The organism is Deltaproteobacteria bacterium (genome assembly GCA_019308905.1).
In the GTDB taxonomy this organism is placed as follows: Bacteria; Desulfobacterota; BSN033; order WVXP01; family WVXP01; genus JAFDHF01.
Map to the genome: position 1 here is coordinate 1 of JAFDHF010000037.1, position 40,645 is coordinate 40,645.

At 56.3% G+C, this 40,645-nt stretch carries 37 protein-coding genes; 23 read left to right on the forward strand and 14 right to left on the reverse strand.

What is annotated here, in order from left to right; translation table 11 throughout:
- Window positions 1-387 precede the first annotated feature (387 nt).
- The 7 genes from JRJ26_12460 to JRJ26_12490 all read left to right on the forward strand — a co-directional run bounded on the left by JRJ26_12460 (window position 388) and on the right by JRJ26_12490 (window position 8,883).
- Entirely contained in the window at window positions 388-1,638 is a 1,251-nt protein-coding gene (locus JRJ26_12460) for an amidohydrolase family protein (GenBank protein MBW2058296.1), read from the forward strand.
- Between the two features lie 170 nt (window positions 1,639-1,808).
- Window positions 1,809-3,056: a sugar ABC transporter substrate-binding protein gene (locus JRJ26_12465; GenBank protein MBW2058297.1), complete on the forward strand. Its 1,248-nt coding sequence runs from the start codon at window positions 1,809-1,811 to the stop codon at window positions 3,054-3,056.
- 687 nt (window positions 3,057-3,743) lie between these two features.
- A complete protein-coding gene (locus JRJ26_12470) occupies window positions 3,744-4,493 on the forward strand; it encodes a sugar ABC transporter ATP-binding protein (GenBank protein ID MBW2058298.1) in 750 nt (249 codons plus the stop codon).
- A 176-nt stretch (window positions 4,494-4,669) separates the two neighbouring features.
- Window positions 4,670-5,410: a sugar ABC transporter ATP-binding protein gene (locus tag JRJ26_12475; protein ID MBW2058299.1), complete on the forward strand. Its 741-nt coding sequence runs from the start codon at window positions 4,670-4,672 to the stop codon at window positions 5,408-5,410.
- A gap of 175 nt (window positions 5,411-5,585) precedes the next feature.
- Window positions 5,586-6,548: an ABC transporter permease gene (locus JRJ26_12480; protein MBW2058300.1), complete on the forward strand. Its 963-nt coding sequence runs from the start codon at window positions 5,586-5,588 to the stop codon at window positions 6,546-6,548.
- Between the two features lie 194 nt (window positions 6,549-6,742).
- A complete protein-coding gene (locus tag JRJ26_12485) occupies window positions 6,743-7,006 on the forward strand; it encodes a MoaD/ThiS family protein (protein MBW2058301.1) in 264 nt (87 codons plus the stop codon).
- Between the two features lie 17 nt (window positions 7,007-7,023).
- On the forward strand, window positions 7,024-8,883 hold the full coding sequence (locus tag JRJ26_12490) for an aldehyde ferredoxin oxidoreductase family protein (GenBank protein MBW2058302.1): 1,860 nt from the start codon (window positions 7,024-7,026) through the stop codon (window positions 8,881-8,883).
- Here JRJ26_12490 and JRJ26_12495 read toward each other — a convergent pair.
- The 6 genes from JRJ26_12495 to JRJ26_12520 all read right to left on the reverse strand — a co-directional run bounded on the left by JRJ26_12495 (window position 8,867) and on the right by JRJ26_12520 (window position 15,034).
- A complete protein-coding gene (locus JRJ26_12495; protein MBW2058303.1) occupies window positions 8,867-9,403 on the reverse strand; it encodes a C_GCAxxG_C_C family protein in 537 nt (178 codons plus the stop codon). The genes JRJ26_12490 and JRJ26_12495 overlap by 17 nt on opposite strands.
- 129 nt (window positions 9,404-9,532) lie before the next feature.
- Window positions 9,533-10,954 (reverse strand): dihydrolipoyl dehydrogenase, encoded by a 1,422-nt coding sequence (lpdA, locus tag JRJ26_12500; GenBank protein ID MBW2058304.1) that lies wholly within the window; start codon window positions 10,952-10,954, stop codon window positions 9,533-9,535.
- Window positions 10,955-11,006: 52 nt separating this feature from the next.
- Entirely contained in the window at window positions 11,007-12,239 is a 1,233-nt protein-coding gene (locus JRJ26_12505; GenBank protein ID MBW2058305.1) for a 2-oxo acid dehydrogenase subunit E2, read from the reverse strand.
- 101 nt (window positions 12,240-12,340) lie between these two features.
- A complete protein-coding gene (locus JRJ26_12510) occupies window positions 12,341-13,123 on the reverse strand; it encodes an SDR family oxidoreductase (protein ID MBW2058306.1) in 783 nt (260 codons plus the stop codon).
- Window positions 13,124-13,149: 26 nt separating this feature from the next.
- Window positions 13,150-13,944, reverse strand: coding sequence for an SDR family oxidoreductase (locus tag JRJ26_12515; GenBank protein ID MBW2058307.1), 795 nt, complete (start codon window positions 13,942-13,944; stop codon window positions 13,150-13,152).
- A 40-nt stretch (window positions 13,945-13,984) separates the two neighbouring features.
- Window positions 13,985-15,034 (reverse strand): 2,3-butanediol dehydrogenase, encoded by a 1,050-nt coding sequence (locus JRJ26_12520; GenBank protein ID MBW2058308.1) that lies wholly within the window; start codon window positions 15,032-15,034, stop codon window positions 13,985-13,987.
- A 296-nt stretch (window positions 15,035-15,330) separates the two neighbouring features.
- Between JRJ26_12520 and JRJ26_12525 the strand changes: the two genes are divergently transcribed.
- The 15 genes from JRJ26_12525 (at window position 15,331) to JRJ26_12595 (ending at window position 31,234) form a co-directional block, all read left to right on the forward strand.
- Window positions 15,331-16,356, forward strand: a complete 1,026-nt coding sequence (locus tag JRJ26_12525; protein ID MBW2058309.1) for a LacI family DNA-binding transcriptional regulator — start codon at window positions 15,331-15,333, stop codon at window positions 16,354-16,356.
- 74 nt (window positions 16,357-16,430) lie between these two features.
- Window positions 16,431-17,399 carry a thiamine pyrophosphate-dependent dehydrogenase E1 component subunit alpha gene (locus JRJ26_12530; GenBank protein ID MBW2058310.1) on the forward strand — a complete coding sequence of 323 codons (969 nt, stop codon included), beginning with the start codon at window positions 16,431-16,433 and terminating at the stop codon, window positions 17,397-17,399.
- Between the two features lie 29 nt (window positions 17,400-17,428).
- Window positions 17,429-18,400: an alpha-ketoacid dehydrogenase subunit beta gene (locus JRJ26_12535; protein MBW2058311.1), complete on the forward strand. Its 972-nt coding sequence runs from the start codon at window positions 17,429-17,431 to the stop codon at window positions 18,398-18,400.
- A 95-nt stretch (window positions 18,401-18,495) separates the two neighbouring features.
- Window positions 18,496-19,260 (forward strand): GntR family transcriptional regulator, encoded by a 765-nt coding sequence (locus tag JRJ26_12540; protein MBW2058312.1) that lies wholly within the window; start codon window positions 18,496-18,498, stop codon window positions 19,258-19,260.
- A gap of 279 nt (window positions 19,261-19,539) precedes the next feature.
- On the forward strand, window positions 19,540-20,994 hold the full coding sequence (locus JRJ26_12545; GenBank protein MBW2058313.1) for an extracellular solute-binding protein: 1,455 nt from the start codon (window positions 19,540-19,542) through the stop codon (window positions 20,992-20,994).
- Between the two features lie 298 nt (window positions 20,995-21,292).
- Entirely contained in the window at window positions 21,293-22,198 is a 906-nt protein-coding gene (locus tag JRJ26_12550; protein ID MBW2058314.1) for a sugar ABC transporter permease, read from the forward strand.
- 68 nt (window positions 22,199-22,266) lie between these two features.
- Complete coding sequence (locus JRJ26_12555) at window positions 22,267-23,082, forward strand: carbohydrate ABC transporter permease (GenBank protein ID MBW2058315.1); 816 nt, start codon at window positions 22,267-22,269, stop codon at window positions 23,080-23,082.
- Between the two features lie 89 nt (window positions 23,083-23,171).
- Complete coding sequence (locus JRJ26_12560) at window positions 23,172-23,369, forward strand: hypothetical protein (protein MBW2058316.1); 198 nt, start codon at window positions 23,172-23,174, stop codon at window positions 23,367-23,369.
- Window positions 23,370-23,371: 2 nt separating this feature from the next.
- The gene (locus JRJ26_12565) at window positions 23,372-24,502 is read left to right on the forward strand and encodes an ABC transporter ATP-binding protein (protein ID MBW2058317.1); all 1,131 of its coding nucleotides are present in this window, start codon (window positions 23,372-23,374) and stop codon (window positions 24,500-24,502) included.
- Window positions 24,503-24,514: 12 nt separating this feature from the next.
- On the forward strand, window positions 24,515-25,624 hold the full coding sequence (locus JRJ26_12570; protein MBW2058318.1) for an ABC transporter ATP-binding protein: 1,110 nt from the start codon (window positions 24,515-24,517) through the stop codon (window positions 25,622-25,624).
- A 244-nt stretch (window positions 25,625-25,868) separates the two neighbouring features.
- On the forward strand, window positions 25,869-26,765 hold the full coding sequence (locus tag JRJ26_12575; protein MBW2058319.1) for a dihydrodipicolinate synthase family protein: 897 nt from the start codon (window positions 25,869-25,871) through the stop codon (window positions 26,763-26,765).
- A 60-nt stretch (window positions 26,766-26,825) separates the two neighbouring features.
- Window positions 26,826-27,218 (forward strand): cupin domain-containing protein, encoded by a 393-nt coding sequence (locus JRJ26_12580; protein ID MBW2058320.1) that lies wholly within the window; start codon window positions 26,826-26,828, stop codon window positions 27,216-27,218.
- Between the two features lie 6 nt (window positions 27,219-27,224).
- A complete protein-coding gene (locus JRJ26_12585; protein MBW2058321.1) occupies window positions 27,225-28,679 on the forward strand; it encodes an NAD-dependent succinate-semialdehyde dehydrogenase in 1,455 nt (484 codons plus the stop codon).
- A gap of 115 nt (window positions 28,680-28,794) precedes the next feature.
- Window positions 28,795-30,330 (forward strand): xylulokinase, encoded by a 1,536-nt coding sequence (gene xylB, locus JRJ26_12590; protein MBW2058322.1) that lies wholly within the window; start codon window positions 28,795-28,797, stop codon window positions 30,328-30,330.
- A gap of 139 nt (window positions 30,331-30,469) precedes the next feature.
- On the forward strand, window positions 30,470-31,234 hold the full coding sequence (locus JRJ26_12595) for an SDR family oxidoreductase (protein ID MBW2058323.1): 765 nt from the start codon (window positions 30,470-30,472) through the stop codon (window positions 31,232-31,234).
- 266 nt (window positions 31,235-31,500) lie between these two features.
- Here the strand turns inward: JRJ26_12595 and JRJ26_12600 are convergent, their stop codons facing one another.
- From JRJ26_12600 to JRJ26_12635, 8 genes are all read right to left on the reverse strand, one after another.
- Window positions 31,501-33,453: an acetoacetate--CoA ligase gene (locus tag JRJ26_12600; GenBank protein ID MBW2058324.1), complete on the reverse strand. Its 1,953-nt coding sequence runs from the start codon at window positions 33,451-33,453 to the stop codon at window positions 31,501-31,503.
- A gap of 39 nt (window positions 33,454-33,492) precedes the next feature.
- Window positions 33,493-34,575, reverse strand: coding sequence for a 3-isopropylmalate dehydrogenase (locus JRJ26_12605; protein ID MBW2058325.1), 1,083 nt, complete (start codon window positions 34,573-34,575; stop codon window positions 33,493-33,495).
- Window positions 34,576-35,067: a 3-isopropylmalate dehydratase small subunit gene (locus JRJ26_12610; GenBank protein ID MBW2058326.1), complete on the reverse strand. Its 492-nt coding sequence runs from the start codon at window positions 35,065-35,067 to the stop codon at window positions 34,576-34,578.
- A gap of 23 nt (window positions 35,068-35,090) precedes the next feature.
- Window positions 35,091-36,362: a 3-isopropylmalate dehydratase large subunit gene (gene leuC, locus JRJ26_12615; GenBank protein ID MBW2058327.1), complete on the reverse strand. Its 1,272-nt coding sequence runs from the start codon at window positions 36,360-36,362 to the stop codon at window positions 35,091-35,093.
- Window positions 36,363-37,024: 662 nt separating this feature from the next.
- A complete protein-coding gene (locus tag JRJ26_12620; GenBank protein MBW2058328.1) occupies window positions 37,025-37,432 on the reverse strand; it encodes a GNAT family N-acetyltransferase in 408 nt (135 codons plus the stop codon).
- A 191-nt stretch (window positions 37,433-37,623) separates the two neighbouring features.
- A complete protein-coding gene (locus JRJ26_12625) occupies window positions 37,624-37,827 on the reverse strand; it encodes a hypothetical protein (GenBank protein ID MBW2058329.1) in 204 nt (67 codons plus the stop codon).
- A 170-nt stretch (window positions 37,828-37,997) separates the two neighbouring features.
- The gene (locus JRJ26_12630; protein ID MBW2058330.1) at window positions 37,998-38,435 is read right to left on the reverse strand and encodes a CGGC domain-containing protein; all 438 of its coding nucleotides are present in this window, start codon (window positions 38,433-38,435) and stop codon (window positions 37,998-38,000) included.
- Between the two features lie 307 nt (window positions 38,436-38,742).
- Window positions 38,743-39,897 carry an ATP-binding protein gene (locus JRJ26_12635; GenBank protein MBW2058331.1) on the reverse strand — a complete coding sequence of 385 codons (1,155 nt, stop codon included), beginning with the start codon at window positions 39,895-39,897 and terminating at the stop codon, window positions 38,743-38,745.
- A gap of 369 nt (window positions 39,898-40,266) precedes the next feature.
- Here JRJ26_12635 and JRJ26_12640 point away from each other — a divergent pair, with 369 nt between their 5' ends.
- The gene (locus tag JRJ26_12640) at window positions 40,267-40,332 is read left to right on the forward strand and encodes a hypothetical protein (GenBank protein MBW2058332.1); all 66 of its coding nucleotides are present in this window, start codon (window positions 40,267-40,269) and stop codon (window positions 40,330-40,332) included.
- The last annotated feature ends 313 nt before the right edge of the window (window positions 40,333-40,645 follow it).

Below are 40,645 nucleotides of genomic sequence, written 5' to 3' on the forward strand. Positions count from 1 at the left end.
GTGGGGAATTCCTGCCCCTTCCCCGGGAACACGAATCACGAACACGAATCACGAACACGACCTTTCCCCTTCCCGCTCACCCTTGATGGGTACCCCACCGCTTCCGCAATGTCGCTCGGAGGCAAGGGTGTTCTCCAAAAGTCAGGAAACTCCACAAAATTTTTTCTTGACAAGCGATATGAAACCCATGTATAGTGAGCCTCGAAACCTGTTATGACGTCATAATGTTAGTTCTTTTCCGGACACTCTGTCAAGTACCGACTCAGCCTCGGGTGGTTGAGTGCCCGGCTATTCTCCTTACGGTGCGGATGGATTGACGGGGGAACCTCAAGATCCGAACCAGCGACTGAAGGACCTGATCAGACCACGTGTTGCGAGGGGAACGGAATGAAATCCACGGTGATCAAGGCTGGAAGACTGATCGATGGAACCGGGAGACCACCCATCGAGAAATGCGCCGTCGTGGTTGAAGGCTCAAAGATAGCGGCCGTCGGCAAAGCCTCGGAGATCGTTTTGCCTGAAGGAGAGGGTGTCGACGTCATCGACGCGGTGGGGAAAACGCTGATGCCCGGCATGATTGACAGCCATGTGCACATCTATACAGATGGTGAGTCAAGGGAATTCTACTCTCTTCCCGTATCCAACAACCACCTAACCCTTGCACTGAGGTCGGTGCCACGGTTGAAACGTACCCTGGAGATGGGAATCACGACCCTCCGAGACGGCGGGTCAGGATGGGGCTGGCTGGAGGTGGCACTCCGTGACGCCATCAACCGAGGTGACATTGTCGGGCCCCGGTATTTCGCCACCGGATACCATCTCACGGTTACCGGGGGGCATGGTTACTTCCTGCCTCCATGGTTGGCCAATATTCCCGTGCATCCCGAACAGTCTACGATCCACTGCGACGGACCTGACCAGTGGAGAAGAGCTGCCCGGCTCAACATCTACAATGGAACGGACAATGTGAAGGTTGTGGCCAGCCGCGATATCATCAGTACAGGTATTGCAACGGCCCCGCAGGCCACTCGTGAGGAATTGAGGGCGGCCATCGAAGAGGCCCACAAGATGGGAAAAAGGGCGATCGCCCATGCCCAAGGGCGAGAGGCGATCATGAACGCCATCGAGGCGGGTGCGGATTCGATTGTCCACGGTTTCTTCATGGATGAAGAGTGTGCCGAGATGATGGTAAAGGAGAATGTGTATCTGGAATCGACCAACCTGTATGTGCGGATGATCGTGGATAAGGGGCCTGGAGATCTACCGGACTGGATGGTGCAGAAAGCGGTCGAATGCTGGGAAGACAAGAAGAAGAACTTCAGGAAGTTGATCGACATGGGTGTGAAGATCTCATTCGGGTCAGACGCAGGAGTCCCCTATATCCGGCAAGGTGACAATGCGGGTGAATTGGCCATGTTTGTGGAATTGGGGATGAAACCGATGGATGCGATCATTGCTGCAACCAAGACGGCGGCCGAAGCCGTCGGCGTCGGGGACGAGGTCGGCACCATAGAGGAAGGGAAGATAGCCGATATTATCCTCGTCGACGGAGACCCGGTGAAGGATATTCGCATTCTTCGTGAAGAGGAAAAGATCAAGATGGTCATGAAGGAGGGGCAGATAGTCGTGACACGATAAGATGAGTTCGAGGAGAGTCCGATTCTTGACCGGAAGGAGGTGGTGGGATTAGGAATAAAGAGGTCCAGAAGGGGAAAGTTAGAAAGGAGAGGTTTTGAAAGAGTTCTTTTTTCCTGGAAACTTTTGACAGAGGAGTCAATCGTGTCCGAAACAGGGCTAGGGGGTAAGAAATGAAAAAGACGAAACCTGCAGGACTCAAGACGGCGGTTGTGGTAGTAGTCAGCGTGATCATCATCGCGGTAGGGAGTTTAAGTCCCGCAATAAGCCAAGCAAAGGAGTTCAAACACGGAAAGACCGTATGGCTTTTGATGCCTTATACCGGTGAATTTTGGTGGAATATGCTCGTGACATTCCTAGGGGAGGCGGTAAAGGCCGACGGTTGGAACTTCAACTTTACCAGTGCCGAGGGATCAGACACAACCCAATTCGATCAAATAACCACCTACGCGCAACAGGCCGATATAATGTTCGTCGATCCGACGAGTATGACGGCCGTGAATGAGGCTATAAGGATAGCCGAACAGCAATACCACTGCCCTGTAGTTGTGTACAAAGACTACATAACCGGGGCGAGCCGTGTATGCGCGCAGTACAATGACCTGGCGGCTGCAGAAGCAATGGCTAAGGAAGCAGTCAAGTGGATACAGGAAAAATACGGCACAACAGAGGGCAAGACAGTGATCTCGCTTAATGGAGATCTGAGGCTGAGCGGCTGGAAATTGAGATGCGACGGGTTCAGGTGGATAAAGAAACACCATCCCGAAATCAATTTTGTCGAGATCGTGGGTGGGCTGACGCCTGAGGGATGGGCCGATGTTGCAGAGGCCTGCATTGCCGGGCCCGGATCGGATGTTGTTGCCCTGCTTGCGGGAAGCGACGGCCCCTACCTTCTGGGTGCCCTCGATGCATTGGAGAAATACGGCAAACTCTACTACGTGGGAGACCCAAACCATGTATACGTAGCGAGCATCGACGGAAAACCCTCGACGCTCACATGGCTCAGGCACGGGTATATTGATACGGTCTACTCACAGACCCCTGATTCGATAGCTGTTTCACTGTGGCAGATAGCGAAAGATTACATTGTGAAGGACGCGTCATACCAGTATCCACCGTACAAAATACCCGAAGTCCCGACGCCGCTCACGGTCAAACAACCCAAAGGCTGCTATTGGGGTGGCGAGGATCTGGTTATGACGGTGGAAAAAGTCCCCTATTCCAAAACCCCTATGGGGACGACGCCGTGCCCTCGAGTCGACAAGGACAACGTTAATACATGGGGATTGTGGGGAAACAGTATCGTCAAGTTGATCGGTGAAGACCTGAGTCCGGTCCCTACGTTTGCAGCCAAGGGAACAGAACCGGCATGGTCTGCAAGACTCTTGAGCGAATACAAGGCATGGCGTGAGAAGAAATAACCGGGACGCCGGGGACTCAGGCCTCGCAACCCGGTAGCGGACATTCTTAGGGGCATCGGTAACAACTACGGTGCAGTCCCGGAATCCGGGACGCTGGAATGAGGAAAGAGTCCAGGGTCCCGGATACACCTCCGGAGGATGACCGAGAAGTAAGCCCGGGGACGCTCAAAGTAGGCGGTGGCGGCGGTTTCCTGCTCGATTTCAGGGGGAAGATATTCCCGATGCTGCGGTGCGAGGGTTCATGCTCCAAGAGATAGGCCAAGAGGCTACGGCGGATAAACACCTGGGCTGTCGAGAAGAACGGGCGGCAAGAAGGGCTCCTTTGTTGTGGTGTTCTTGCTGTGGTCTTGGAGGCTTGAAATCAACCACAACAAGGGTGCCTTTTTCATTCAAGCTTGCCGACTGTCGATGACCGTGTTATGATTCGGGCCCCAGGTGGGTGGACATCAGGGTATCGCCCCCTGAATACGGCTTTAACAGGACAAGAATCGATCGAAGGTACCATCGAGAAGGCAACTGACTGTCATACCGCACATGGACAACTGTGCTAGGATTCGGGGAAAACTCAACAGTGACTCCTGGAACTGATACCATTAGGCGAGATGGGATCGTGAATGCCGTTGAGCAAACCGGAGATGGGTGCCGGTTTCAATTCCTGAGAAGAAAACTGGGATCGGGGGGCCTGGGATGAAAAGAACTGACCCGATTCTGAGACTGAAGCATATTTCAAAGGATTTCGGCACGGTCAGGGCTCTAAGCCGTATCTCATTCGATCTTGGGGGAGGTAAGATCCTGGGATTGGTCGGGGACAACGGTGCGGGGAAGTCTACTCTGCTAAGAATCCTGAGTGGTGATCTTCAACCATCGAGCGGAGAGATCTACCTCGGGGAAAAGCCGGTACGCTTCAAGAATCCTGCCGACGCGATGAGGCAAGGAATAGCCATCGTGTACCAGTTCCTGCAACTGGTCGACATCGCCAAGGTATGGGAAAACTTCTTCATGGGCAGGGAGCTGACCAAGAGAATAGGCCCCTTCCCGTTCCTTGACATAGAGAGAATGAAGCGGCTCACGGCGGAGGCTATCGCAAAATACGGCCACACATTCGACATCGAGCGAGAAATCAGAGAACTCTCAGGGGGACAACGACAGATCATAGCAGTCACCAGAGCCGTCGAAGCGAATCCTGACATCCTCCTGCTCGATGAACCCACCCACGGCCTGTCGAAGAGAGTGATAAGAGAGATCTTCGATCTGCTTAGAACCGCCAAAGAAGAGAAAGACACCTCGATCATCATTACCAGCCAGTGGTATGAGCAGATCAGTGATTTCGTCGACGAGGTGATGGTCCTCCGGTTGGGCGAGACGGCCGGCCGTTTTGACACAGAATCCGCTGACAGGGTGAAGATCTTCAAGCTTGCAATGGGTCTGCCAACCTGACAGGATCCGGGGCTCGGTATGTACATCCACAAGAAGCCATCGCCGAAGGTGAAGCGACTGCCGCCGCCCTTGAACGGGTCGACCAATATGGCGCATTCAGTTGAAATTCATCATCTCTATTCGGATAGATCTATTGTCGTCCATGTGAACGATATGTCGAGCAGCAGGTGAGCGGGATGAACGGCTCCAGCCCCATGTTGGAAGTCAAGAACGTCTGGAAGAATTTCGGCACAGTCAAGGCTCTAAGCGATATCTCATTCGATCTTGAAGAAGGTAAGATCCTGGGATTGGTCGGAGACAACGGTGCAGGAAAATCCACCCTGCTGAAAATCCTGAGTGGTGATCTTCAGCCGTCTGGTGGAGAGATCTACCTCGAGGGAAAGGCGGTCCGGTTCAAGAGCCCCGCTGACGCGATGAAGAAGGGAATAGCGATCGCGTACCAGTTTCTGGAATTGGTTGAGATTGCGAAGGTATGGGAAAACTTCTTCATGGGCAGGGAGCTGACCAAGAGAATAGGCCCCTTCCCGTTCCTTGACATAGAGAGAATGAAGCGGCTCACGGCGGAAGCTATCGCAAAATACGGGCACACTTTCGATGTAGATCTGGAGGTGAGAGACCTCTCCGGGGAGCAGAGACAGATCATAGCAGTCACCAGAGCCATCGAGGCGAACCCCGAGATCCTTTTGCTGGACGAGTCTTTTACATTATTGTCTCTGGACGGAAGAAAGGAGATTCTCAACTTCCTCAGAGAAGTCAACAAGAAGATCGGCATCACCATGATCATAGTTTCTCACGATTTGGAGCTGATCAAGAATTTGAGCCATTACATAATGGTCCTGAGAGGCGGAGAGAAAATGTTCTTCGGCCACACCGGCAGCATCAGCGTCGATGAAATCGTGGATTACATGCTTCCATGAAGCGGGGCTGTTTGGGGATTAGCATCGTACGGTGTGGGCCTTGCCAAGAACCGCCTCTGGTCGACTAAATTCGCCCTTGACCGAGGGAGATCAAACACACTGCGAGATGCGTCTGTAGCAATACAGAGGTGTGACAGGGTCGGGGCGACACAATACTCGCAGGGGGAGAAGGCTCTTGAAATCGGCAAAGTACCTGTTACAGAGTGCGTCGGCTGGCTTGATGGAGTACTACACCTGGTTCCTGTTCGTAGGGATCTACGTTGTTACGGGTCTTTTTGTTCCAACCCTGTTCACTCACCTGACCTTCCTGAGTGTGTTGGTCCAAGGAACAACCGTAGGTTTTCTTTCCATCGGCATGGCGTTTGTCATGATTGTCGGGGAGATTGATCTCTCCATAGTCGCAGTGGCGTCGTTTGCACCCATGGCGGGAATACTGGCTATGGAAACAGGCCTTCCCGTCCCTCTCGCCATCCTGTTTACACTCCTGGTCGGTGTTGGAGTCGGCCTTTTCAACGGATTGCTGATCACAAAACTCAGGATTCCCTCACTGGTTCAGACAGTTGCGATGTGGTGGATGCTTGCAGGGATCGTCCTGGTCGCCACAAAGGGCATGGCCAAGGCCGGGCTTCCAGATGCATGGATGGAGTTGGGGAGGGTCTTCATAGGCCCGATCCAATTGCTTCTCTTCTTCTTTGTCATAGTCGTCATCGCTGCAATAATCTTTGCCAGGCGCACGGTGACCGGTAGAAGACTCTACCTGGTTGGGGGGAACAGTGAGGCGTGCAGCGCGATGGGAATTCCCGTCGATAGAATCAGGATCATCGCGTTCATCGTCTCCGGATTTTTTTCGGCATTGGCCGGGTATGTTCTCTCAGCCAGAATGGGTTTCGTCTCGGCCAGGTTTGCGGTAGAGTGGCTTATGCCCGCCATCGCGGCTCCGGTGATTGCAGGGGTCAGCCTGACCGGAGGAAGGGGCAACCTTATCAACGTGGTTGCCGGAGCCTACCTGGTTCAACTCATAGTCATTATCGTCAGGGCGGGTGGAGTCAGCGGTTATTCCTATGAGTTCGTCCAAGGACTGCTTGTGTTCATTGCCATCCTGGTAGACGTCGTAAGGGGAAGAATTACAGGCCGATAAGCCAGTTCAACGCTCTTGTGGGTGGGCGCGACGCTTCTCTCATCCGCGGTTCTATCTGCTCATAACCAACTCCCTGTCACCTCAATCCTCACTGAAGCGGTACCATGTGTGTTCGCAAGTTCCATATTTTGAGACTTGAATGCTTGACCCGAATATGGAATAGATGTAGAGACGGTCTATGGGAAGGTCCTGTGATGGTGATCAGGTTTTTCGGTCCCTTTGAACAGCAGGCGGGAAGGGAGGTAAGAATCAGGCTAGAAAAGCCGATCTCGGCCCGGGAGACGCTCCAGATACTCGCCTCCAGATATCCCGGCTTTGCGAGGTTTCTCGAGGCGGAAGACGACGCGCGCCTTTCAGCCCATCTCATGCTGGTACGCAATGGGGTACCCCTGAGGCTCGCCGACATGGTCGATGACAAGGATTGCATTGATATCCTCCTACCGGTAACAGGGGGATGAAAAGGGGAGGAATGGCGATGTTTGGCTATCATGGAAGATTGCTGAGAGTGGACCTTACCCGTCGAAGAGTCGAGATCGAGGATCTGGACGCAGGACTGGTCGAGAGATACGTCGGAGGCGCCGGGATCGAGGCAGAGATCCTCTACCGCGAGACATCTCCAGATACCGACCCACTCGGCCCTGAGAACCTCCTCATGGCAGTCTGCGGCCCCTATACGGGGACACCTGTTCCCGGTTCCAGCAGGCACCACATGATGGCCCGCTCTCCGCTCACAGGACTCCTGGGAGAGGCGAATGTGGGTGGATCCTGGGCTGTTCGTTTCAAGAAGACCGGGTTTGATGGAATCGTCATCACCGGGAAGTCCGAAGACCCGGTCTACCTCTGGATCCATGACGGGGGAGTAGAGTTCCGTGATGCACGGCACGTATGGGGAAAGGACTCCTACGAATCGGCGGCTCTCCTCAAGTCCCAAACCTCGGAGAAGGCCACCGTCGCGGTGATCGGCCCTGCCGGGGAGAGGCTCGCGAGGGTGGCCGGTATCCCCCATATCGGCCACATAGTGAGATCTGCGGCTCGTACCGGCCTGGGAGCGGTGATGGGCTCCAAGAACCTCAAGGCTCTCGTAGCCTATGGAACGAAAGGGCTTCCTCTGGCAAGACCCGAACTTCTGCAAGAGGATGTCAAAGCAGCCCTGCCCCGTGTCCGGAAGGCGACGGAAACCTTTGGAAAATACGGAACTTCGGGGGGGATCGAGAACTACGAAAAGATAGGAAATTTCCCGATCAAGAACTGGAAGCAGGGGCGCTGGGCCGGAGCGAGCAGGATCTCCGGGGTGGCCATGCACGACACGATTCTTGTTGGAAGGAGGGCCTGTTTTCGATGTCCAATCGCCTGTGGCCGCCACATTCGGATCTCAGAGGGACCGTATGCACCCCTGGAGTGCGAGGGCCCGGAGTACGAGACCCTGGGCACTCTCGGCGGCGAGTGCATGGTGGATGATCTGGCCGCCATATGCAAGGCAAACGAGCTCTGCAACCGCTATGGGCTTGATACTATCTCCACGGGATCCATTATCGCCTTTGCCATGGAGGCCTATGAAAGGGGGATTCTGACCCGCCGGGATACCGACGGCGTGGACCTGGTCTGGGGAAGCGGGCAGGCCCTGGTGGAGATGGTACACAAGATGGGAAAGAGGGAAGGGATCGGAGAACTCATGGGAGAGGGATCGAGGAGAATGGCCGAGGCCTTGGGCAGCAACGCGGTGGAATTTGCGGTTCATGTGAAGGGGCTCGAGCCTTCTGCCCATGATCCCAGGAGGTTTTTCAGCCAGGCCCTCTCCTATGGGACGGCAGCAAGAGGCGCCTGCCACAATGCCAGTTGGAGCCATCCCTATGAGCTCAGCCTCAACATGCCCGAGATCGGGATTCCAGAGGCCCAGGACCCTTACCAGATCGAGGGAAAGGCAGAGTTCACCGCAAAGCTCCAGAACCTTATGTGCATGATGGATACCCTGGTCATCTGCCGGTTTACCCAGGTGGGAAAGGCGGTCGATGTCACGGATATGGTAAGGTGGCTCAACCTGGTCACAGGCTGGGAAGTGGACATACCGGGGTTCATGAAGACCGGGGACCGGGTATTCAACCTGAAGAGGCTCTACAATACTCGCCTGGGAGTCAGCCGGAAAGACGACTTCCTGCCGCCGAGATTCTTGACCCTGAAGAGGACAGGCGAGGGATTGACCAATCAGCTCCCCCACATGGGGCAACTCCTCGCCGACTACTACGCCTACCGGGGATGGAGCGAAGAGGGAGTTCCAACACCAGAGAAGTTGGACGAACTGGGTTTGGACGGTGCCTTTTCTACTCCTTTTCCATGAACTCTATGATCACCTGTGCGGTCATCTCCGCCGCATAGGCGGTGACATCGACACACTTCAGATACTCACCGGTGTCATGGAAGGCTTTGTTTGCCTTCATGTCTCTGAAGTCGACCCCGCTGATGTCGCTGCATCGGGTGCTGCCCGCAAGGGGAGGCCTGCGATCAGCCAGCCACAACTCCACCAGCCTCTGAGCAGGAGGAGCGACGCGCATCAGATCTTCCCAACCCGTTCTCAAATCCCTGCGTCCGCCAAAGACCATGCCCAGGACCAGCCCTCCCGCGATCAGGGCCCCGCATGAGCCCTGGGAGCTATGGAGGAAACCCGGCAAACCGGCCGTGGCCGACATAAAGAGCGAGTCCTGGACTCCAAAAAGTTCAAAAAAGGTCATAAGCACACATTGAGTACAGCCCGCGTAGGTCTTCTCATAGAAGTAGGCCCGCTCCATAGCCTCCTTCTTGAAAAGCTCGGGATTGTCGATAACCAGATTGGCTTTGTCCCTGAACTCTGGATGTAACAATGGTTTTCCCCTCCTCTTCTGATCAACTGTTTCACCACGCACACCGCATCCCGTCCAACCCAGCCGTGAAAAGAATATCATACCCCTTCGGGTCTTTTTTCGATCGAATCGTACTCGCAGCAAGACTCCTCAAGGTGACGCCTTCTGGTCCATCGTGTCGAGCCCGTCGTTTACGGCCTCGGCAAGGGCTTCGGCAAAGGATGGATGGGGATATATCACCTCCCTTATCTCGTTGAGGCTGAGCTCGTTCTTCATGGCCATAGAGGCCAAGGCGATGAGTTCCGTGGCCCGGTATCCGATGATGTGGACTCCCAGGACCTCGCCATACCTCTTCTCAAACACGATCTTTACGATTCCCTCCGACTCGCCGAAGATGGCCGGCCGTGAACCAGCCGCAAAGGGGAAATAGCCGATCCCGATCTCCTCCTCCCTCTTCTCAGCTTCTTCTTGGGTGAGTCCGATCGAGGCGAGTTCCGGGCTCGTATAGAGGCATATGGGAACCAGCTCGTACTCGATCCGCGGATTTTCACCGCCCAGCCGCCGGGCCAAGACCCTCCCTTCTGTCACGGCCTTGTGGGCCGTGTATCTCCCGCCCACTGCGTCCCCGATCGCGTAGACACCCGGTACCCGGGTCATCAGATCACCGTCCACCGGGACGAGCCCCTCCCTCAGGGACAGGCCTATCCTGCCCAGGTTGAGGCCCTCCACCTCCGCCTCTCGATCTCCCGGGACCAGGACCCTGTCCACCTTGAGGGACCTGGTACCCTTTCTGCCCTCCAGGGTCAGCTCAACAGGTCCGCCCTTGGTCCCGGTTTCGACCCGGGCCACCCTTGTGCCGGTGAGAAGATCTATCTTCTTCTCCCTGAGGACTTTTCTATACCTCGAAGTGATCCCCCTATCCATGTCTGGAAGGATACGGGCGTCATGGACAACGAGGTGGACCTTTGAGCCGAGATAATGAAAAATCTCGGCAAAGGTCATTGCCCGCACACCTCCACCCACGATGGCAATGCTCCCCGGAACCGACTCCATGTTCAGGGCATCCGTAGTATCCCATATGTACTCATGGTCGAAGACAAGGGGAGGGGTCGACTTGCAGCGCGACCCGGTTGCAATTACCACATACCTGGAGTGGATGACCTGCCCGGAGGGGTTGACCGATACGGTTCGAGGGTCGAGGAAAGCCGCCCCGCCTCTGGCGATGGTCACACCCCGAGCCTCAAGGGTCTTCTCTGTTCCACTCACCAGGAGATCCACAACCCGGTTCTTCCGGTCCATCACCTTCTCGAAACTGAGCCTCACCGGGGTTCCGTCTTTCTCTATGTACTCGCAGTCGCCAAGCAGCCGGTATTGGTTCAAGTCGTGCAGAAGACACTGGGTCGGCACACACCCTCTGACCAGGCACGTTCCGCCTATCCTTTCTCTTTCAACCAGGGTGACGGTAAAACCTCTGCTCACCGCCTCGAGAGCAGCTGCATACCCCCCCGGTCCTCCCCCGATGATGGTGAGATCGCAAGTTATCCTCTCCTTGTTTTCCATGCTCTGTTCCACACACCTCCCTCGGCTTGGTCCCCCGTAAATGCTCCGCAGGAAGACCTCCGTCTCACACCGTGCACATCAGGTACGGATCTTCAAGAAGCCCGGAGAGCTCCTGGAGAAAGGCCGCAGCCATCGCCCCGTCTACGATCCGGTGATCCACGGACAATCCCAGGTTGACCGTTGGGCGGACTGCGAGTTCTCCTCCGACCACCACCGGTCTCTCCTTCATTCTTGCCACAGAGAGGATCGCGGTTTCAGGAGGGTTGATGATCGAGGTGAAAGAGTCGACATTGAACTGGCCGAGGTTTGAGACGGTAAAGGTACCACCCGAGACATCATCCAGAGTGAGCTTCTTGGTGCGAGCCCTGTCGAGGATATCTTTTCTCGCCCCGGCGATTTGGCCCAGGGTCAGTTCGTTCACCCTTCGGATAACCGGAACGATCAACCCCTCCTCGAGGGCCACGGCCAGACCGATATTCACCTCTTCATGAATCTTGATGGTCTTGCCCTCGAGGCTCGCGTTGAACAGGGGGAACTTCTCTATGGTGGTCGCAACGGCCTTCAGGATGATGTCATTAAGGGAGAGCCTCACACCGGTGGTCGATTCTATCGCCCCGGAGAACCTCTCCCGAAATCCGATCATCCCGGTGCCTTCCACCTCGCACGAGAAGTGAACGTGGGGGACATCCCTGGAGCTCGCCGTAAGCCGCTGCCCGATGATCTCCCGCATCCGAGTCAGGGGAACGGCAGCCCCCAACCTGATGGCGGCCTCCCCGGAAGGCCACTCCTCAGCGAGCTCCCTCCCTTTGGCCCCTTCCACAACAGCCAGCACATCGTCCCGGGTGATTCGGCCGTCAGGGCCGGTCCCTTTTATCCGGGAGACGTCAATACCCTTCTCCCTGGCAATCTTTCTGGCAATGGGGGTGATTTTGATCCGCGGACCCTTCGAGGGTCCTGAGGAAGCCTCAGCACGAGTCTCGGAAGGGGCCCCAACCGCCCTGTCACCTACAGGGACCCCGGAATCTGCGGCCGAAACCGCTGATGCGTCAAAAACCTCCCCCTCCTCCACCACAACCCCTATGACCCGCCCCACACCAGCAACCCTCCCCTCCCCTACCAGAATCCTGGCAAGGATCCCGGAGAGGGGCGCCTCGATCTGATAGGTGATCTTCTCGGTCTCTATCTCAGCAATAACATCCCCCTCCTCAACCCGGTCTCCTTCCCTGCAATGCCATTTGACAACCTTCCCCTCCTTCATCGCCATTCCGAGTTTCGGCATGATCACATTAGCAGCCATCGAATCCACTCCCAGCCGTCGATCTTTGAGTCAAAAATCAAAGCCCGGAGAGCTCTCCCCCTCGCGGAAGCTCTCCGGAGCCGGGCCTATGCGACAGGCACTCAATAGGGTGTTACACCCCCGCAGATGTTGATCGCCTGCCCGTGTATGTAGTCTGCTTCCCTTGAAGCCAGGAAAGCGACAAGGGAGGCGACGTCCTCCGGCTTTCCCATCCTTCCCAGAGGCACCGAAGCCACGAATTTCCGGCGATTCTCCTCCGGGGATCTCCCCAGGTACTTGCCAAACCCCTGATCCAAAAGGCTGAACATGTCTGTCTCGATAAATCCCGGGCACACGGCGTTGACATGGATATGATGAGGACCCAACTCCTTTGCCAACACCTGGGTCAGCCCGATAACCCCGAATTTAGAGGCGCAGTAGTGGGCGAGAAACCGGTCACCCCGCTTGCCTGCGTTGGAAGCGATATTGATGATTTTCCCCTTCTCCCTCTTGATCATCTCCCGGGCCACGTGCTTGCTGAAAAGAAAAGGACCCTTCAGGTTGACCGCCAAGACCCGGTCCCACTCCCCTTCGCTGATCTCAACAACCGGGGTTATGGCAAGGATCCCTGCATTATTGACCAGGATGTCGATCCTTGCGAGCCGCCCCATCACCTCTGACACAACCGACTCTACGTCTCTTTCAACCGAGACATCAGCAGCCACGGGGAAGCCCCGGCCCCTGGGATTGATCTCTCCGGCCTCATGGGAGACTCTCTCCGAGTTCTCCTTGCTGATGTCACAGACCACCACGTGGGCCCCTTCTCGAGCAAGCCTCAGGGCAATACCCCTTCCGATTCCACGGCCGGCTCCCGTGACGATGGCAACCTCGCCCTCCAGTCTCATGATCCCCCCATTACACGGCGTGGCTGTTAGTAGATGGCCTTTACCCATCCGCCACTCACGTCGATGCTCGCTCCGGTCATATACGTGTTTTTCGCCGAGCAGAGAAAGACGATGACCTGGGCCAACTCCTCTGGGCTGCAGAAGCGCTTGATGGGTGTGTGCTGCCTTGCATGGTTTTCCATGTACTCATCCGCGCTGATCCCCTGCTGCTTCCCCCAGACTCCGGCCCAGTACTCCCACAGGGGCGTCCTGGTGAGCCCCGGGTTCACGTTGTTTACCAGTATGTTGTAATCCACCAGTTCTTCGGCCAGGCACCTCGAGAACATCATCAGCGCGGCCTTGGTCACATTGTATACCGGGCAGTAAGCCGCCGGCTGCTTGGCATAGATAGAAGAGATGTTGACTATCCGCCCCCAACCATTCTCCTTCATATGGGGAATAACAGCACGGGAACACCGGATAGCGCTCATGGTGTTCAGGTCCCAGTAGTGTTGCCACTTCTCGTCCGGTGTGGTTTCGATCTTCTCGTCGCTCCCCGTACCTGCGTTGTTGATGAGAATATCGATCCTTCCCAACGTCCGGGCCGCCTCCTTGACGAAGTTCTCGATGTCTGGAAGCCTCGAACAGTCGGCCACCACTCCCAGGGCCCTGGTGCCGAACTTCGACTGGATCTCCCTGGTAGCGGCATCCAGTTTCTCCTTGTTGCGCGCGCATATAGCCACATGGACCCCCTCCTTGGCCAGCGCCTCCGCGCATCCTCTTCCGATGCCATAACTCCCCCCGGTTATGAGGGCAACACGATCCCTGAGTTCCAGATCCATCTTCTCCCTCCTTGTCGTTTTCTGAACCCACTGCGGGCATTCAACCCGGTTTAACAAGAATCTTCAAGTGGGCCTCCTTGTGCTGGAGCAGAGCTTCGAAGCCCTTCTCTATGAGGTCGTCAAGCATTATGCGGCCAGTTATGAGCCCCTCGCCGGACAGTCTCCCGTCGGCCAACAGGCGCAGAACAGTATCAAACTCGTCGATGTAACAGAGAGAACCGACAACTTCTTTCTCCGTGAAGACGAGGTCATTGAAATGGAATGAGGAGGGCTCCGAGAAGACCCCCATGATGACGGCCCGCCCTCCCCTTCTCACCAGATTCACTGCCATTGAGCCGGTCTCCCGTGCCCCCACACATTCGATCACCACGTCTGGTCCGACACCCCCCGTCTGATCGAGAAGCTCTACCTCGAAATCCTCTTCCAGGGGATTCAAGTGGACAGCCCCGTACGACTCCGCCTTCTTACCCCGGACGGGGGAGACCTCAATTGCAAAGAGCCGGCTGGCCCCCGCAGCCCTGGCCGACTGGAGTGCCATGAGACCTATGGGCCCTGCCCCCACCACGGCCACCGTGTCCCCCTCAAGGACGCCACCCCTGCGAATGGCATGGACAGCCGCTGCCATTGGTTCGACCAGGGCTGCCACGTCATCTTCCACCTGGGGAGGTATCAGGTAACACTGCTCGGCCTTGACGTTGATGTACTCGGCAAAGGCACCGTGCGAGGCGAGCCCGATGCCTCCCAGCTTCTCACAAATGGGATACTGGCCCCTCTTGCACCAATAACACTCACCGCAGGTGTAGAGGGTATTGGTGACGATGCGGTCACCGGGCTTAAGACTGTCGACACCACGACCACACTCGACGACTTCACCGGAGAATTCATGGCCCAACACAACAGGCGGCTTCACCCCGGTAAGGGGATGCCGATCCATCCGGATCATGATCGGGCCTGCCTCGTATTCGTGAAGGTCGGTGCCGCAGATCCCACACCAGTAGACCCTGGCCTTGACATAACCCTCGGCCGGAGGGGTATCGGGAAAATCCTCGATTCGGACGTCCCTCCTCCCATACCAAACCGCTGCTCTCAATGGTCGCGACCTCCCTCCTTCAGCTTACCGGTAACAAAACAAAAAAGGACCTTTTTGTCAAGAACAAAACTGCCTGAGCTGCCTCGTCTCCATGGCAAGGACCCACGGCCTGAAGAGCCGGTCCTTCCACGGGATCCGAGATCCCAGAAACCCCGAAAACGTGCCGGATATTCAGCTGCCTCTTCGGATCTCCTTTTGAGGGGAAAAAAAGCGGGAGCAAAAAGGACTTGACAGGGATACTGTTATTCATTAAAAACGTAGCCAGGGTTACCGGTCACATAGGAGAGGTCGACGAGATGATCGGTGCGGGAAAATCGAAACTCACGATCCGCGATATTGCCAGAATGGCAGGGGTCTCCCATACCACGGTCTCGAGGGTCCTGAACAAGGACCCCCGTGTGCATCCCGACACAAGCAAGAGGGTCCTCCAGATAGTCGAGGAATCGGGATATCACCCGGATCCCCTGGCGCAGCGATTCGCCCGAAAGCGATCCAACCTTATCGGCCTCTTGGTCTCTGACATAGGCAACCCCTTCTATGCGGAGCTGGCTCGAGGCATCGAGGATCGGGCCCTTGAGTGTGGTTATCATGTGATCTTCTGCAGCACCGACGAGATACAGGAAAGGAGCCGGCGATATACCGAGGTCATGAAGGGTATAGGAGTGGATGGGCTCATCTTCGCTTCTGTCAGGCTGAGCGATCCGGTAGTGGAGAAGTTGATCGAAGAGCGCCTGCCAGTAGTGATGGTCAACCGCAAGTTGAGAAGCGAGAAGGGTGATTACGTCGTCCTCGACAACCAGCTGGGCGCCTATCAATTGACGCGGCACCTGATCGGCCACGGGTACAGGAAGATCGCCATTATCACGGGCCCTTCCGTTTTCTCCACCGGTATGGACCGCTTGAGGGGGTACGAGCAGGCCTTGCACGAGATGGACATCCCTCTCACGGATCGTTTCGTTTTTCATGTGCCCTTCCGGAGACAGGACGGCTACAGGGCTGCCAAAACCCTCCTGACCAGCGGCGACCGGCCGGAGGCGATTTTCGGCGGAAACGACTACATCGCCCTTGGAGTGATGGATGCTGCCGATGAACTCGGGATCAGGATACCGGAGGATCTGGTGCTTGTGGGTTTCGATGATACCGAGTATGCCCGGAGGATCAGACTCACCACGGTGAGCCAGCGCAAGTATGAGATGGGAAACCTCGCAGTCCGGATACTGATTGATTCCATCGAGAACAGGGGGAACGATTATCACCACAGGATCATTCTGGAACCACGGCTCATCGTGCGACAGTCCTGTGGCAGCCATGAGGAGGGATAGAGAGCGAGGGGGCTGGGTCTTGGAACGATACGCAACTCGTGTTTTTCGGTGACGGCTGACAAGGAGGTTGTAGGATGACCGCTCAAATCGAGAGAGACAAGTATCTTGACATGTATCGCACCATGGTGAGGATAAGGGGGTTTGAGAGCAACGTGGAACGCCTCTTTGCAGAGGGGAAGATTCCAGGCTTCGTTCATCTTTACATCGGGGAGGAAGCCATCGCCACAGGCGTCTGCGCGGCCCTGAGAGAGGATGACTACATTACGAGCACCCATCGCGGCCATGGCCACTGTGTGGCCAAGGGGGGTCGCCTCGGGGAGATGTTCGCCGAGATCTACGGCAAGCGAACAGGCTACTGCAAGGGCAAGGGTGGGTCGATGCATATCGCCGCAGTGGAAAAGGGGATCCTCGGGGCCAACGGCATCGTGGGGGGAGGGCTCACGTTGGCCAACGGTGCGGCTTTCTCAGCGAGGTACCGGGGAACAGACCAGGTGGTCGCCTGCTTCTTCGGCGATGGTGCCACCAACAACGCGACCTTTCATGAAGGGGTCAACCTGGCGGCGCTTTGGAATCTACCGGTCATCTTTGTCTGCGAAAACAACCAGTACGGGATGTCGGTTCCCCAGAAGCACCATCAGAAGATCGTCGATGTGTCGGTCCGCGCTCAGGCATACGGCATCCCCGGTGTGACCATTGACGGAAACGATGTGATCAAGGTCTATGAGACAGCGATGGAAGCCATCAGCCGTGCCAGAAGGGGAGATGGTCCTACCCTGATGGAATGCAAGACCTATCGCCACAAGGGTCATTTCCAGGGAGACCCCGACGTTTACCGGGACAAGGAGGAGGTCAGGAAGTGGATCACCGAGCGCGACCCCATAAGGAGGTTCAGAGAATTCCTGCTCCGGTCCAAGATCTCTTCCGAAAACGATCTGGAGACCATCGACAGGGAGGTGGAGGGCGAAATCAGCGAGGCCATCCGTTTCGCCGAAGAGAGCCCCCTCCCTGCACCCGAGGAAGCCCTGGAAGACGTATACGCCTAGCCGTCCAGCAGTAAAGAGAGGTGTCCGTCATGAGAGAAATAACCTATGTGCAGGCCTTGAATGAGGCATTGAGGGAAGAGCTGAAACGGGACGAAAGCGTCTTTATCGCCGGAGAAGATGTGGGCCTTTACGGGGGTAACTTGGGAGTGACAAAGGGCCTTTTCCAGGAATTCGGCGAAAAAAGAGTCAAGGATACCCCCATATCCGAGGGAGCAATCGTCGGGCTCGCGGCCGGTGCAGCGGCAACCGGACTCAGACCCTGTGTTGAGATCATGTACGTGGACTTCATGGGACTCTGCCTGGAACAGATCCTGAATCAGACATCCAAACTCCGCTATATGTTTGGTGGCAAAATGAAACTTCCGCTGGTCATCAGAACCCAAGGGGGGGCCGGGTTCTCCGCGGCGGCTCACCACTCCCAGAGTCTGGAAGCCTTTTTTACCCATATCCCTGGCCTGAAGGTCGTTATGCCGTCCACACCCTATGATGCCAAGGGGCTTCTAAAGAGTTCGATCCGTGACGACAACCCCGTGATCTTCATTGAGCACAAGTTCCTCACCGATTTCAGGGGGCCCGTGCCGGATGACGACTACACCCTCCCCCTGGGAGAGGCAGAGATCAAGAGAGAGGGGAAGAACGTCACCATCATAACCTGGTCGTACATGGTCCATGTGGCCCTTGAGGCCGCAGAGCGTCTGGCCGGCGAGGGAATCGAGGCCGAAGTGATCGACGTGAGGACCCTCAAGCCCCTGGACGAAGAGACCGTTGTCGGCTCTGTTGAAAAGACGGGAAAGGCCGTGATACTCCACGAGGCCTGCAGGACTTCAGGATTCGGTGCCGAAGTGTCGGCACTTATCGCCGATAAGGCTTTTGATTACCTTGATGGCCCTGTCAAACGGGTGACCGCCCCGGACACTCCGGTACCCTTCAGCCCCGTGCTTGAACGTGCTTTCATGCCGAAGCCGGAAGATGTGATCAGAGCGTGCCAGGAGATCATGTAAACCCATCATCTTTTTTCTTGACAGGTGAAAAAGGCCGGTATATACGTATATCCGGCTATACTATCACAGCATTCCCAAAATTGGCCTCTTTTCTCATGAAAAAGACCGACTCTTCTTTTCTGAGGATTCCTACCCAGATAGACAGAAGCAGCCCTATCCCCCTTTACTACCAGATAGCCGAGGCCATACTGGAGATAGTCGAGAAAGACCACCTCAAACCGAACGACCAAATCCCTTCGGAAGAACAGTTGGGCCAGATCTTCGGCGTAAGCAAAATGACCGTGAGACAGGCCCTTGCAAAACTGGTGAGGGACGGTCTGCTGGAAAGGCGGCAGGGGTTTGGAACCTTCGTGGCCGAGAAGAAGATAGAAAGGAAGGCAACGAGACTGGTCAGCTTCTTTGAGGACATCCAGAAAAAGGGGATGGTCCCTGGCTCTCGGGTCATCGAAAAGAAGATCGTAACTCCAAGTAAACAGGTCATGGAGAAGCTCCGGGTGGACGAAGACGAGGAGGTTTTCAAGATCACGCGGCTCCGTTTTGCCAACGGAATGCCCCTGGCTGTCAATTGCGCATACATACCCGAGAGACTCTGTCCCCATCTGCTGGAAGAGGAGCTCGGTCACGGCTCCCTTTCGGAACTGGTGGAAAAGAGGTACCGCCTTTACGTGGAGTATGCTGTCCAGAATATTCAGGCCGTAAGGGCGACCTCTTACGAGGCCTCCCTGCTCGGTATCGAAAAGGGGGATCCCCTTCTTCTCATGGAGCGGACCATGTTCGACCGGGACAATCTGCCGGTCTCTTACTATGTGAATTGGATCAGGGGAGACAAGTATATCTTTACCTCCACACTCTACCGATGAACTCCCGACTAAATCGGTGCCGGGGTGTGGTATCTTGTTCCGCCGGAAACATGGGACACAGAGAGGAGGTGATGGGAAACGGTTCTGCAGTCTTCCGGAAGGGAGGTGGGATAGAGACCGAAACAGGAAAACTCCTATTCTCACAGAAGGAAATCGGATCCCTTCGGGACCTTCTCGGGCAATCTGAGGCGGTCCCGGGCAGTCGAGATGAGCCTCTTTCCAGAAGGGGCTGGGCGTTCACCTCGGGATCCGAAAACTCTCAAGGAAAGGAGAATAGAGATGAAGAGAATGATTGCACTCCTGAGTTGCACTCTTTTCATTCTTTGCCTGGCCGCGGTCGGCACCAAGGCTCAGGAGGCACGGTTCGGCCTCCAGGACATTCCGAAGATAAAGAACAAGAGGACCCTCAACACAGTAGTCGAAACCGGCAAAGTCTGGGACAAGATAATGCCCTATATCGCCGAGTTCACTAAGAAGACCGGCGTCAAAGTCAATGTGGAGCGGGTCGCCTCTCCCGTTGTTTACTCCAAGGAGAACGTGGAGCTCATGGCGGGGACCGGTTACTACGACGTTGTCTACGTCGAAACCTCATGGACTACAGAATGGTCGCCCTATCTCTACAAGCTCTACGACCTGGCTTCTAAGTGGGATCCAGCGGGCATTGAGGGGTTTCGCAAGGATGCAGAGAACCATTCACCCTCGATCCTGATCTGCGGGCAGGCCTACGGCGATCAGATGGTGCTCCCCTTCTACACCTATCACATGGGCATGTTTATCCGCCAAGACGTCTTTGACGATCCGACGGAGCGGGCCAACTTCAAGGCCAAATACGGCTACGACTTGAAACCTGCCACCACCGACAAGGAGCTCTACGACCAGGGAGAGTTCTTCACCAGAAAGAAAGGTGAACCGCTGAAGGGTAAACCCCTCGACCACGATCTCTATGGCCTGGCTATGATGGCTGGGGCGTACCAGATAAACGACGAGATAAGCTGTCGCATCTGGGGGAAGGGATCGGACTACGTAACAGTGGTCAGGGATTCGACCGGCAAGCTGAAAGAATTCGTGATAACCAAGGCGAACAAGCAAGCTCTCAAGGAGACCCTGAGGGAGTACAAGAATGAACTCAAATGGGCCTCTCCGGGCTGCCTCACCGCCAACTTCGACTTCGTTGTCGCCCAGCAGGGAGAAGGGCGGGCGATCATTCAGCCCCACCAATTCTCAAACTGCTTTGCCTGGACCGCGGACATCCTCAGCAAGCACGTCGCTGACGGCCGATTGGGAATATATCCCACCGTTGGCAGCCAGCCTTACACGGGAGCCTGGTCCGTAGGGGTTGCCAAGGCCAGCAAGAATCCTGAAGCCGCCTACTGGCTGGTTCGATACCTCGCCTCCTTTGAGTGTCAGAAAGCGGTCATGAAGGAAGGAGGCCAGTTGAGCACCCGGATGGATGTTCTGCGCGACCCCATGTGGCACACCTCCGAGAACCGCTACCCCTTCGGGATACTCTGTGACTATCTGCTCGACATCTGGCCCAAGCAGGCCAAGTACGTGCCGAACTACTGGTATTTCAATACCAAGGCCGGAGGCAAGGTCTACGAGATGCAGATGCACGTCTTTCACACCCCCATGTCAGGAGAGGCCACCATCGACCAGGCTGTGGCCGAGGCTGAGGCGAGAACCCTCGAGCTGACATCCAAGTTCGACACGATACCGATCCGTGAGGAGAAGTAAAGGGGGACAAACAGGAGCATCCAAGGGGAGGTTCTCCCCTTGGATGCTCCACCGGAACGCGGAGGGATAGATCTTCACGAAACCCACATGCCCGGCTGAAAGACCAAGAGATGGTCCCTCCTTGCGGCACAGGGGCGGAGAAGTGCATTCTCCGGATCGCCGGGAGGGGTAGGTTCCTGGCTCGAAAGACCAGGGTCGCAGCCGGAAAGACCGGGGAGAAAGCCGGGCTTGGCCCGAGGCAAGGAGAAAGGTAAACACGGAAATGGCGCCTGAAAGTACATACGAACCCGTGGCCGAGATGGGGCCGGATACGGCCGTGAGAAAACCGTCGATCTGGGAGATCCTGACGAGCGAGAAATACTTCAAGTGGACCCTCTTGATTCCTCTTTTTGCGTTACTCCTGGTTTTCATGCTGTACCCCCTGTTCTACTGCCTCTACTACTCCTTCTGCCAGTGGGGGATGCAAGGAAAAGCCATCTTTGTCGGCCTGCACAACTACAGGGAGCTCCTCAACGATACGGCATTCATGGAGGCTCTTGCCCGGACGTTCGAGGTCCTTGCGATCTGCATAGTTGCCGAATTGCTCATCGGTTTGGGGTTGGCCCTCTTGTGGAACCGGGAATTCAGAGGCCAGAACGTGGTGCGAGGGCTCGCCCTCCTGCCCTTGCTCGTAGCCCCTCTGGTCCTGTCCCTGTTGTGGAATTTCATGCTGGAATATGACTTCGGTGCGGTGAACCAGATCTTGACCGCCATAGGACTCGGTAAGGTGTACTGGTGGTCGCCTAACCTTGCCCTCTACACCATCTGCTTCATAACCATCTGGCAGTGGTTCCCCTTCTCCGTATTCGTGTTGATCGCCGGTCTAAGAAGCCTGCCGAGAGACGTTTTCGAGGCTGCAAGGGTGGACGGTGCATCGAATTGGTATACCTTCCGGAGGCTCACGCTGCCCATGTTGAGTCCCCTCATCATGATCATCGTCGTACTGAGGGCGATGTGGTTGATAAGGTTGTTCGACCCCCTCTACGGAACGACCCGCGGGGGGGTGAGAACAGAGCTGTTGGACTGGCGTGTCTACAGGACTGCCTTTGTCTACTTCGACATCGGCTATGGATCCTCAATGGCCATATTCTCGCTCTTTCTCACCATCGCGGTATGTGCGGTCATGTACCGCGAGCTCATGAAAGCACTTGGGGTGATAAGGTAAAGATACAGCTATTCGTTATACAACGTGGAGTATTCATCACGCAGATTACAAATTGAGGGAAACCGGAAATGCTCAAGAAAGCCTTGTTCTGGTTTGTAACCGTGATTGTCTTGCTTACGGTCATAGGCCCATTGCTATGGATCTATATTACTGCGTTCAAGTCTTCCGGAGACATATTTACGACAGAGTTGAAAAAACTCGTTGTTTTCACTCCTACTCTCGATAATTTCAAACGCATGTTTACAGACTATCCATTCTGGTTCAATCTTGGCAACACCGCGATCGTCAGCGTGGTAAGCACAATATTCGTCATGCTCGTTTCATTGCCTGCAGCCTACAGCTTTGCCCGCTGGAATACCGGGGGCGGGCATCTGCTCTTTATCACAATCTCAACCAGGATGTTCCCGGGTGTAGTGGCTGCTATTCCCTTCTTTATCATGTTTCGCACCTTTGGGTTGCTCGATACACATGCAGGTATAATTCTGCTCTACATATACTTCAACACGTCATTTGCCACTTTCCTGTTGTATGGATTCTTCAGGGATGTCCCCGAAGAACTGGAACAGGCCGCCATGGTGGACGGCTACGGGCGGATGGAGGTCTTCCGGAAAGTCGTGTTTCCTTTGATCCTGCCGGGGCTGGCAGTGACGACTGTGTTCTGCCTGATATGGTCATGGAACGAGTTCTTCTATGCCTTCCTCTTCACCAGGCTCACTGCCAGGACAGTCACCGTGTTGATATCTTCCTTCTGGGGCTCCATCGAGGTCCAATACGGACCGATGGCAGCCGGCGCTGCTGTAGCGATACTTCCGACGTTGATTGCCGCCTGGTTTATGCAGCGCTATGTCATCAGGGGATTGACCTTCGGAGCGGTGAAAGGCTAGAGGGGTCGAGTTTTCCGGTGCTGCCCCGCCGGGCAAGACGGTATTACGGGTTTGGTTGGCAAAACAATCGGTCTTGAGGTGCGTGAGATATGCTGCCGCGAATGACGATGGGAAATTGGCTCTTCTGGGCGGTTATGGCCTGGATCGGTTTCAACCTGCTCTGGCTCAGGTTTGTGGAGAGATTTGTGCCCCAATTGGTGGGGGCTATCATCGCCACGTTTATTGCCATGGTGCTGTTCAAATATGGTCCTCGACCAGAGGAAGAGGAGGAAGAAGAGGAGGAGTAGCCATGGCAGAAGTGACACTCGAGAGGGTAACGAAATCATACGGCCGCAAGTCGGCCGTGAAAGGGGTGACCCTCACCTGCAGGGAAGGAGAATTCTTCTCCATCGTCGGCCCCACGGGCGCAGGAAAGAGTACGATTCTCAAGATGATCGCAGGTATTGAGGAAGCCACCTCGGGTACCATATATTTCAACGGCCGGGCCGTGAACAACCTTCCCCCCCAGGAAAGAAACGTATCCATGGCTTTTGAGGCATACAACCTCTACCCCCATCTCAGCGTATACGACAACATCGCCTTCCCCTTGCGGGCTCCCCGTTGGGCGCTGAAGCTGTCCCCCCAAGAAGAACGAAGAAGGGTTGACGAGATAGCCAGCTTCCTCGGAATCGGGGAGCTTCTCGAGAGGCTGCCGCAGCACCTGAGCGGGGGCCAGAGGCAGCGCGTCTCCCTGGCCAGGGCGCTTGTCAGAAGACCTGAGGTCTACCTTCTCGACGAACCCATCGCCCACCTCGATGCCAGGCTGAAGTTCTCTACCCAGACTCTCCTCAAGGAGTTTGCCTCAAAGTACCGGAGCACCGTTATTTACGTTACCCATGACTACCGGGAGGCTCTCGCCTTGTCCGATCGTATGGCGGTCTTGAGAAAGGGGACCATAGAGCACGAAGGCACCCCCGAAGAGGTCTACAATACCCCCGCCACGGATTTCGTCGGGAGATTGATCGGAGAGCCCCCGATGAACCTGCTCGACGGCCAAATCGTGACTCAAAACGGCAAGACCATCTTCAAAGTCGGAGACGATCTCGCTATCCGGATTCGAGATGATCTCGTGGACTCGGCAGTCGGAGTGGCCAGGCAGGAAAACGGCAAGGCCGTAGTCCGGCTCGGCATCAGGTGTGAGCATATCCGACTCGGCAAGGAGAGGATTTCGGACGACTCTTTTCGGTTGCCCGTCTACGCACTTCTCCACGAGGCGGAGAGCAGCATGGTCACCTTCGAGTTGGAAGATACTTTTCTCTATGTCAGAGCCAGGGGAGAGAAACGCCTGTCCGACTATCACATATCAGAGCCGGTCTGGCTCGATTTTGATCAGAACCACATCTTCTTTTACCGCAAGACAGTAGAAATTTCCAAAGCATAGGAGTCCTGGAGAGTGAGCAGAGTCGATCTGAATCATGTTTGGAAGATCTACCCCCGGGGCAACGTCATAGCAGTGAAGGATCTGACGCTTGTCTGCCACGACAAGGAGTTTCTGGCCATCTTGGGTCCCTCAGGGGGCGGCAAGAGTTCCACCTTACGCATGCTGGCGGGGCTGGAGGAAGTTACCCGGGGAGAGATCCTTTTTGACGGAAGAGTTGTGAACAACCTCGGGCCGGCAGAAAGGAACATCGCTCTCGCTTTCGAGTCTTATGCCTTATACCAGCGGATGACCGTCTACGAAAATATCGCCTTTCCTCTGAAGGCCAGGGGAATGAAAAAGAGCATGGTGGACGAGAAGGTCAAATCGATTGCTCAGCTTCTTGACCTGACCTCGGTGCTGAACAAGTACCCGTCATCCCTGGCAGGCGGCCACCAGCAAAGAGTCTCTCTTGCTCGTGCTTTTGTGCGAAAGCCCAATGTGACCCTTCTCGACGAGCCTATCTCGCACATGGACCAGCGCGTGCGGGCCGAATTGAGAGCCCGAATCCGGAGGCTTCATGATGAACTCGGTCTCACCACGATCTATGTTACCCACGACCAGGCGGAGGCGACCTCCCTTTGTGACCGCCTCGCGATTTTGAGGCAGGCTGAATTGCAACAGATCGGAACGGTGGAGGAGATATGGAGTCGGCCCGCGAACCGGTTCGTGGCGTACTTCGTTGGAGAACCGGCAATGAACTTCATCGAAGGGCGGGTTGAGAGCCCGGAGACCGTCTCTATCCCAAACCATCAGGGAAACAGGATCTTTCGGTTCACCGGGGAAGTAGATCCAAGATACGTGGGTGCCGAGATTACAATCGGGGTCCGTCCCCAGCATCTGAGGGTTTCCCAAGTCGAGGGGAGAGAGGCCTCTGTCCCCGGGCTGGTCAAGATCGTCGAATTTCAGGGTGATACGACGGTCTTGACAATAAGGCTCGGCAACCAGGCGAACAAAGAGGTCAAGGCGGTCGTTCCGGCGGCGGAAAAATTCGGAGTGAACGATGCTGTCTGGCTCGGCTTCAGCCCTGATGTTATCCATCTCTTCGATAAGGAGACCCCGATACTGCAAAGGAAAAACCGGTAGAAATTCTATGTACTTCGACGGGACGAGATCGGCGGGGGGTTCCGGGTTGGAACCTCGCTCCTCCTTTGCCGGTGGTTTGTGATCCCCTTTAACCTCGGGTTTTCTCCGGCTATCGGGAGAAGTCCCACGACAGCCCGCCTCCCCGGTATCCGAGAAGCCGGCGGAGGAGGCGGACGATGATCTCGCCGAGTTCTGAGCAGACAGACCTTGCCTGCATCGACGATCATCACACGGAGGATTGTCCATGACAGAGCGTATTTCCGGAATCATTGCCCCCGTTACCACGCCTTTTGCAGATGAGGAACTCTCCATCGACCACCTGAGGAGTAATATCCGTCAATACGGCGAAACGCCTCTGGCTGGTTTTTTTGCCCTTGGAAGCAACGGCGAGAACAAGAGCCTGACGGAAGAGGAGAAGCTGAAAATCATCGAAACCGTGGTCGAAGAAAAATCAGAAGGCCAGATCGTCATGGCAGGAACCGGTTATGAGTCGACCCGCCAGACGATCGCTTTTTCAAAGAAGGCCGCGGAATTAGGCGCGGACTGCGTGTCTCTTTTGACCCCGTCCTATTTCAAGAAGAGACTGACCGACGAAGCCATGATCCGCTACTACACGGAGGTGGCCGAGGCCCTTGATGTTCCCGTGCTCGCATACAATGCACCCGGCTTCACCGGGATGACCCTCTCGGCCCGGGTCATAGAGAAGATCTCCCAGCATCCCAACGTTGCAGGCATGAAGGACACATCGCCGGACGGCCTCGCCCGGTATCTGGCCGTCCGTGGGGAGAACTTCGACGTCCTATCCGGAACGATCAATACCCTGTTTATCGGGTTGAGTCTGGGCGCCTCGGGAGGTGTCGTCTCTCTGGCAAACGCCTTTCCCCTTCCCTGCTGCGAACTCTACAACAGGTTCCAAGAAGGGGACCTCGAAGGGGCTCGCGAGTTGCACTACAGACTCTTCAATCTCAACCAGACCGTCTCTGGGAGCTTCGGCGTGGCAGGTGTGAAGTATGCCATGGAAGTGGCCGGTTATTACGGCGGCCTTCCGCGGCGTCCCCTTCTCCCCCTCACGGACGGTGACAAGGAGTCGATCAGGCGGGCCATCTCCAAAGCAGGATTGGCCGAGCCGGGACAGCCATAGTGTGACAGGACCGGGGCACCTGCACAGGACCGCTCCCATCGTCTCCAAAGGAGGTAAGCGATGAAGTATTTGGTAAACATCGAGGACATGAAACCAGATGAGGAGGAGCGTTCTCTCCGATACGCGGTCAAAGACCGGAAGAGCGAGATCTTGAGGGATACCTATTTCCTCGTCGACCCCGAGAATTCACCCTCCAGGAACTTGAAGATGGGGTTCACCATCATCTATCCAACCGGCAGGACGACCGGCCATGCCCACGAGGACATGGAAGAGGTCTATTTCGTCGTTTCCGGGAGGGGCAGGATGGTGGTCGGGGAGGATGAGTTTTCCATACGGGCCGGTGATGCATTCTACATACCCTTCGGTGAATTCCACGTAACCTACAATACCGGCATCGAGCCCTTGAAGATCGTCTGGGTGACAGGCCGGATCCAGGAGAAGCAAGAAGGATAGAAAAAAATGGAAGACCATCTGATGCTTATCGACGGAGAGTGGGTCGGCTCGAGCAGTGGAGCTTTCATAGAGGTCGAAAATCCGGCCACAGAGGAGGTTTTTGCCCGTGTGCCCGAGGCCACCGGCCGGGAGGTAACCCTGGCGCTGGAGGCTGCCCAAAGGGCCTTCCCGGGCTGGTCCAGGCTCTCTCCCGATCAACGGGGAGAGTATCTCTGGCAGGCCAGCCACATTTTGGAGGAACGGAAGGAAGAGATCGCGCGGGTTCTGACCAGGGAGCAGGGAAAACCCGTCAAGGAAGCGGTGGGAGAGATAGAGAAGACCGTCGAGATGCTCCGCTATTATGCCGAGGAAGGCAAGCGAGCCTATGGTCAGATCATTCCGAACCCAGACCCGAGTTACCAGAGCCTCGTGCTCCGGCAGCCCATAGGAGTGGTTGCGGCCCTATCGCCGTGGAACTATCCAGTGGAGTTGACCGGGTGGAAGGCCGCGGCTGCTCTGGCAGCGGGTTGCACGGTCGTTGCCAAACCACCATCCCTCACCCCCCTTTCGCCTCTCCAGTTCTGGAAGTGCCTGGCCGATGCAGGTATCCCGAGGGGGGTCATCAATGCAGTAACCGGTCCGGGAAGGACTCTGGGCCGCCAACTCATCCAGAGCCCCATCACGGGGAAGATCGCCTTCACCGGTTCCGCCGAAGTCGGACAGGATATCCTCGCCAACTGCAAGGGAGTGAAGAAGATATCCCTCGAACTGGGGGGGCACTGTCCGCTCATCATCAGCAGGAATTCCGATCTATCCAGTGCCGTCAGGGGGGCGGTGAGGAGGTCCTTCCGGAACATGGGACAGATCTGTATCGCCATCAACAGGATATATGTGCACGAGTCCATCTCAGAGTCCTTCCTGGAGGAGTTCGCAAAAGCCGCTTCCGGTCTCGCCATAGGGAACGGCCTGGACAAGGACCCCTGCGACCTCGGTCCCATGGCAAGCCGGGAGGGCCTCGAAAAAACGAAGCGCCATATCCAGGATGCCCTTTCAAAGGGAGCACGCCTGGTCTGTGGAGGAAAGAGACCAGACGGTGCGGAATTCGCCAGAGGGTACTTCTTTGAGCCCACCATCCTGGCCGATGTGGACCACCACATGCTCCTCATGAACGAGGAGACCTTCGGACCGGTCGTTGGTGTCATGACGTTTCAGACCCTCCAAGAAGCGGTCGAGCTTGCCAACTCCACCCCCTATGGACTGGCGAGCTATGTCTACACCAATGATCTCCACGAGATGGCCTATCTCACGAGGGAACTCCAGGCCGGCAGTGTCGCTGTGAACAACGTGGATGCAGGCATCATCAATGCGCCATACGGGGGTTGGAAACAGAGCGGCGTGGGTTACGAACACGGGCATGCGGGACTCGAAGAGTACCTCCACCAGAAACACATCCGGATTCGATATCATGAGGCTGTTTCGTGACCGGCAGGGGCATTCAAATCGCTCGAGGAGCGAGGTAGCCCTCGTATAACGAAAATTTCGAACCCACCCGAGGAGACCGCACGGTCAAAAACCTCGAAACCGACTGGATATTACCATGGCACGACAATTGGTGATAGGAATCGATATCGGGACTTCGACTTGCAAGGCACTGCTGGTCGACCATGAGGGGAACGTGGTGGCCCGGGAATCGGAGGAGAATCCCCTGTCAACTCCCCAGCCGGGCTGGTCCGAGCAGGACCCCGAGGACTGGTGGCAGGCGGTCAGGGTTACGATCCAGAGACTCCTGAAGAGACTCGACAGGGCGGCCGAGATCAAGGCCATCGGGCTGAGCGGCCAGATGCACGGCCTGGTTGCCCTCGGCAGGGACGGGGTCCCGCTGCGGCCCTGCATTCTCTGGAACGACCAGCGGACGGAAAAACAGTGTGAGGAGATCCACCAAAAGGCCGGGGGCGTGGACGGCCTGCTGAAACTCACCAACAATCGGATGCTTCCGGGATACACGGGGGGAAAGATAATCTGGGTTCGCCAGCACGAACCCCGTCTCTACGAGAAGATAAGAAAGATCCTGAACCCCAAGGACTACATCAGGTACCGCCTGACAGGGGAGTATGCAACCGAAGTATCCGAGGCCTCCGGAACAGGGCTGTTCAACGTCCGCGCGAGGGAGTGGTCCTACCGGCTCCTTGAACTTCTCGACATCCCCAAGGACTGGCTTCCCAAATGCTACGAGTCGGCAGAGATCAGCGGCCAGGTCACCAAGAGCGTCGCCTCCGACCTGGGCCTCCCGGCAGGGCTGCCTGTCGCCGGCGGTGGGGGGGACGCGGTCGCCCAGACCACCGGGACGGGGATGATTGAACCGGGAATCCTGGGTACGACCATCGGAACCGCAGGAATCGTTGCCATGGCGCTCGACAGGTGCTATGACAACCCAGAGGGGAAACTCCAGATCTTCTGCAACAACATGCCCGACAAGTGGCACGCCATGGGTGTCACCTTGGCCGCCGGGGGATCTCTGAGATGGTTCCGTGACGTGCTGGGAGGGATGGAAAAAGAGATCTCCCGCTGGACAGGGGAGGACGCGTACGAGATTCTCTGCCGAGAGGCCTCCAAGGCCGGGCCTGGATCAGAGGGACTGCTCTTTCTCCCCTATCTCATCGGCGAGAGGTGCCCCCATGTGGATCCCCAGGCCAGGGGTGCCTTTGTGGGCCTCACCCTCCGTCACGGCCGATCCCATATAGTCCGGAGCCTCCTCGAAGGGGTGATCTTCAGCCTCATGGACACGGCACAACTGATCAGGGAGATGGGAATCCCCGTAACCCAGATACGCACGTCGGGCGGGGGGGCCCTGAGTGGTTTCTGGCGCCAGATCCACGCCGACGTGTTCAACAGCGAGGTTGTCACCGTGAGCGGCAGCGGCGAGGGTGGGGCCTACGGTGCAGCCCTTGTGGCAGGTGCGGGTGTAGGGGTCTGGCCGAGTGTGGAGGAAGCCGTCCGGGTCCTGAAGGTGGAGACGAGAGACCTTCCGGTCCCGGCACAAGCAGAGGTGTACGGCAGACTGTTCCCCATCTACCGGGGACTCTACCGTAGTCTCAAGGACAGCTTTGACCGCATTGCGGAGGTATCCGGCTAGCCGGCAGCCGAGCCGAGGTGGCCCTGCCAAAAGAGGGTGAGGGAGGATTCGAAGAGCCTCAAGGGACTACAAGAAGAGGCGACGCAACAGGGGAAGGGAAACCCCCTGTTCACCCGGGGAACGTACGGAGTGCCTAGACATGGGGATTCTGGACCTCTTTTCCTTGGAAGGAAAGACGAGCTACGTGACAGGAGGCGCCCGGGGAATCGGCAGGAGCATAGCCTTCGGCCTCGCCGAGGCGGGCGCAAAGGTGGCTGTCGTCGACATAGACGGCCGAGAGGCCGAAAAGACCGCTCACCAACTCCTCGAGTCTGGTTATGAATCCTTTGCCATCCACGCCGATGTGACCAAGAAGGATGAGGTTCTCCACATGGTGGAGAAGGTGGTTCTGAGATGGGGAAGACTCGACATAGGGGTGAACAACGCTGGCAAGTGCCTCAATGCTCCGGGGGAAGAGATGGGAGAAGACCAGTGGGATGATGTGGTGAACCTCAACCTGAAAGGGGTCTTTCTGTCCTGCCAGGCTGCAGGACGCGTCATGATCAGCCAGAAGGCCGGGTCGATTATCAACATCGCCTCCATGTCAGCCCGAATCGTCAATCACCCACAGCCCCAGGTGGCCTACAACGCCTCAAAGGCAGGGGTGATCATGGTCACCAGATCCCTTGCGGCGGAATGGGCACCCCATGGCGTCCGGGTGAACAGCATCAGCCCCGGGTATACGGCCACGGAACTGACCCTCAGAATGGGAGATCTCTTTCCCAAGTGGGTGGAGATGACCCCCATGAGGCGCCTGGCACAGCCGGATGAGATGAAGGGGGCTGCCGTCTACCTGGCCTCAGAGGCTTCCAGGTTCGTCACCGGACACGACCTGGTAATCGATGGGGGCTTCACCCTGTGGTAGGCTGTCCGCACCAGGCAGAAGGTTGGACTGCCGAGATGAAGACGGTCTTGCTCCCGGAGCCCATTCGCCCCGAGGGACGATCCCTTCTCGAAGGCCGGGTAAGGATCCTGGATGCCCCGAAGACCGGACCGGAGACGACAAAGAGGCTGATCCCCACCGCTTTCGGTGCCGCTCAGGCCGTCCTCGACGTGCTGGAGGGGAGAAGACCACCTAACGTTTTCAATGGGAAGGGGCTTGCGATCGAGAAGGGGGGGGAGAGAGAAAGCCTAGGTCCGGAGTTCTGGTATGTCCGCATACTGGTCCAATGCCTCCGGATTTGCCAGGGCGTCCCTGTTGGGAACCGGCCTGCCGTGGATCACATCCCTCACTGCCAGTTCGACCTTTTTCATGCTGATCGTGTACGGTATGTCCTTCACGGCGATGATCTTGGCGGGAACGTGTCTGGGGGTCGTGCTTTCCCTTATGGTTTTCTTGATTCTTGAGACCAACTCCTCTGTCAGCTCTATCCCTGGTGCCAGCTTTACAAAGAGGATCACCCGGATGTCGTTCTCCCAGTCCTGACCCACCACGATACTGTCTGCCACCTCGTCCATCGACTCCACCACGGCATAGATGTCTGCCGTTCCGATCCGCACTCCACCCGGGTTGAGGGTGGCGTCGGACCGGCCGTAGATGATCATCCCTCCCGTCTCGGTGATCTCGGCAAAATCCCCGTGGCGCCAGACATTGGGATAGACCTCAAAATACGCCGCCCTGTACCTTGAGCCGCCCGGGTCGTTCCAGAAATAGAGGGGCATCGAGGGAAACGGCGCCGTACATACGAGTTCCCCCTTCTGGCAGATCACCGGATTCCCTTCACCATCAAAGACCTCCACCTTCATACCGAGACCCCGGCACTGGAGTTCCCCCTTGTAGACCGGTCCGATAGGATTCCCCAAGGCAAAGCATCCGTTGAGGTCAGTTCCACCGGAGATGGAAGCCAGTTGAAGATCGCCCTTGACCTCCCGGTAGACGTATTCGAAGCTCTCACCCACGAGGGGAGAACCCGTCGACAGGATCGCCCGGAGCCTCGACAGATCATGATCCCGTCCCGGCCGGAGACCCTCCTTTTCGATGGCCCCTATGTACCTTGGACTCGTCCCGAAGACCGTGATCCCCTCATCCTCGGCGAGCCTCCACAGGGCACCCGGATCCGGGTAGAAGGGGGAGCCGTCAAAGAGCACGACAGTGGCCCCCAGGGCCAGGGAGCTCACCAGCCAGTTCCACATCATCCAACCACAGGTCGTGAAGTAGAAGACCCTGTCTCCCCTCTCAATGTCGGTATGAAGCTTGAGCTCCTTGATGTGGTTGATCAGGACACCGCCGACCCCCTGGACCATACACTTGGGAAGCCCGGTTGTCCCAGAGGAATACATTATGTAGAGAGGATGGTCGGAGGGAACCTGCTCGAATTCTATATCGAGCCCCCCATCCTTGGAGATGAAATCCCCGTAGAGGACGGCCTTTGGGAGAGTCCGTATTTCCGGCCTCCCCTGGATATAGGGCACGACCACCACCCTCTCGATGGAGGGAAGCCCTTTCAGGATCTCCCGAATCCTTCCAAGAGAGTCGATAGTCCTGCCGTTGTACGAGTATCCGTCAGCCGTAAAGAGGACCTTCGGCTCGATCTGCCCGAACCGGTCCAGGACCCCCTTGATGCCGAAGTCGGACGAGCACGACGACCAGGCTGCCCCGAGGCTCGTAGTAGCCAGCATGGCTACAACAGTCTCAATCATGTTGGGCATGAACCCGACAACCCGGTCATCGGGTCCGACTCCGGTCCGGCGCAGGGACTCGGCAAGACGGGCCACCGAATCGTACAGCTCGCCGTAGGTCATGCGAACCGCCTCTCTTGCCTCGCCCTTGAAGATCAGAGCCTCACGGCCGTCCCGGTAGCGCAGCAGATTCTCCGCAAAGTTCATTCTCGCCCCGACGAACCACTTGGCCCCGGGAAACTTCTCGAGATCGTCCACGACCCTCTCGTATCCCCGGGATGCCCTCACACCACCGAACTCCCACATGGCCTCCCAGAAGTCGGGAATCCTCTCTACCGACCACTCGTAGAGCTCGGAATAGCTCTCGAACCGCCTGGAGTACTTACCGTTGACAAACCGCATGAACCGGGTCATATTGGCCTTGTCTATCCGGTCCTCTGATGGCATCCAAAGCGGCTCCTTCATTGTCCCGCCTCCCCGCAAACGGGTTCGAGACCGCATCTCTTACACCCGGGGGTCTCCGTCCTTCTCGATGTATCTCGCCACAAGGTCTCCCACCTCGGAAGTGGTCACGCCCATCCTTCCCGCCTCCATGCTCTTCATATGGTCCTGTATGACCTTCATCACGGCCCTCTCCACGAGGCGGGCGGCCCCGTGCTCTCCGAGATGGTCCAGCATCATCTGGCCGGCCAGGATGGCGGCCAAAGGATTTATCAGGTTTTTCCCCGCATACTTCGGCGCAGACCCTCCGATCGGTTCAAACATCGAGGTCCCACCCGGATTTATGTTTCCCCCGGCCGCGACCCCCATTCCTCCCTGGATCGTGGCCCCGAGGTCCGTGATGATATCGCCAAACATGTTATCGGTCACGATCACATCGAACCTCTCGGGGTTCTTGACCATCCACATGGAGATGGCGTCCACGTGAGCGTAGTCTCTCTCCACATCCGGGAACTCCCGGCCCACCTCACCAAAGACCCTCTCCCAGAGGTCGAAGGCATAGGTGAGGACATTGGTCTTGCCGCAAAGGGTGAGCCTCTTGCCCTTGTTCCGCTGCCGGCAATACTCAAATGCGTATCGCAGGCACCGCTCCACCCCTTTGCGGGTATTGACTGACTCCTGGAGGGCCACCTCGTCCGGGGTCCCCTTTCGCAGGAAACCCCCTGAACCGGTGTAGAGTCCCTCGGTGTTCTCTCTCACCACGACAAAATCGATATCCTCCGGACCCTTGTCCTTCAGGGGCGTATCCACCCCCGGGTAGAGCTTCACCGGCCGAAGATTGATGTATTGGTCAAGGGAGAACCTCAGGGTGAGAAGGATCCCCTTTTCCAGGATCCCCGGCCTCACATCAGGATGCCCGATGGCGCCGAGATATATGGCATCGAGTCCTCGGAGCTCCTGGAGGGCGGAATCCGGGATCAACTCCCCCGTTCTCAGATACCTCTCCCCGCCGAAATCGTAACGGACCAGGTCATACCGAAAATCCGCTTTCCCCGCGGCTGCCTCCAGGACCTTCAGCCCCTCGGCAACAACCTCCGGCCCGGTTCCATCACCCGGAATCACGCCGATCCTGTACGTCTTTCCCATCTACCTCCTCCTCCTGGCTATATGTTGCATCAGCCCCCCGTCATCTATGATCTGCCGCATAAAGGGAGGGATCGGATTGGACTTGAAAACAAGGCCTGTCGTCACGTTGGTTATCTCACCACTGGTCAAGTCCACCTCAAGCTCATGGCCGTCCTCGATCCCATCGACGGCCTCGCCGCTCTCGACGATGGGGAGACCCATGTTAAAGGCATTTCTATAGAATATCCTGGCAAAACTCCTGGCGATGATGCAGGATATCCCCCTGGCCTTGATGGCGATTGGAGCGTGTTCCCTGGAAGATCCACAACCGAAGTTCGTACCGGCAACGATCATGTCCCCGGACTTCACCCCCCTTGCAAACTCCGGGTTTTCGTCCTCCATACAGTGTTCAGCCAGGACATCCGGGTCTGCCACGTTGAGATAACGGGCAGGGATGATGGCGTCTGTGTCGACGTTTGAACCGAATTTCCAGGCCCTTCCCCTCAGCTTCATCTCAGAAGTCTCCTTTCCCCTGTCTACTCCTCCAGACCGAGCTCCTCGGGACCGCCTATCCTTCCCAGAACGGCCGACGCGGCCGCCACGGCAGGGTTGGACAGATAGACCTCGCTCTCCGGATGTCCCATTCTCCCCACAAAATTCCTGTTGGTGGTGGCAATGGCCCTCTCCCCCTTTGCCAGGACCCCCATGTAGCCTCCAAGACAGGGCCCGCAGGTTGGAGGGCTGATCACTGCCCCCGCATCGAGGAAGATCTCGAAGAGGCCCTCTTTCATCGCCTGCCGGTAGATGGTGGGAGTGGCCGGGATCACGATCAGCCTGACCCCGGGCGAGACGCTGTGGCCCCTGAGCACCCGAGCCGCGGTCCTCAGGTCGCCCAACCATCCGTTGGTACAGGAACCGATCACGGCCTGATCGATACGGATCTCTCCGATCTCACCCATCTCCTTGGTATTGCTCGGCAAATGGGGCAAGGCCACCTGTGGCCCGATCTGGGAGACATCGAACTCCCTTATCTCCCCGTATTCCGCTCCAGGGTCGCTCTGGAAAAAACGGTATTCCCGTCCGGCCCTCTCTCTCACATACTCCTCTGTTACCCTGTCGGGAGGGAATATGCCGTTCTTGGCACCGGCCTCAATAGCCATATTGGCCATGGTGAAGCGCTCCTCCATGGGAAGCCCCTCCATGGTTTCTCCGCTGAACTCTATGGCCTTGTACAGGGCTCCGTCAACCCCTATCCTGCCGATGGTGAAAAGGATGAGGTCTTTCCCATCCACCCAGGGCGCAAGCCTCCCCCTGTAGACGATCTTGAGGGTCTCTGGAACTTTGAACCAGAGTTCACCTGTAATCATGACTGCCGCCAAGTCGGTACTCCCCACGCCCGTGGAAAATGCGCCCAAGGCCCCATAGGTACAGGTATGGCTGTCCGCTCCCACAACCAGATCACCCGGAAGGACAAGCCCCTGTTCGGGAAGGAGTGCATGTTCGATCCCTACCCGGCCCACTTCGTAGTAGTGGTCGATCTGCTGCTCCCTGGCAAAATCTCTCAGGATCCTACACTGTTCGGCCGACGGTATGTCCTTGTTCGGTGCAAAGTGGTCGGGGACCAGGACAAGCCTGCCCTTGTCAAAGACTCTTTTGGCACCGGCCTTTCTGAACCTGTCGATTGCTATGGGAGCGGTGATATCGTTACCCAGGGCAACGTCCACTTTCGCGTTTATGAGCTGGCCTGGATGGACCTCTTCCAGACCGGCATGGGCTGCAAGGATCTTCTCTGTTATGGTCATCTCCATGGTGATTCTGGCCTCCTTCTGCCTTCAACCGGCGCTACACCCAACCGCGTTGCGCTCCCGTCGAAGAGCCGGACACGAATACTCGAAAACGACCTGCCTCAAAGGGTCAAAGGGTATGCTCTATTCTAGCAGAACAAGCCGGGCTGTGCCATAGATAATACCAAAGCGGGAAAGAGGAATCCACCAGGGAGGGCATCGCTACCGCCTTCCACCGAGCCCTGCCGGTGGGGACCCGTGTCCACTATCCAAGAATTTGTCTCCTCCGTTCAACAGAGGCAACCAGATGCTAAGGACCACTCGTTTGGGTCTCGGTACGAGCCGGAGTGGGAAGAGGCCCGGGGGTAGCCCACCGAACATGAACAGGCTTTCCTGCTTGATCTTTTCAAAAAGCAGGATACACAGTCCACTTGAATAATCCAGGCATCCCTCGGCAATTCTTGCGTCATGGATACTCGCAAGTACTTCACCCGATCTTCGGTGAAGCCCTTCCTACTATTAGAAATCTTTTCAGGATTTTCTTCTATTCCTATCACTTATTTTTGGAGCATATCTTTTCTTTGCCAAATATAGTAAGGGCTTCTTTCCTTAATCCAGCCTTCATAGCCAAGTTCCTTGATCTTCAACAGATTCCTGTAAGGAGTATCGCCACAGCGCGGTCTCGGCTAGTGCTCATTACCTGTGTAGATCCACATTGGCTCTGTCTTGCCGGCCCTCACGAATCCAAGGGCTTCATAAAACTCTATTGCATCAACATCAGCGATCAAGATTTGCTGATGGAATCCGGAATATTTTTTCTTCAAAGCCTCCATCATTTTTCTCCCAATGCCCTTGCGTTGGTATTCCGGGTGCACCAACATGTGCGGATAATAAACAACCAAATACCCATCCGATATTGCATTAGCAATACCAACAAGCCTGCCTGATATACGCGCTGTCACGAGAGAATGAGAACCACGCAAAGCAGACAAAAGCAATTGAGGCTTCTCAGCCGATGACCATTTGTTAGCCTTATATATTTCCAGGACTTCTTCCTCTTCTATGTGTTCATTGAAGGCTACTTCGATTTGCATGCCACCTCCGATCCGTCTAATGAACAAATTCTCTCTGTCGCTCTCTGGGGTCGGGCCATTCTATCATATTGAATATTCTGAATAAACGTCCCCAAAATAGGTGTTTTTCGCCCCTATATCGTCTTTTTTGCCCCCCAAATAGGTGCCGTAGGGCGTTGATGCTTCCCGGAGCGGCTAGGCCTCATCAGTGCCTACGATCCGCCTTCCTTATGAACGTGGCTTGAAGTGACTCCGTAGTTCGATATGCTGAGTCCATAGGCCTTCCTGCCATTGAAGAGCCGATCAAGCCATCCGCGCAGATCTTTTGCGAACTTAAGCAACAATCCCCTCTGGTGGCATCGGCCCGTCAGGTGCCATACTTGCCCCGGGATATAGTATCTTTTGGCCTTTGCCATCGCTAACTCAAATGACCTACTTTCTGCCCCTGAAAAGTTCAACATAGGGCCTAAATAGGGCCCTTTCTATATCTTTTCGTCAATAGTTTAGAAGGCTTAACTTGGCCCGACTCCGATTCCGAACCATTTTCAACCCAACATTCCCGATGGTTGTTTTCCACCTTGAATCATCAGTCGTATGCCAAACGTGTTGCCTCGTCCGTGAGGACGTGCTTGATGCGTTCCTGCCACCTGTCAGACTCCCATGTGCCTAATTCCCGGTGTGTGAGATAATAGTTTTGCGGAATCGGATGAGTTCCGACGACCACGTCTATATCGTATTTTGTCGGGATAAACGAACAAAAATCTTCCAGGTATGGGCAGGGAGGATAGCCGACCACCAAACCCGTAGCCAAATGGATGACATCTGTTCCATTCTTTTTCATCTCCGCCGGGCAGTGCTCTACGTTTCCACCGGGGCAGCCTCCGCAGGTGGTATAGCCCACTAGTTCGACTTCCTCTCCCTTGTACAGAGAAAATGCTCCTTCACGATTTCTCAAAGATCGCAAGCACTTCCCGCCCGCACAAGCACGGTAACGGTTGCAGATAATTATGCTAATTCTCTTCATCTTTCTTGCTCCTTTTTGATCTTGTACGGTAATGTCCTAAACTTGCCGTAAAAATGGTTTTAGGGGTTGAGCCTTGGCCAGAATGCGATAAGCCCTGGCAGGCAACAAAAACAAACAAAGGAGGCCCAACCCCATGAAGAAGATACCACAATCAGAGGAGACGAGGAAGATGATTCGGCAAGTGATCGTTCACGGAACGGCTGGAGGCGGGGATCCCACGCGGATGGGGGACGCCTATGAAGCATGGCTAACAAGGTTTTGCATAAAATCATACGCGTCCCATAACCTCTTGACACATAGACCTGATTTACAAGCCGGCCGTTCGAAGTTCCTCAAGAAATGTCGGCAGATCACAGGACAGGCACCGCTCGTTCCCGGCAGGCTTTTTTGTCTGGGAAACCAGGAAGCGCCGCGAGGCCTTGATAATGTCGGCAGCCTTGTTCAGGCGCGCTACGTCGTCGGTTGACGGAGAGGAGGTCAGCTTGACCTCGACCGCCCAGATCTCTTTCCCAAAATCCAGAACGAGGTCCAGTTCGTGTTGATCCGCGGCCCTGAAGTAGTACGCGATGAGTCTGCGGCCCAGCGAGGAAAGCTCTCCCAATGCCTGCTCGATGACGTAGCCCTCCCAACTCGCCCCGACCCAAGGCTGCACAAACAAGGCGCGCTCGTTGGGAACGTTCAACAACGCATGTACGAGACCGCTGTCGCGCCAGTAGAGCTTGGGCCTTTTGACGAGGCGCTTTCTGACGTTTGCCTGGTAGGCCGGCAGCTGCCGAAGCAAGAACGCGCCCATCAGGTAATCGAGGTAGTTGTTTACGGTATGGTACGAGAGCCCCAGGCTTTGCCCCACCTGGGCCGCGTTCCACACTTGGCCGTGGAGCGCGGCCAGCATTCGGAGCAGTCGATCCGTCACCTGCGGTTTCGCGGGCAGCCCCCACATGGCCAGGTCGCGCTGGGCCAGAAGCGCGAGATAGTCAATCTGCCACCGCGGATAGCGCTCGGGCTCCAGCACCCCGCCCTCGGGATACCCCCCGCACAGCCAGTGCCGCCCGCGGGACGCCTTTGTCTTCAGCTCCGACAGGAGGAACGGCGTGAGTTCCACCAAAGACAGACGGCCTGCCAGCGACTCCGAGACATGGGTCATCAACGAGGGGGATACGGAGCTCAGGAGCAAAAAGCGCCCCTTGCGGCCGCGGTCCCGATCGATTGCTCCCCGCAGGCGCACAAAGACCTCCGGCCAGGACTGGGCTTCGTCCAGAATCAAGAGCTCTTTCCCTGCCACGAGGTCGTCCCATTCGAGGTCCAGGCGTAGGCGGTCCGACTCCTGTTCGAGGTCGAAGTACACCCCGCACATGGACTGCGCCAGCGTGGTCTTGCCGCACTGCCGCGGCCCCACCAGTGCCACTGCCGGGTAGGCCGCAAGGCGCTCCTCTATCTGTTTCTGGACGGCTCGCTTTATCATGTCTTGTATTATAGAATCTTATTTCTATTTTGCAAGGACAAATTTCAGGCCACTGAAAGATTCGTTCACACAACTACCCCAGGACTCTTTCGGTAACCTTAACCGTGTCATCGGGCAGGACATGGCCCTGGAAGCTTTCCACCGGATGGGGGACGCCTATGATTTCATGCTTTACTTCTTATCAGTTTTTCTAGTACTGTGGACGCATGCCAAGGAGAACGAGATTAGATGCTGCCGGTGCCATCCATTGCATCGTCATCCGCCATCCCTAATCATGTACATTGGATCCGTCCCGGGTCGTGGCAAGGATCCCCAGGCTGTCGCAAATCCTGAAGTCTGCTTTGCTACCGGGCCAATCGTGAACCGGGAATGAGCATGGTTGAGTTGTCACGTCGCCTGAAGATTTCCCGGTCAGCCCTGAGTAGGCATCGGTGAGGGGTGAAAAAATCGCTGTTCAAAGTAACTTCCGCCTATGAAGCATGGCTAACAAGGTTTTGCATAAAATGATAGGCGTCCCCTAACCTCGTTCTCCACACCACGTGTGGCGCTTAACCCATAGAATTTATAGTATTTACGGAATCCGGCGATTTGCGAAGCGATCCATACTTTGAGGAACAAGTCAACGTGTGGAGAATGAGGACTTTCCCCAAAATTTTTAGAAAAGTTGAACAGCAAAAGGCAGTAACAGTTGACCCTCAACTTCTCTTCTTACCAGATTGGGCGTTATTCCTGTTTTGGAGGCAAAAAG

Bases quoted from the DNA above. Each gene is read 5' to 3' on its own strand.
- JRJ26_12530 (MBW2058310.1), top strand. From the start codon at position 16,431: ATGACCGCTCAAATCGAGAGAGACAAGTATCTTGACATGTATCGCACC.
- JRJ26_12560 (MBW2058316.1), top strand. From the start codon at position 23,172: ATGCTGCCGCGAATGACGATGGGAAATTGGCTCTTCTGGGCGGTTATG.
- JRJ26_12625 (MBW2058329.1), bottom strand. From the start codon at position 37,827: ATGGCAAAGGCCAAAAGATACTATATCCCGGGGCAAGTATGGCACCTG.
- JRJ26_12485 (MBW2058301.1), top strand. From the start codon at position 6,743: ATGGTGATCAGGTTTTTCGGTCCCTTTGAACAGCAGGCGGGAAGGGAG.
- JRJ26_12610 (MBW2058326.1), bottom strand. From the start codon at position 35,067: ATGAAGCTGAGGGGAAGGGCCTGGAAATTCGGTTCAAACGTCGACACA.
- JRJ26_12475 (MBW2058299.1), top strand. From the start codon at position 4,670: ATGAACGGCTCCAGCCCCATGTTGGAAGTCAAGAACGTCTGGAAGAAT.
- JRJ26_12585 (MBW2058321.1), top strand. From the start codon at position 27,225: ATGGAAGACCATCTGATGCTTATCGACGGAGAGTGGGTCGGCTCGAGC.
- JRJ26_12605 (MBW2058325.1), bottom strand. From the start codon at position 34,575: ATGGGAAAGACGTACAGGATCGGCGTGATTCCGGGTGATGGAACCGGG.
- JRJ26_12600 (MBW2058324.1), bottom strand. From the start codon at position 33,453: ATGAAGGAGCCGCTTTGGATGCCATCAGAGGACCGGATAGACAAGGCC.
- JRJ26_12535 (MBW2058311.1), top strand. From the start codon at position 17,429: ATGAGAGAAATAACCTATGTGCAGGCCTTGAATGAGGCATTGAGGGAA.
- JRJ26_12460 (MBW2058296.1), top strand. From the start codon at position 388: ATGAAATCCACGGTGATCAAGGCTGGAAGACTGATCGATGGAACCGGG.
- JRJ26_12550 (MBW2058314.1), top strand. From the start codon at position 21,293: ATGGGGCCGGATACGGCCGTGAGAAAACCGTCGATCTGGGAGATCCTG.
- leuC (MBW2058327.1), bottom strand. From the start codon at position 36,362: ATGGAGATGACCATAACAGAGAAGATCCTTGCAGCCCATGCCGGTCTG.
- JRJ26_12635 (MBW2058331.1), bottom strand. From the start codon at position 39,897: ATGATAAAGCGAGCCGTCCAGAAACAGATAGAGGAGCGCCTTGCGGCC.
- JRJ26_12465 (MBW2058297.1), top strand. From the start codon at position 1,809: ATGAAAAAGACGAAACCTGCAGGACTCAAGACGGCGGTTGTGGTAGTA.
- JRJ26_12620 (MBW2058328.1), bottom strand. From the start codon at position 37,432: ATGCAAATCGAAGTAGCCTTCAATGAACACATAGAAGAGGAAGAAGTC.
- JRJ26_12510 (MBW2058306.1), bottom strand. From the start codon at position 13,123: ATGAGACTGGAGGGCGAGGTTGCCATCGTCACGGGAGCCGGCCGTGGA.
- JRJ26_12470 (MBW2058298.1), top strand. From the start codon at position 3,744: ATGAAAAGAACTGACCCGATTCTGAGACTGAAGCATATTTCAAAGGAT.
- xylB (MBW2058322.1), top strand. From the start codon at position 28,795: ATGGCACGACAATTGGTGATAGGAATCGATATCGGGACTTCGACTTGC.
- JRJ26_12565 (MBW2058317.1), top strand. From the start codon at position 23,372: ATGGCAGAAGTGACACTCGAGAGGGTAACGAAATCATACGGCCGCAAG.
- JRJ26_12525 (MBW2058309.1), top strand. From the start codon at position 15,331: ATGATCGGTGCGGGAAAATCGAAACTCACGATCCGCGATATTGCCAGA.
- JRJ26_12630 (MBW2058330.1), bottom strand. From the start codon at position 38,435: ATGAAGAGAATTAGCATAATTATCTGCAACCGTTACCGTGCTTGTGCG.
- JRJ26_12515 (MBW2058307.1), bottom strand. From the start codon at position 13,944: ATGGATCTGGAACTCAGGGATCGTGTTGCCCTCATAACCGGGGGGAGT.
- JRJ26_12555 (MBW2058315.1), top strand. From the start codon at position 22,267: ATGCTCAAGAAAGCCTTGTTCTGGTTTGTAACCGTGATTGTCTTGCTT.
- JRJ26_12575 (MBW2058319.1), top strand. From the start codon at position 25,869: ATGACAGAGCGTATTTCCGGAATCATTGCCCCCGTTACCACGCCTTTT.
- JRJ26_12580 (MBW2058320.1), top strand. From the start codon at position 26,826: ATGAAGTATTTGGTAAACATCGAGGACATGAAACCAGATGAGGAGGAG.
- JRJ26_12540 (MBW2058312.1), top strand. From the start codon at position 18,496: ATGAAAAAGACCGACTCTTCTTTTCTGAGGATTCCTACCCAGATAGAC.
- JRJ26_12545 (MBW2058313.1), top strand. From the start codon at position 19,540: ATGAAGAGAATGATTGCACTCCTGAGTTGCACTCTTTTCATTCTTTGC.
- JRJ26_12595 (MBW2058323.1), top strand. From the start codon at position 30,470: ATGGGGATTCTGGACCTCTTTTCCTTGGAAGGAAAGACGAGCTACGTG.
- JRJ26_12505 (MBW2058305.1), bottom strand. From the start codon at position 12,239: ATGGCTGCTAATGTGATCATGCCGAAACTCGGAATGGCGATGAAGGAG.
- JRJ26_12490 (MBW2058302.1), top strand. From the start codon at position 7,024: ATGTTTGGCTATCATGGAAGATTGCTGAGAGTGGACCTTACCCGTCGA.